The 56,326-nt window shown below is 74.2% G+C and carries 52 protein-coding genes (2 of these 52 only partly in view); 14 read left to right on the top strand and 38 right to left on the bottom strand.

All coding sequences use genetic code 11. From position 1 onward, the window contains the following. Positions 1-291, bottom strand: partial view of an MDR family MFS transporter gene (locus tag AC067J_RS33635; protein WP_478305708.1) — the 5' end (the start) only. The gene continues 1,461 nt to the left of window position 1, outside the view; the window shows 291 of its 1,752 coding nt (coding positions 1-291); it begins with the start codon at positions 289-291; the stop codon falls past the left edge of the window. 217 nt (positions 292-508) lie between these two features. On the opposite strand from AC067J_RS33635, the gene AC067J_RS33630 reads away from it, so the two are divergent. After that, entirely contained in the window at positions 509-1,387 is an 879-nt protein-coding gene (locus AC067J_RS33630; RefSeq protein ID WP_478305707.1) for an SDR family NAD(P)-dependent oxidoreductase, read from the top strand. Between the two features lie 167 nt (positions 1,388-1,554). After that, entirely contained in the window at positions 1,555-2,310 is a 756-nt protein-coding gene (locus AC067J_RS33625; RefSeq protein WP_478305705.1) for a GNAT family N-acetyltransferase, read from the top strand. Positions 2,311-2,653: 343 nt separating this feature from the next. Here AC067J_RS33625 and AC067J_RS33620 read toward each other — a convergent pair whose 3' ends face one another. The 13 genes from AC067J_RS33620 to AC067J_RS33560 all read right to left on the bottom strand — a co-directional run bounded on the left by AC067J_RS33620 (position 2,654) and on the right by AC067J_RS33560 (position 12,651). Further along, positions 2,654-3,703, bottom strand: coding sequence for an ArsR family transcriptional regulator (locus tag AC067J_RS33620; RefSeq protein WP_478305703.1), 1,050 nt, complete (start codon positions 3,701-3,703; stop codon positions 2,654-2,656). A gap of 207 nt (positions 3,704-3,910) precedes the next feature. Continuing rightward, entirely contained in the window at positions 3,911-5,089 is a 1,179-nt protein-coding gene (locus tag AC067J_RS33615; protein ID WP_478305701.1) for an RCC1 domain-containing protein, read from the bottom strand. Positions 5,090-5,121: 32 nt separating this feature from the next. Next, positions 5,122-5,520 (bottom strand): nuclear transport factor 2 family protein, encoded by a 399-nt coding sequence (locus AC067J_RS33610; RefSeq protein WP_327681289.1) that lies wholly within the window; start codon positions 5,518-5,520, stop codon positions 5,122-5,124. Between the two features lie 58 nt (positions 5,521-5,578). After that, complete coding sequence (locus tag AC067J_RS33605; RefSeq protein WP_478305699.1) at positions 5,579-7,006, bottom strand: FAD-dependent oxidoreductase; 1,428 nt, start codon at positions 7,004-7,006, stop codon at positions 5,579-5,581. A gap of 4 nt (positions 7,007-7,010) precedes the next feature. Continuing rightward, the gene (locus AC067J_RS33600; protein ID WP_478305697.1) at positions 7,011-7,376 is read right to left on the bottom strand and encodes an antibiotic biosynthesis monooxygenase family protein; all 366 of its coding nucleotides are present in this window, start codon (positions 7,374-7,376) and stop codon (positions 7,011-7,013) included. A 31-nt stretch (positions 7,377-7,407) separates the two neighbouring features. Next, positions 7,408-8,643 (bottom strand): beta-ketoacyl synthase N-terminal-like domain-containing protein, encoded by a 1,236-nt coding sequence (locus tag AC067J_RS33595; protein WP_478305696.1) that lies wholly within the window; start codon positions 8,641-8,643, stop codon positions 7,408-7,410. Further along, positions 8,640-9,926: a beta-ketoacyl-[acyl-carrier-protein] synthase family protein gene (locus AC067J_RS33590; protein ID WP_478305695.1), complete on the bottom strand. Its 1,287-nt coding sequence runs from the start codon at positions 9,924-9,926 to the stop codon at positions 8,640-8,642. Before AC067J_RS33590 ends, AC067J_RS33595 begins: the two co-directional genes overlap by 4 nt. Next, positions 9,923-10,354: a cupin domain-containing protein gene (locus AC067J_RS33585; protein WP_327681283.1), complete on the bottom strand. Its 432-nt coding sequence runs from the start codon at positions 10,352-10,354 to the stop codon at positions 9,923-9,925. Before AC067J_RS33585 ends, AC067J_RS33590 begins: the two co-directional genes overlap by 4 nt. Positions 10,355-10,359: 5 nt before the next feature. Then, positions 10,360-10,854, bottom strand: a complete 495-nt coding sequence (locus tag AC067J_RS33580; protein WP_478305694.1) for an SRPBCC family protein — start codon at positions 10,852-10,854, stop codon at positions 10,360-10,362. Between the two features lie 3 nt (positions 10,855-10,857). Further along, a complete protein-coding gene (locus AC067J_RS33575; protein WP_478305692.1) occupies positions 10,858-11,127 on the bottom strand; it encodes a phosphopantetheine-binding protein in 270 nt (89 codons plus the stop codon). Positions 11,128-11,246: 119 nt separating this feature from the next. Further along, positions 11,247-11,579, bottom strand: coding sequence for a TcmI family type II polyketide cyclase (locus AC067J_RS33570; RefSeq protein WP_478305690.1), 333 nt, complete (start codon positions 11,577-11,579; stop codon positions 11,247-11,249). Between the two features lie 41 nt (positions 11,580-11,620). Continuing rightward, positions 11,621-12,076 carry an ester cyclase gene (locus AC067J_RS33565; RefSeq protein WP_478305688.1) on the bottom strand — a complete coding sequence of 152 codons (456 nt, stop codon included), beginning with the start codon at positions 12,074-12,076 and terminating at the stop codon, positions 11,621-11,623. 119 nt (positions 12,077-12,195) lie between these two features. After that, positions 12,196-12,651: an anthrone oxygenase family protein gene (locus tag AC067J_RS33560; RefSeq protein ID WP_478305686.1), complete on the bottom strand. Its 456-nt coding sequence runs from the start codon at positions 12,649-12,651 to the stop codon at positions 12,196-12,198. 408 nt (positions 12,652-13,059) lie between these two features. Here AC067J_RS33560 and AC067J_RS33555 point away from each other — a divergent pair, with 408 nt between their 5' ends. From AC067J_RS33555 to AC067J_RS33540, 4 genes are all read left to right on the top strand, one after another. Beyond that, positions 13,060-14,148: an amidohydrolase family protein gene (locus AC067J_RS33555; RefSeq protein WP_478305684.1), complete on the top strand. Its 1,089-nt coding sequence runs from the start codon at positions 13,060-13,062 to the stop codon at positions 14,146-14,148. A 202-nt stretch (positions 14,149-14,350) separates the two neighbouring features. Next, positions 14,351-15,292 (top strand): SDR family NAD(P)-dependent oxidoreductase, encoded by a 942-nt coding sequence (locus AC067J_RS33550; RefSeq protein WP_478305682.1) that lies wholly within the window; start codon positions 14,351-14,353, stop codon positions 15,290-15,292. A 58-nt stretch (positions 15,293-15,350) separates the two neighbouring features. Next, positions 15,351-15,731 (top strand): SchA/CurD-like domain-containing protein, encoded by a 381-nt coding sequence (locus AC067J_RS33545; protein ID WP_478305681.1) that lies wholly within the window; start codon positions 15,351-15,353, stop codon positions 15,729-15,731. Between the two features lies 1 nt (position 15,732). Beyond that, the gene (locus AC067J_RS33540; protein WP_478305679.1) at positions 15,733-16,605 is read left to right on the top strand and encodes an LLM class flavin-dependent oxidoreductase; all 873 of its coding nucleotides are present in this window, start codon (positions 15,733-15,735) and stop codon (positions 16,603-16,605) included. Positions 16,606-16,860: 255 nt separating this feature from the next. Here AC067J_RS33540 and AC067J_RS33535 read toward each other — a convergent pair whose 3' ends face one another. The 4 genes from AC067J_RS33535 to AC067J_RS33520 form a co-directional block, all read right to left on the bottom strand. Further along, a complete protein-coding gene (locus AC067J_RS33535; RefSeq protein ID WP_478305677.1) occupies positions 16,861-17,460 on the bottom strand; it encodes a TetR/AcrR family transcriptional regulator in 600 nt (199 codons plus the stop codon). A gap of 197 nt (positions 17,461-17,657) precedes the next feature. Continuing rightward, positions 17,658-18,164: a quercetin 2,3-dioxygenase gene (locus tag AC067J_RS33530; RefSeq protein ID WP_478305676.1), complete on the bottom strand. Its 507-nt coding sequence runs from the start codon at positions 18,162-18,164 to the stop codon at positions 17,658-17,660. A gap of 86 nt (positions 18,165-18,250) precedes the next feature. Continuing rightward, positions 18,251-19,228 carry an alpha-ketoacid dehydrogenase subunit beta gene (locus AC067J_RS33525; RefSeq protein WP_478305674.1) on the bottom strand — a complete coding sequence of 326 codons (978 nt, stop codon included), beginning with the start codon at positions 19,226-19,228 and terminating at the stop codon, positions 18,251-18,253. Between the two features lie 107 nt (positions 19,229-19,335). Next, positions 19,336-20,322 carry a thiamine pyrophosphate-dependent dehydrogenase E1 component subunit alpha gene (locus AC067J_RS33520; RefSeq protein WP_478305672.1) on the bottom strand — a complete coding sequence of 329 codons (987 nt, stop codon included), beginning with the start codon at positions 20,320-20,322 and terminating at the stop codon, positions 19,336-19,338. Between the two features lie 485 nt (positions 20,323-20,807). Between AC067J_RS33520 and AC067J_RS33515 the strand changes: the two genes are divergently transcribed. Together AC067J_RS33515 and AC067J_RS33510 are read left to right on the top strand one after the other, a co-directional pair. Beyond that, the gene (locus tag AC067J_RS33515; RefSeq protein ID WP_478305671.1) at positions 20,808-21,671 is read left to right on the top strand and encodes a sensor histidine kinase; all 864 of its coding nucleotides are present in this window, start codon (positions 20,808-20,810) and stop codon (positions 21,669-21,671) included. A gap of 164 nt (positions 21,672-21,835) precedes the next feature. Then, a complete protein-coding gene (locus AC067J_RS33510; RefSeq protein ID WP_478305669.1) occupies positions 21,836-22,453 on the top strand; it encodes a response regulator in 618 nt (205 codons plus the stop codon). A 151-nt stretch (positions 22,454-22,604) separates the two neighbouring features. Here the strand turns inward: AC067J_RS33510 and AC067J_RS33505 are convergent, their stop codons facing one another. Further along, the gene (locus AC067J_RS33505; RefSeq protein WP_478305667.1) at positions 22,605-22,874 is read right to left on the bottom strand and encodes a hypothetical protein; all 270 of its coding nucleotides are present in this window, start codon (positions 22,872-22,874) and stop codon (positions 22,605-22,607) included. Between the two features lie 129 nt (positions 22,875-23,003). Next, entirely contained in the window at positions 23,004-24,026 is a 1,023-nt protein-coding gene (locus tag AC067J_RS33500) for a medium chain dehydrogenase/reductase family protein (protein WP_478305665.1), read from the bottom strand. A gap of 171 nt (positions 24,027-24,197) precedes the next feature. Between AC067J_RS33500 and AC067J_RS33495 the strand changes: the two genes are divergently transcribed. Then, the gene (locus tag AC067J_RS33495; protein ID WP_478305663.1) at positions 24,198-24,827 is read left to right on the top strand and encodes a TetR/AcrR family transcriptional regulator; all 630 of its coding nucleotides are present in this window, start codon (positions 24,198-24,200) and stop codon (positions 24,825-24,827) included. A 343-nt stretch (positions 24,828-25,170) separates the two neighbouring features. Here the strand turns inward: AC067J_RS33495 and AC067J_RS33490 are convergent, their stop codons facing one another. Further along, complete coding sequence (locus AC067J_RS33490) at positions 25,171-25,887, bottom strand: DUF4386 domain-containing protein (RefSeq protein WP_478305662.1); 717 nt, start codon at positions 25,885-25,887, stop codon at positions 25,171-25,173. A gap of 196 nt (positions 25,888-26,083) precedes the next feature. On the opposite strand from AC067J_RS33490, the gene AC067J_RS33485 reads away from it, so the two are divergent. Further along, positions 26,084-26,521: a MarR family winged helix-turn-helix transcriptional regulator gene (locus tag AC067J_RS33485; protein WP_478305660.1), complete on the top strand. Its 438-nt coding sequence runs from the start codon at positions 26,084-26,086 to the stop codon at positions 26,519-26,521. A 183-nt stretch (positions 26,522-26,704) separates the two neighbouring features. Here the strand turns inward: AC067J_RS33485 and AC067J_RS33480 are convergent, their stop codons facing one another. The 3 genes from AC067J_RS33480 to AC067J_RS33470 all read right to left on the bottom strand — a co-directional run bounded on the left by AC067J_RS33480 (position 26,705) and on the right by AC067J_RS33470 (position 30,993). After that, positions 26,705-27,898, bottom strand: coding sequence for an RtcB family protein (locus AC067J_RS33480; RefSeq protein WP_478305659.1), 1,194 nt, complete (start codon positions 27,896-27,898; stop codon positions 26,705-26,707). Positions 27,899-28,243: 345 nt separating this feature from the next. Beyond that, positions 28,244-29,611, bottom strand: coding sequence for a M16 family metallopeptidase (locus AC067J_RS33475; RefSeq protein ID WP_478305760.1), 1,368 nt, complete (start codon positions 29,609-29,611; stop codon positions 28,244-28,246). Positions 29,612-29,631: 20 nt separating this feature from the next. Then, a complete protein-coding gene (locus tag AC067J_RS33470; protein WP_478305657.1) occupies positions 29,632-30,993 on the bottom strand; it encodes a M16 family metallopeptidase in 1,362 nt (453 codons plus the stop codon). 250 nt (positions 30,994-31,243) lie between these two features. Here AC067J_RS33470 and AC067J_RS33465 point away from each other — a divergent pair, with 250 nt between their 5' ends. Beyond that, positions 31,244-33,694, top strand: coding sequence for a DNA gyrase/topoisomerase IV subunit A (locus AC067J_RS33465; RefSeq protein WP_478305655.1), 2,451 nt, complete (start codon positions 31,244-31,246; stop codon positions 33,692-33,694). 263 nt (positions 33,695-33,957) lie between these two features. Next, positions 33,958-34,863: a sucrase ferredoxin gene (locus AC067J_RS33460; RefSeq protein ID WP_478305653.1), complete on the top strand. Its 906-nt coding sequence runs from the start codon at positions 33,958-33,960 to the stop codon at positions 34,861-34,863. A 167-nt stretch (positions 34,864-35,030) separates the two neighbouring features. Here the strand turns inward: AC067J_RS33460 and AC067J_RS33455 are convergent, their stop codons facing one another. From AC067J_RS33455 to AC067J_RS33430, 6 genes are all read right to left on the bottom strand, one after another. Continuing rightward, the gene (locus AC067J_RS33455) at positions 35,031-36,770 is read right to left on the bottom strand and encodes a solute symporter family protein (protein WP_478305651.1); all 1,740 of its coding nucleotides are present in this window, start codon (positions 36,768-36,770) and stop codon (positions 35,031-35,033) included. Further along, positions 36,767-37,315 carry a DUF485 domain-containing protein gene (locus AC067J_RS33450; RefSeq protein WP_478305649.1) on the bottom strand — a complete coding sequence of 183 codons (549 nt, stop codon included), beginning with the start codon at positions 37,313-37,315 and terminating at the stop codon, positions 36,767-36,769. Before AC067J_RS33450 ends, AC067J_RS33455 begins: the two co-directional genes overlap by 4 nt. 127 nt (positions 37,316-37,442) lie before the next feature. Next, a complete protein-coding gene (locus AC067J_RS33445) occupies positions 37,443-38,237 on the bottom strand; it encodes a response regulator (protein WP_478305647.1) in 795 nt (264 codons plus the stop codon). Then, on the bottom strand, positions 38,234-39,394 hold the full coding sequence (locus tag AC067J_RS33440; protein ID WP_478305646.1) for a histidine kinase: 1,161 nt from the start codon (positions 39,392-39,394) through the stop codon (positions 38,234-38,236). Before AC067J_RS33440 ends, AC067J_RS33445 begins: the two co-directional genes overlap by 4 nt. A gap of 127 nt (positions 39,395-39,521) precedes the next feature. After that, a complete protein-coding gene (locus AC067J_RS33435) occupies positions 39,522-40,007 on the bottom strand; it encodes a DUF1453 domain-containing protein (protein ID WP_478305645.1) in 486 nt (161 codons plus the stop codon). Between the two features lie 153 nt (positions 40,008-40,160). After that, complete coding sequence (locus AC067J_RS33430) at positions 40,161-42,272, bottom strand: DNA gyrase/topoisomerase IV subunit B (RefSeq protein ID WP_478305643.1); 2,112 nt, start codon at positions 42,270-42,272, stop codon at positions 40,161-40,163. Between the two features lie 540 nt (positions 42,273-42,812). On the opposite strand from AC067J_RS33430, the gene AC067J_RS33425 reads away from it, so the two are divergent. Next, positions 42,813-43,043: a DUF7455 domain-containing protein gene (locus tag AC067J_RS33425; protein WP_350629193.1), complete on the top strand. Its 231-nt coding sequence runs from the start codon at positions 42,813-42,815 to the stop codon at positions 43,041-43,043. Positions 43,044-43,201: 158 nt separating this feature from the next. On the opposite strand, the gene AC067J_RS33420 is transcribed toward AC067J_RS33425, so the two are convergent. The 7 genes from AC067J_RS33420 to AC067J_RS33390 form a co-directional block, all read right to left on the bottom strand. Next, a complete protein-coding gene (locus AC067J_RS33420) occupies positions 43,202-44,032 on the bottom strand; it encodes a S1 family peptidase (RefSeq protein ID WP_478305758.1) in 831 nt (276 codons plus the stop codon). Positions 44,033-44,369: 337 nt separating this feature from the next. Next, positions 44,370-46,007 (bottom strand): RNA polymerase sigma factor, encoded by a 1,638-nt coding sequence (locus tag AC067J_RS33415; RefSeq protein WP_478305641.1) that lies wholly within the window; start codon positions 46,005-46,007, stop codon positions 44,370-44,372. Positions 46,008-46,531: 524 nt separating this feature from the next. Then, positions 46,532-47,410: a FadR/GntR family transcriptional regulator gene (locus AC067J_RS33410; RefSeq protein WP_478305639.1), complete on the bottom strand. Its 879-nt coding sequence runs from the start codon at positions 47,408-47,410 to the stop codon at positions 46,532-46,534. A 196-nt stretch (positions 47,411-47,606) separates the two neighbouring features. Next, complete coding sequence (locus tag AC067J_RS33405; RefSeq protein ID WP_478305637.1) at positions 47,607-48,512, bottom strand: hypothetical protein; 906 nt, start codon at positions 48,510-48,512, stop codon at positions 47,607-47,609. Positions 48,513-48,515: 3 nt separating this feature from the next. Beyond that, positions 48,516-50,384, bottom strand: a complete 1,869-nt coding sequence (locus AC067J_RS33400; RefSeq protein ID WP_478305635.1) for an ATP-binding cassette domain-containing protein — start codon at positions 50,382-50,384, stop codon at positions 48,516-48,518. A gap of 341 nt (positions 50,385-50,725) precedes the next feature. Then, entirely contained in the window at positions 50,726-51,484 is a 759-nt protein-coding gene (locus AC067J_RS33395; RefSeq protein ID WP_478305633.1) for an NUDIX hydrolase, read from the bottom strand. A 112-nt stretch (positions 51,485-51,596) separates the two neighbouring features. After that, on the bottom strand, positions 51,597-53,717 hold the full coding sequence (locus tag AC067J_RS33390; protein WP_478305756.1) for a glycogen debranching N-terminal domain-containing protein: 2,121 nt from the start codon (positions 53,715-53,717) through the stop codon (positions 51,597-51,599). 758 nt (positions 53,718-54,475) lie between these two features. On the opposite strand from AC067J_RS33390, the gene AC067J_RS33385 reads away from it, so the two are divergent. After that, complete coding sequence (locus AC067J_RS33385; protein WP_478305631.1) at positions 54,476-55,792, top strand: alpha/beta fold hydrolase; 1,317 nt, start codon at positions 54,476-54,478, stop codon at positions 55,790-55,792. A 116-nt stretch (positions 55,793-55,908) separates the two neighbouring features. On the opposite strand, the gene AC067J_RS33380 is transcribed toward AC067J_RS33385, so the two are convergent. Beyond that, a protein-coding gene (locus tag AC067J_RS33380) for a DUF4192 domain-containing protein (RefSeq protein WP_478305629.1) crosses the window boundary here: on the bottom strand, positions 55,909-56,326 show its 3' portion. It continues 1,352 nt past the right edge of the window; the window shows 418 of its 1,770 coding nt (coding positions 1,353-1,770); the start codon falls outside the window, past its right edge; its stop codon occupies positions 55,909-55,911.

Genomic DNA, 56,326 nt, shown 5'->3' with positions numbered 1-56,326 from the left:
GGTCCGGAAGCCGATCAACTGGCCGATGTTGGCGGAAAGTCCGGACAGCGCGGAGCCGAGGAGGAAGATGGTGATGGCCGACTGGAACATCAGCTTGCGGCCGTAGAGGTCGCCCAGCTTGCCCCAGAGCGGCGTCGCGGCGGTCGCCGCGAGCATGTAGGCGGTGACGACCCACGCGAGGTGGGTGACGCCGCCGAGGTCGCCGGCGATGGTCGGGAGGGCCGTCGCCACGATCGTCTGGTCCAGGGCTGCCAGGAACATGGCAAGCACCAGGGCAGCAAAGATCGTCAAGAAGGTTTTCCGTGGAACTTCTGGGGCGGGTGCAGCGTACGGGGCGCTCATTGGGTACTCCTTGAGGAGGCGTCCGCCGGCTCGGAGTCCTTGCTCCGAGCTTGAATTCGTATAGACTATACAATCAAAATTAGCCGTCAAGAGCCAACGTCAGGGCGGCCACGGTCGCCCGGAAGGGCAGCGAACGATGAGCCAACTCCAGGGGAAAATCGCGCTCGTGACCGGTTCTACCTCCGGGATGGGGGCCGCCGCCGCGATCGCGCTGGCCGCCGCCGGGGCACACGTGGTGGTCTCCGGCCGCCGGGCCGAGCTGGGTGCGGCCGTGGTCGACAGGATCCGGGAGAAGGGCGGGCAGGCGGACTTCATCGCCGCCGATGTCACCGTGGAGGATGACGTCGCCCGCCTCGTGGGTACCACGGTCGAGCGACACGGCCGGCTCGACATCGCCTTCAACAACGCGGGCGGCGGCGGGGCGTTCGGCCCGCTGGACCGGGTCCCGGCCGAGGCCTTCGCCGCGGTGCTCGCGGTCAACCTCACCGGCACCTACCACTCGCTCAAGCACGAGATCGCCGCCATGCGGGCGAGCGGCGGCGGCAGCATCATCAACAACGCCTCCACCGCCGGCGTCCAGGGCACCGCCTTCGGTCTGGGCGCGTACACCGCGGCCAAGCACGGCGTGGTCGGCCTGACCCGGGCCACCGCCCTGGAGGCCGGTCCGGCCGGCATCCGGGTCAACGCGCTGATCACCGGACCGGTCGACACCGAGGAGTTCCGCCAGCGGGTCGGCGGCCAGCCGGGTGCGCTGGAGCGGGCCGGGTCGGGCACCGCGCTGGGGCGGATCGCGACCGAGGAGGAGGTCGCCAACGCGGTCGTCTTCCTGAGCAGCGACGCGGCGAGCTTCGTCACCGGCTCGCTGTTCGGCCTGGAGGGCGGGATGACGGCCGGCGTCTCGGCCGGGATGATCCAGCGGCCGGGCGGCGGGCAGGGCGGCCCCGGCGGCCGCCCCGGGGGCCCGGGTGCGGGCGGTCCGGGTGCGGGCGGTCCGGGTGCTCCGGGTCAGGGCGGCCCCGGCGCCGGTCGGCCGAACGCGGGCTGAAACCGGGCCGAATCCGGGAAGAGCCCCATTGCCCCATTGCCAGCGAACCATCCTCGGGCTATTTTTTCGACATGCTCGTAAAAACCACGAGAAACACCGAAGAGTTCATCTCCGAAACCGGTGGGTGGATTGCTGGCAACCCCGTCGAGAATTCCATCCTGCTGACCATGATGGCAGGAGCGAAGTTCCGCCCGCCGACGGCCCCGCCGATCAGCTGGAGCCGGGTCGAGGACCCGGACTCCGGAAAGTCGCCGGTCGTCGGCGCGGCGGCCTTCACACCCCCGCACCTCGTCGTGCTGAGCGGGATGCCGGAGGCCGCCGCGGCCGCGCTCGGCGCCGAACTGGGCGCCGGTCCCGACCGGCTGCCCGGCACGATCGGCCCGGACGCGGCCGCCGCCGCGTTCGCCGCCGCGTGGTCCGAGGCCTCCGGCCGGCCGGCCCGGGCCGGCCGGCGCGAGCAGGTGCTGAGCCTGGCGGGCCCCGCCGTGCCCTCCGACCGACCGGCCCCGGTCGGGCAGTCCCGGGCCGCCCGGGACGAGGAGTTGGAGCTGTTCACCGACTGGTGCCTGGAGGCCGCCCACGGCGCCGGGCTCAGCCGGGAGACCGCCCAGCGGTCGGTCCGGCAGCAGATCTCCTCCGGTCTGCTGCGGGTCTGGGAGCTGGACGGCAAGGCGGTCGCCATCCTCGGCCGCACCGCCTCCGTCGCGGGCGTGGTGCGGTTCAACCCGATGTTCGTGCGGCCGGAGAACCGCCGCGGCGGGTACGGCCGGGCGCTGCTCGGCGAGATGCTGGCCGAGCTGACCGTGCGCGAGTCGGTGATCTGCCTGGCGGTCACCGGGGAAGGCAACAGCGCCATCCGCTCGCTCTTCGAGTCGTTCGGGTTCCGGCCGGCCGGCGGCCTGTCGGAATTCCGCTTCGACTGAGCAGGGAATCCCCCCGGGAATTCCCCCGGGGGGAACGCCGGAGGCCCGGATCCACATAGGATCCGGGCCCTTTTCCGTGGCACCCCGGGAAATCACCGGAGAATTCTGGGACGGGTATTCCGGGGCGCCCGGTCCGGAGCGGTTCGGCCGGGCAACGGCGAATCACCGGAGGCCGAACCGCCGGAAGCCGGACCGCCGGCGGCCGGACCGGGAATGCCCGGTCCGGCCGGTCGCTCGGCCGCTCGGCACGGCGGGTCGTTCGGTACGGCGGGTCGTTCGGTACGCCAGGTCGCCCGGTACGGCGGGTCGTTCGGTACGGCAGATCGCCGCTCCGGCGGGTCGTTCAGTCCAGCGGGTCGGGGTCGGGCACGGCCTCCAGCAGCGAGAAGGCCGTCCCGGTGGCCACCACCCGGTTCAGGCGGTAGCCGCCGCGCCGGAACACCTCGGCGAACTGCTCCTCGGTGCGGACCTCACCGCTCATGGTGACCAGCATGACCAGGTCGAAGTTCTTCACGAACCGCGGCACGCCCTCGCGGTGCACCAGCTCGGCCGCGACGAAGCGGGCGCCCGGCGAGGCCTCCCGGCACTTGCGCAGCAGCCGCACCAGCGCGTCGTCCGGCCAGGAGTGCCAGACCTGCTTGGTGACGTAAGCGCCGATGCCGGCCGGGACGCCGGCGAAGAAGTCGACCGGCTCGAACTCCAGGCGGCCCTGCTCGGCCAGCTTGGCGACGTCCGGCTGGGTCCGGGCCTGCTCGATCACGCTCGGCAGGTCGGCCAGCACGCCGCGGCCGAGGGCGTCGTACTTCTGCAGGATCGCCGCCAGGTAGGTGCCCTGTCCGCCGCCCAGGTCGCAGACCGCGCCGGCCTCGGCGAACTCGGGGTAGGAGGAGACCAGCGCGTCGGCGAGCGCGTCGGTGAAGTCGGTCATCGCCTGGTTGAAGGTGGCGGCCGCACCCGGGTTGCGCTGCAGCCACGGCCAGAGCGCGGTGCCGTGCACCTTCTCGAAGCCGGGCTTGCCGGTGACCAGGCTGTGGTCCAGCGCGCCCCAGGAGGACCAGAGCCACTCGGCGCCGACCATCCGGGCCATCGCGTCCATGGAGCCCGGAACCCCGGGGCGGAGCAGCTCGGAGAGCGCGGTGTTGGCGAAGACGCCGGGCTCGGTCTCCTCGAAGACACCGTCCTCGGCGAGCAGCCCCAGCACCTTGGCCAGCGGGCCGGCGGCCACTCCGGCGCGCTCGGCGAGCTCGGCGGCGGGCAGCGGGCCCTCGGACAGCAGCTCGGCGATCCGGTACTCGGCGGCCAGCGCCAGGCAGCGCGGAGTGGACGGGAACATGAGTTCGGAGAGGAACACCGCGCCGGCCGAGGCAGGGGCGGTCTGGGGAACGGCGGTCATAAGGGTGAGGCCTCCCTGCGTGGACCGGGCCGCGGGCGGACGGCGCCCGCGGCCCGAGCGGTCATGGGTGGACGGAACGACGGGCCGGACGGCCCCGTGCCGGGCACGGCCGGGCGGACCCGGCGGCGTGCGCGGGACGGACCGGGCGGACCGGCACCGCACGGCCCCGGACGGGCCGGGGCCGCGCGGCGGTTGCCCGGAAGGGGCTCAGCCCAGCAGGGCGAAGGCGAAACCGCCGCCCGGGTTGGCCATGAACTTGTTGGTCGGCGGGATCTCACCGCCGGCGGCGATGCCCACCGCCGGACCGGACAGGGCGATCCGGGCCGGGGTCGGGACGGTCTCGGCGTCCCCGGCGGCCAGCTGGCCCCAGTTGTTCCAGCCCCAGCCGAGCACCGCGCCGTCGGCGAGCAGCGCCAGCGCGTGGCCGCCGGTGCCCGGGTTGGCGTCGGTGCCGCCGCCGCTGGCCGCGACCGCCTTGACGCCGGTCAGGCCCGGCACCGGCGCGGGCACCGCCCGGTCGACGGTGGTGCCGTCGCCGAGCTGGCCGCCGTCGTTGAGGCCCCAGGCCGCGACGGTGCCGTCGGCGAGCAGCGCCACCGTGTGGTGGTAGGCGCCGACCAGCTGGGTGATCGGGCCGAGGCCCTGCACCTTCTGCGGGGCGGCGCGGTCGACGGTGGTGCCGTCGCCCAGCTGGCCGCGGTCGTTGAAGCCCCAGACCGAGGCGGAGCCGTCGGCGTGCACGGCCAGGCTGTGGCCGCCGCCGGCGCTCAGCCGGACGGCCGGCTCCAGGCCCTCGATCACGGCCGGCCGCGGCCGGCAGTCGAAGGAGGCCGTCATGTAGGAGCGGACGATCCGGCCCGCGCGGGTCGAGTCCGGGCCGTCGCCCAGCTGGCCGCGGTCGTCGCGGCCCCAGGACCAGACGGTGCCGTCGGCCTTGAGGGCCAGGTTGTGCGCGCCGCCGACGGCGAGCTCGACCACGTCCTCCAGGCCCTCGACCCGGACCGGGACCGGCTGCACGCCGAAGTTGGCCTCGCCGAGGGCGCAGAAGAAGCCCGCGCCCCAGGCCCAGACCGTGCCGTCCTCCAGCAGTGCGGCGCTGTGCCCGCCGCCGGCGCCGGCCGAGCGGACCCGGCCGGGCAGGCCGATCGTGCGCACCGGGCTCGCCTGGTTCTCCGTCGAACCGTCGCCGAGCTGGCCGAAGGCGTTGCGGCCGAAGCCCCAGAGCTCGCCGTCGGCGGTCAGCGCCAGCGCGTGGCCGCTGCCGGCCACCACCCGGACGACGCCCTCCAGGCCCTTGATGTCCTGCGCGGCGGCCCGGTGGACGGTCCCGCCGTCGCCGAGCTGACCGTTGGTGTTGTCACCCCAACTGCTGATGATGCCTGCCATGGTGATGCGACCTCTCAATCGTCGGGGGGCGGTCAGGCCCAGAACTGGTCGACGGCGTACTGGTCCTCGGGGTAGGTCCAGAACTCGGCGATCAGGCCGTCCTGGATGCGCGCCACGTTGACGAACGGCATCTCCAGGCTCTTGCCCTCGCGCTCGTAGCGGGTGAAGACCGTGGCGAACGCGAACGTGTCGCTGGCGCCGATCTCGTGGATCTCCATCTGGATGCGGCCCTGGCAGATCTCGAACATCCGGCCGGCGAAGGCCAGCGCGGACTCGATGCCCTCGTGCGCGCCGGACAGTTCGCTGGTGCCCGGGTAGTAGTGCACGCAGTCCTTGGTCCAGTAGCCGGCGGCCTTCTGGACGTCGCCCACGGTGAACGCGGCGTAGACCGCCTCCATGAGCTTGGCGTTGGGGTGGTCGACGACCTTCATGACTCTCTCCTCCTGTGGGTGGTGCCTTGCGGGGCGGGAAGGGGGATGTGACGGAACGTCAGCCCGCGGCGCGGCGGACGACGTCGACCAGGGAGGCCCGGTCCGGGGCGGGGAACGGCGGCGGCCCGGCCGCGCCGGCCTGCTTCACCCGCAGCCGGATCTCCTCGTCCTCGTAGAGGCCGGCCGGGTTGTCGAGCGACATCATGGTGCGGGCCAGCCGGCGCCAGACCACCTCGTCGGTGGCGGCCGCCTCGGCGACGGTGCCGAAGGTGATGACGTCCGGCGGGAGCGGCGGCAGCTGCTGGCCGGCGACGGTGGCCCGCCAGAGCCGGGCCCGGCCCGCGTCGTTGCGGACCGCGTCCTCGAACCACGGGCGGAAGGTCCGCCCGGCCAGGCCGGCCGCCAGCGCGGCCTGCTCGGCGTCCGGCTCCGGGTGCTCGCGCACCAGGTCGGCCAGGCCGAGCACGTGGGCGAGGGCCAGCGAGACGCCGCGCCCGTACGCCGGGTTGGTGGTGCAGACCGCGTCGGCGACCGGCAGGAAGCCGGGCACCGGCTGCGCCTCCTGGCCGTACAGGCGCAGCGAGTTGTCCAGGCCGCCCATCGCGTGCACCGGCGAGATCGGCTGGGCGATCTCGGGCGACACCCAGGGCGCCAGCAGCGGGGTGGCCCGGACGGCGGCGGTGAACGCGTCCTCGATGCGCAGCGCCTTCAGCTCGGTGTCGTCCGGCAGTACGCCGAAGGAGATGGTGAAGGTGTTGTTGTCGCCGAGGAACAGCACGCCGGTGTAGTGGTCCCAGAGCCCGCCGGCGCCGAAGCCGCGGTTGAGCGGGCCGGCCGGGCGCGGGCTCAGCGCGCGGTAGTAGCGGGTGTAGTAGGTGATGTCGGCGCTCTGCGCGACCTGCTCCGGCTCGGCCAGGCCGTGCTCCCGAAGCCACTCGGTGCCCTGCGAGCGGCGGCCGCTCGCGTCGATCACCAGGTCGGCCGCGACGCTGCGGCCGTCCTTGGTGACGACGCCGGTCACCCGGGCCGGGCCGCGGTCGGCCACGGTCAGGCCGCGCACCGTCTCACCGCGCCGGAAGGAGATCCCGGGCCTGCGCAAAGCCTCCTGACGGAGGATCAGTTCGAAGGTGGAGCGCCGGCTGCCGATCATCCGCAGCTCGGCGTCGGAGGGGTGCGGGGTCTTGTCGGCCAGGGTGGGCGGCATCGCCCGGCCCAGCTCGATCTCCCGGCTGCCGGCCGCGACCAGGGCCTGGTAGACGGCGGGCAGCCGGTCGCGCAGCAGGTTGGTGCCGAGCGAGCCGAAGGCGTGCGACTGGTGCATCTGCGGCACGGTGGGCCGCTGCCAGTCGCTGTGCGCCAGGTCGACGGTGTCCGGCGCCTCGTTGGCGTCGCGCTCCAGCACGGTGACGTCGTGCCCGAGGTCGGCGAACGCCAGCGCGGCCACCAGGCCCGCGACGCTGCCACCGATGATCAGTGTCCGTGTCATGACCTCAACCCGTGGTGGTGGGAGTGGAGAGGCTCGCCCGCGGGGTGTCCCGCGAGGTCTCGGCCTGGATGTGGAACCGGATGGACTTCGCGTTGGTGAAGCACTCGCGCATCGGGCGCACCAGGTCCCGGTGCTCCTCGGTCTGCTCCCAGGCCACGAAGTCGTCCAGTGCGCGCCACTCGCTGGTGATCAGCCACTGCTCCGGGTCGGTGGACGACTGGCAGACCTGGTCCCGCACGTGCCCGGGGACACCCTCGGCCACCAGGTGGCGGATCTGCTCGTACGCCTTGAGGAAGTCCTCGCGGCGCTCCTCCTTGACGGTGATGAGGAAGAGCACGCGGCCTCGCGCCGCGCCCTCGTCGACCGGCATGGCGGTCTCCCTTCCGAGGTCGTTGGGGTGGTCAGGAGTGCGCGCGCAGCAGGACGGCGCTGTTGAAGCCGTCGAAGCCGCGGGCACCGATCAGCGCGGCGCCGACCTCGACGGCCTGCTCCTCGCGGACGAAGGCCAGGTCGCAGCCGTCGGCCGGCCGGGCCGGGCCCGCCGAGGGCGGGATCAGGCCGTAGTCCATGGCCAGCACGGCGGTGGCGGCGTCCAGCGCGCTGCCGCCCTGGTAGAGCCGCCCGGTCAGCGGCTTCTGGGTGGTGACGGCGGCCGGGCCGGCGTCACCGAACACCTCGCGCAGTGCCTGCACCTCGGTGCGGTCGTACGCCGGGACGCCGACCGCGTCCGGGAAGGCCACGTCGACGTCGCCGGGGGTGAGCCCGGCCCGTTCGATCGCGGTGCCCAGCGCGCGGGCGTACTGGCGGACCGACCCGGCGCCGGTCCGGGTGGTGGAGGCGCCGTCGTGGGTGGCGGCCCAGCCGGCGATCTCGGCGCGGATCCGGGCGCCGCGGGCCAGTGCGTGTTCGAGGTCCTCGACCACGAAGACCGCGCCGCCCTCGCCCGGCACGTAGCCGTCCGCGCGCTCGTCGAACGGCAGGTACGCCGCCGCCGGGTCGGTGCCGGTGTAGAGCCGGCCGCTGCGCTGCTGGCAGGCGAGCGCGTACGGGCCGAGCGGCGCCTCGGTGCCGCCGGCCAGCACCACGTCGGCGCCGCGGCGGATCAGGCGGGCGGCGTGCGCCAGGGAGTCCAGGCCGCCGGCGCCCTCCGAGACGAGGACGCTGGACGGGCCCTTGGCCTGGTGCCGGATGGCCAGCTGGCCGACGGTCGCGGCGTAGAACCAGGCGATCGACTGGTACGCGCCGACGGTCCGCGAGGTGTCCGGCTGCCAGAGCCGCTGGAGCTCGCGCTGGCCGAACTGGTTGCCGCCGGAGGAGCTGGCCAGCGCCACCGAGAACTTGTACGGCTCGACCACCGACGGGTCCAGCTCGGCCTCGCCGAACGCCAACTCGGCTGCCGCGTAAGCCAGGTGGGTCCAGCGGTCGGTCTGCACCTGGAGCCGGCGCTCGACGTACCGGTTGGCGTCGAAGTCGCCGACCTCGCCGGCCAGCGTGGTCTCGTACGGGGTGGCGTCGAAGAGCGTGATCGGGCCGATCCGGCTCTCGCCGCCGCAGACCGTCTTCCAGTGGGCCTCGCTGCCGGTGCCGCTCGGCGCGACCACGCCGACGCCGGTGATGACCGCGCGCCGCTCGCTCATCGGGTCCTCCCGAGCTTGGCGAAGAGCATCGCGGACTGGAAGCCGCCGAAGCCGCTGCCGACCGAGAGCGCCGCGCCGACCCGCACCTCGCGGGCGGTGTTGGGCGTGTAGTCGAGGTCGCACTCCGGGTCGCGGTTCTGCCAGTTGGCGGTCGGCGGGACGACGCCGCGCTCGACGGCCAGCGCGCAGGCGGCCATCTCGATCGCGCCGATCGCGCCCAGCGAGTGGCCGACCATCGACTTGATGGAGCTGATCGGCACCCCGTACGCGGCATGGCCGAGCGAACGCTTGAACGCGCCGGTCTCGTGCCGGTCGTTCTGCCTCGTCCCGGAGCCGTGGGCACTGATGTAGTGCACGTCCTCGGGGTTGAGCCGGGCCTGGCGCAGCGTGTCGCTGATCGCCTCGGACATCTCCAGGCCGTCCGGGCGCAGACCGGTCATGTGGAAGGCGTTGCCGCGGTTGGCGTAGCCGACCACCTCGCAGTAGATCCGGGCGCCGCGCCGGCGGGCGTGCTCCAGCTCCTCCAGGACGAGCACCGCGCAGCCCTCGCCGAGCACGAAGCCGTGCCGGTCCCGGTCGAACGGCCGGGAGGCGTGCTCCGGGTCGTCGTTGTCCGGGGTGGTGGCCTTGATCGCGTCGAAGGAGGCGACGGTGACCGGGGAGATCGGCGAGTCGGAGGCCCCGGTGATCATCACCTCGGCCTCGCCGTCCACCAGCAGCTGGTAGGCGTGGCCGATCGCGTCGATGCCGGAGGTGCAGCCGGTGGAGACCACCACGGCCGGGCCGTGCACCGAGTGCCGGGCCGCCACGTCGGCGGCCAGGCTGCTGGGGATCAGGCCCTGGTAGAGGAACGGGCTGGTGACGTCCGGGTCGACCAGCCAGTTCCGGCCGGAGTCGCTGGCCACCACGAACTCGTCCTCCAGGACGATGGTGCCGCCCACGGCCGAGCCGAGCACCACGCCGGTGGCCTCGCGGGTCCGCTCGTCGAGCTCCAGCCCGGCGTCGGTCACCGCCTCCTGGGAGGCGGCCAGCGCGAACTGGACGTAGCGGTCGGCGCGGCGCAGCTCCAGCGGGGTGAGGCCGGCCGCCACGGCGTCGAAGTCGGCCTCGGCGGCGATCTGCGAGCGGAACGCCGACGGGTCGAAGGCGCTGATCCGGCGGGTCGCCGTGCGTCCGGAGGTGATGAGGTCCCAGAAGGTCTCGCGGGTGGTGCCGCCGGGCGCCACCACGCCGATCCCGGTGACCACCACGCGGCGGGCGCCCGCGGAGGGGGATGCGGTCATCGCTCCCCCAGCACTATGTGTCCGTCGTGGGCCTTGGTGCCCGGGCCGTCCTCGGTGTCGACGTGGCCCAGCTCGGGGGACGGCGCCAGCGGGCCGAGGTGGAAGACCGCGAAGGCCTCCTCGGTGCCGGTGTTGCGCAGCCGGTGCCGGACGTCCTTGGGGATGACCAGGCCCTGGCCGGCGAACAGCTCGAACGGCTTGTCGTCCAGGTCGAGGGTGAGCTCGCCGCGGACGAGGAGCACGAACTCCTCGCTGTACGGGTGGTAGTGCTCGCTGATCCGCTCCCCCGGCTGGAGCCGGGCGATCCCCATGAATCCGGAGGTCGAGCCGACCGTGGCCGGGGAGAGCACCGCACGGGTCTCGCCGCCGCGCTTCCGGTTGGCGGGGACGTCGTCGATGCCGACGATTCGGTAGTTCCTGACGGCCATGGCGCTCACTCCTGTTCTTCGGCGGGGCCGGCCTGGGCGGTGCCCCGGTCGGCGGCGAGGGCCTCGACCTTGCCGCGGATGATCTCCAGCTGCACGGGCGAGTTGGTGTTGAGGCGGTCGGTCATGCCCTGGTCGTCGACCGGGGCGGCGGGCTTCATCGAGAAGTCCTGGATCCAGGTCATCCGGGTGCCGCCCCCGGGCAGCTCCTCGTAGCGCCAGTGGATCTGCATGTAGGCGAACGGCCCGGTCTCGACACGGTGGGCGTGGACGGTGCGGTCGGCGGCGTTGACGGTGCGGTCGCTGACCCAGCTCCAGATCCGGCCCTCCTCGTCCGGGTGCATGGTGAGCCGGAACCGGACGGTCTCGCCGCGCTGCTCGATGATCTCGGCGGCCGCGTACTCGGTGAACAGCTCGGGCCAGCCGGCGACGTCGTTGGTGACGTCCCAGACGAGCTTGAGCGGGGCCTGGATGACGATGCTGTTCTCGGTGTGTCCGGCCATCGGTCAGCCCACCGCCCCGGCGCCCTGGAGCTGGGCGACGATCTCGTCGACGCTGAGGGCCACGGCGCCGTCGGGGACCTTGAGGCCGTACCGGTCGGCGATCACCGCCTCCAGCTCCAGGACGGCCAGCGAGTCGAGGCCGAGCTCCTCCAGGGGGACGTGCCGGGAGCCCTCGAAGACGTCCGGCGCCGCGCCGGCACTGGTGATGAGGACGTTCTCGATCTCCTCCGCGGTGACGACCGTGGTCGTACCGCCGGCCTGGTGGTCGGTCATGGTGCTGCCTCTCGTTTCTCCGGTGTGGGGACTGCTCCGGGGCGGGGCTGCCGCTCCGGGGCACGGCGCTGCTCCGGGGTGAACGGACCCCGTCGTTCGGGGCTCCGGCGGTGGGCCGGTCACCGACCGCCGGTGCCCGGCTCCCAGCTGTAGAAGCACCGGGCGACCGCGTCCTGCGGGGAGCGCCAGGTGGCCAGGTAGGGGGAGATGAACGGGGTGAGCCGTTCGCTCACGCGGGCGAACTCCGGGTGCCGGCGGGCGGCGTCGACCGCCGCCTGGCCCGGGTCGTCGGTCTCCAGCAGGTGGACGTAGGTGTCGCCGAGCAGGTACAGCGAGCGGTGGGTGACGCCGGCGATCTGCGGCAGTTCGGTCTCGTCCGACTCGCCGAAGATGCGGGCGACGTCGCCCTCCGATCCGGGCACCATCCGGGCGATGATCAGTGAGCGGTGCATGCGGGCTCCCCTCGGGGTGCGGTGGGCTCGGGCTGGTGGACTCAGTGCTGCGGGCGGCCGACCGGCTGGATGGCGCCGATGTCGAGCAGGATCCGGGGCACGTTGTCGCCGATCCACGACTCGACGACCCGGCCGCCGACGATCCGGTGGCAGGACATCTCGTGCACGGTGACCGGCTTGCCGGTCGGCGGGATGTCGAACAGCTGCCCCTGGTGGGTGCCGCGGGTGGTGAACCGGGCGTAGACCCGGTCGCCGTCGCCGGCCACGTCCTCGACCGTCACGTGGACGTCGGGGAACGCGTTGCGCCAGAGCAGCACGGCCTGGCGGAACGAGTCCGGGCCGGGCGGCATCGGGGGCAGGCCCGGGGCGTGCACCACGTAGTCCTCGGCGAAGCGGTCGCCGATCGCGGACAGGTCGCCGTCGTTGAAGGCCCGCTCGGTCAGTTCACGGATGAGGGCCTTGTTGGCCTCGACCGTGGTCTCGGTGGACGAGGTCATGACACTCCTTTGGTCGGCGGACGGCCCTGCGGCCCGAGGCCGTGGGGCTCGTCCGGGTGGGCGGAAGTCTGGACTTCGGAAGCCGGGTCGGGGAGACCCCGGCGAACGGACCGCGCAGGTCAGAGGAGGGCGGCGAGGGTGAAGCAGACCGCCGCGCCGATCGCGCCCATGGTCCGGGTCTCGTGCGCCAGGTGCCACCGGCGGCGCTTGCCGCGCCAGGCGGCGTCGCTGTCCTGGTGCGGGCTCCAGCGCTCGATCTGGCGCCAGATCGGGCGGTTGACGCCCTCGGAGGCGACCGCGACGGTCGCCATGCCGACGGTGCCGGCCGCGTACAGCGCCGTGGCCACCTTGCTCTCGGAGCGGACGGCCTTGGTGGCGCCGACGGCGGCGGTGGCGATGCCGTTCCAGAAGGCGATCGGGTGGAACACGTGCATGTCGATGAGCTGGCACGTGTTGACGTACCGGTCGTAGGGCAGTGAGTTCAGCATCGGCAGGATGGAGGTTTTCATGATCCACAACGTGCCGAGCTGAACGCTGGACGACGTCACCAGCCAGACGTTCGCATTGTCCTGCATGTCGATTCCTCGAATCGATCCTTGAGATCACGGGACGTCCGCCGAGTGTTCGGCGAACCGGGGAGGGGTCGCTCGATGCGGTGACACGGGACCCCGGGGGCCGGGGCATCTCGGCCCCCGGGGCGGCCCCGCCGGCTCATCCTTGCCGCCGGGTGGTCCCAGTGTCAGGAGGCATCCGTCTCCACCGGGCTGGGACGTCGCCCGGGCGCCCACGGACCGCGTCCCGGCCGTTCCGGGCCGGTTGCCCAGCCGCTTCGTTGCACCAACCGGCCGCTCCGGAGGCCGTGTTGACGCGCGCACCGGCCGCACCCTACGGTGCGAGCGGGCACTCACTCACTCGACTGTCCGGGCCCGCGACCACCCCGCCGAGCCGACCGGCCGGCGGACATCCCAGGAGGTGCCGAGCCGATGACGATCGATGTGCACGGCCACATCACGTCGCCCGAACTCTTCCGCCGGTTCCCCATGCCGCCGAGCCTCGCCGATGTCGACGGCATGGTGGAGCTCAAGGCGGCGGCGGGGATCACCACGTCCCTGGTCGGCAGTCCCGTCGGCGCGGGCACCATGGTGCGCACGCCGGGGCTGGACAACTACCGCCAGCCGCTCGACACGCTGGAGCGGTTCCACGACTGGCTCGGTGAGCAGGTCCGGGCCCGGCCCGAGGCGCTGCGCGGGTACGTCTACACCAACCCGCTGGGCTCCGACGCCGAGCTGGCGGCCACCGCCAAGCGGCTCGAACAGCCCGAGTTCGTCGGGCTGATGGTCAACTCCAGCATCGCCGGGCGGTTCCTCGACGTCCCGCAGGCCGACGCGTTCTTCGCGATGGCCGCGCAGTACCGGACGCCGGTGATGCTGCACCCGCCGGCCGAACCGGCCGGCGCCGGAGAGCTTGACGACCTGCGGCTGGTCGAGCAGATCGCCCGGCCCTGCGACGTCACGCTGGGCACGGCCGCGGTGCTGTTCGCCGGCTGGCTGGAGAAGTACCCCGACCTGCGGATCGTCGCGCCGGTCTGCGGCGGCGGACTGCCGCTGCTGCTGGAGCGGCTGGAGCTGGCCCGGCGGATGCCGGTCACCTTCGGGCGGCCTGGTGCCGGCGGACCCCCGGCCGGCGTCGGCGGACCCCCGGCGGGCCGCCCCGGCGGGCCGGGCGGTCCCGGCGGACCGGGGACGGGCGGACCGGGCGGACCGGGCGGACCAGGCGGACCGGGGACGGCGGCCCCGGCCGGCCCCCCCGTCCCGCCGCTCGCCGAGGCGCTCCGCCGCGTGTACGTCGACACGGCGACCCCGAGCCTGCGCGCCATCGCCGCCGCGGTCGACGCCTTCGGGGTCGGCAACGTCATGTTCGGCACCGACTCCCCGCCGATGAGCGCACCGCTGGACGCCTCGCTCGCCCGGCTCGACGGGCTCGGCCTGGACGCCGCCGCGGTCGCCCGGATCCGGCACGGCAACGCCGCCGAGCTGTTCGGCCTGGCGCCCTCCGCGCCGGACCGCGGCTGAACCCGCCCCACCCCGAGCGGACTTGGGTAGCGCCAAGCCCGGACTCACCCCCGACCACCGGCGCCACCACGCCCCCGGCTCCACACCGGACCGGACCGCGGCGGTCCCCGCCCAGCACCGGGGCCGGCCCGCCGCGGCGGGCGGCGCCACACCGGCGCCACGCCTCAGGAACCACACCGACAAGCGACAGGGAGGTGCTGTCATGACGGCAGCCGCACCGACCGAACCGCCGGGCCCGCCCGCCGGACGACCGGGCGGAGGACCGCCCCCGGGCTTCGCCGGCCCACCCGGCGGACGCCCTGGCGGACCGCCACCGGGGGCCTTCGGCCCGCCCGGCGGCGCACCGCCCCAGCCCGCACCCGAACGGGTCCCCGCCGACCGGCAGTTCACCGGCAGCCGGGTCCTGGTGGTCGGCGGCTACGGCAGCATCGGTGCCGCCGTCGCCGAGGACCTGGCCGCCCAGGGCGCCCGGGTGGCCGTCGCCGGCCGCTCGCTGAAGAAGGCCGAGGAGACCGCCGACCGGCTGGCCCCGTGGGCCACCCGCGGCGGCACGGTCGTCGCACACGCCGTGGACGTCGCCGACCGCGCCGACGTGGACCGGCTGGTGGACACCGTGGTCGCCGACTGGGGCGGCGTCGACGTCCTGGTCAACTGCGCCAGCGCGCTGGTCACGATCCCCGCCGAGACCATCTCCGAGGAGGACTGGCGCACCATCGTCGACACCAACCTGCTGGGCGCCTTCTGGCTCTCCCAGGCGGTCGGCCGGGCGATGATCGCGTCCGGCGGTGGGCGGATCGTCCACCTCTCCTCCGTGCGCGGCAAGTTCGGCGCCCGGCGCGGCTTCAGCGCGTACGGCGCCAGCAAGGCGGGCCTGGACCTGCTGGTCAAGCAGCTGGCCGCCGAGTGGGGCCGGCACCGGATCGCGGTGAACGCCGTCGCCCCCGGCTTCGTGCGCACCGACTTCGTCCAGGAGAACGCGCAGAACCCGGAGTTCATGCGGATGGTGATCGGCCGGATCCCGCTGGGCCGCACCGCCGAACTGCACGAGGTCGCGGACGCCGTGACCTTCCTCGCCTCACCGCGGGCCGGATTCATCACCGGCCAGGTGCTGTACGTGGACGGCGGCGTCACCGCCAGCCAGTGACGGCGCCACCTCCCCACCCCGACGGGCCGAGTCCGGCCCCGAACCGTCAGGAGACGACATGAGCACGTGGCACGCGCTGTACTACCCGCTGCTCCCGGGCAGCGAGGACACCGTCAAGGAGCTGTTCCGCAAGAGCGGCCGCCCGGAGTTCGACGTCCGGACCCCGGACGGCACGATCGTCGGGAAGCTGCTCGGCACCCAGGCCTTCGTCGGAAAGGAGCTGGCCGTCCGGGTCATCGAGATCGAGGGCCCGCTCCCGCTGGTGGCCGCGCACATGAGCCAGCAGCCGGCCGTCCGCGAGTTCGAGCGGGAGCTGGAGAACCACCTGGCCGTCCCCCGCGACATGACCAGCCGGGAGGGCGCGCAGGCCTTCTTCCGGCTGGCCTCGATGGAGAACGTGCTCTCCCGCCGCCACGACCAGCCCCTCGAAGGGGAATGAGATGAAGATCGGAATCGGACTGCCGACCTCACTGGCCGGCACCGCGGGCGAGGACGTGGTCGGCTGGGCGGTGCGCGCCGAGGAGGCCGGGTTCTCCACGCTCGGCACCATCGACCGCCTGGTGCACACCAGTTGGGAACCGCTCACCACACTGGCCGCGGCCGCCGCGGTCACCGAGCGGATCGGCCTGGCGACCAGCATCCTGATCTCGCCGCTGCGCTCCAACACCGCGCTGCTGGCCAAGCAGGCGGCCACCGTGGACCGGCTCTCCGGCGGTCGGCTCACCCTCGGCCTGGCGGTCGGCTCGCGCCCGGACGACTTCGAGGCCGGCCGGGTCGAGAAGACCGGCCGGGGCGCCCGGACCGGCACCCAGGTGGCCGAGCTGCGCCGGCACTGGGCCGACGCGCAGGCCGGGCGGGAGCCGGCCGTCGGTCCGGCGCCGGTCCGGCGCAACGGGCCGGAGCTGATCCTCGGCGGCCACTCGCCGGCGGCGCTGCGCCGGGCGGCCAGGCTCGGCGACGGCTGGATCGGCGGCGGCACCGGCCCGGTGATGTTCGCCCAGGGCGCGCAGGCGCTGCGCGAACTGTGGGCCGAGGAGGGCCGGGAGGGCGCGCCCCGGCTGGTGGCGCTGGCGTACTTCGCGCTGGGCGAGGACGCGACCAAGCACACCGAGGGCTACCTGCGGTCCTACTACCGGGACGCCGGTCCGTTCGTCGAGCACATCCTGCGGGGCGCCGCCGACTCGGTGGGCAAGCTGCGCGGGATCGTCGGCAAGTACACCGAGGCGGGCTGTGACGAGCTGCTGCTGATGCCGTGCTCCCGGGACCTGGACCAGGTCACGGCAGCGGCCGCGGTGCTGGGGCTCATGGGCTGACCACGGTACGGCGGGGAGGGGCGGGCGGCCACGGGCCACCCGCCCCTCCCCCGTTGCCCGGTGACGCCCGCCGGGCCGGAGCGGGTTCCACCGCGCGACCGGCAACGGGCCCGGCGGCGGGGCCAACGGGCACGGGCCCGGCGGCGGGGCGAACGGGCACGGGCCCGGCGGCGGAAACGGCAGGGCCCGCCGCCCGGCACTGCTCGCCGGGCGACGGACCGGTCCGGGCGGGCCCTCACGGGCCCCTGCCGGGTGCTACGCGGGCGCCGGGGCCAGCGTCCGCCAGAGCTGCCGGACGAAGGCCTCCGCCTCGCGCAGCGCCTCCTGGCCGGCCGAGGGCGCGGCGAACACGCCCCCGTACGCGGCCAGGTAGCAGGCGCCGAGCAGGAGTTGGGCCGCGGCCACCGGGTCGGCGTCCCGGCTGACCACGTCCACCCGCTGGGCCCGGCGCAGGTAGTCGGCCAGCAGTTCGGAGGCCCGGTGCGGTCCGGCGTTGTTGGCCCGCATCCACTCCCGGTGCCGGTCGAGCAGCTTGGGCTCGGCGAAGACCGAGAGCAGCATCGGCATCGACTCCCGGTAGAAGGCGAGCGCCTCCTCGGCGACCTGCTGGAGGGTCGCGCGGACCTCCCCCTCGGTGCCGATCTCCTCCGGCAGCGCCCGCAGCACGGGCAGCAGCCCGGGCAGCCGCTCGGCCAGCACGGCCAGGAAGACGTCCTCCTTGCTGCGGAAGTGCCGGTAGATGGTGCCCTCGGAGCAGCCCGCCACCTCGGCGATCTCCTTGGTGGTGCACCGGGCCAGGCCGAGGTCCCGGATCACCCGCTCGGCGGCGTCGACGATCTGCTCGCGCATACTCATGAAGGCTCCGAAGGGACGGGTGCGGCCGGGTGCGCCCCGGTCCGCGACTGCGGAGTGGTTCCCGAAGGATAGCGTGTAGGTGAGCGCCCGCTCACCTGTTTGGGCCGGTACGTCGCCGGCTCCGGTGCGCACGGCGCCGGCCCTGCCGCCCGGATGGACGGCAGGGCCGGCACGGCACTGTCCAGGCGCGGCACCGCTCAGCGGGGCGGTCCGGCGGGGCCGCCCAGCCCGGGCGGCGGCCCGACCAGCTGCACGCCGAGCGGCTCCAGCGCGCCCAGCAGGCGGGCGAAGTCCGGCGGGCCCTGCAGCGGCGGGGGGAGCTCCAGGCTGGTGGCCGGCTCGCCGGTCTGGAAGAACCACTCCTCGAAGCCGGCCGGGGTGCCGAGCACCAGGAACCGGGTGCCCTCGGTCTCCACCCGGTACTGGTGGGCGATGCCGCGCGGCGCGAACACGGTCGCGCCCGGGCCGACCTTGTGCTCGTCGTCGCCGATCCGCAGCACCATCTCGCCCTCCTGGACGATGAAGAACTCGTCCTCGCGGGTGTGCAGGTGGACGGGCGAGGCGTAGCCCGCCGGGGAGAGCTGCTCGGCGAGCCAGAACTGGCCGCCGGTCTCGGCGCCGGTCGCCTTGAACTTGAGCAGGGCGCCCACGTGCCAGATGGCGCGACCCTCGTCGGGCTGCTTCACGAACGGTTGGGACGTCACTCGGTTCCTCCTCGGTCGGCGGCCCCGCGCACGGGACCGCTCGGAAACGGTGCGGAAACTGATGGAGCGTCGGATCCGACGGTACGTCAGGCGGCCGTCTTGGCGGGGCTGGTGGCGAGAACGGCGGCCACCACCTGGTCCGGACCGGGTGCGAAGGCGTCCTCCAGCTCGGGGCTGAAGGGCACCGGCGCGTGCGGCCCGGTGACCATCCTGACCGGTCCGCGCAGCGCCTCGAAACGGTCCTGCGCGACCTGCGCGGCGATGTCGGTGGCCAGGCTGCAGCGCGGGTGCGCCTCGTCGACCACGACCAGGCGGCCGGTCTTCTCGACGCTGGCGTAGATGGTCGAGGTGTCCAGCGGCGAGAGCGTCCGGGGGTCGATCACCTCGACCTCGACACCCTCCGCGGCCAGCCGCTCGGCGGCGGTGAGCGCGACCGAGACCATCCGGCCGACCGCGACCACGGTGCAGTCCGCGCCCTCGCGGACCACCTTGGCCGAGCCGAACGGGATCGCGTACGGCTCCTCGGGGACGGGGCCGGGTGCGAAGTACAGCATCTTGTGCTCCAGGAAGAGCACCGGGTCGTCGTCCACCAGGGCCTGCGCCATCAGGCCCTTGGCGTCGTACGGGGTGGACGGCGCGACCACCTTGATGCCGGGCAGGTGGACGAAGAGCGGGTGCAGCGCCTGCGAGTGCTGGGCGCCCCGGCGCAGGCCGGTGCCCCACATCGCCCGCAGCACCAGCGGCACGGAGACCTTGCCGCCGGACATGTAGCGCAGTTTGGCGGCCTGGTTGGCGATCTGGTCGAAGCAGACGGTGGCGAAGTCGACGAAGAGCAGGTCGACCACCGGGCGCAGACCGGTCGCCGCGGCGCCGACCGCGGCGCCGACGAAGGCCGCCTCGGTGATCGGCATGTCGAGCACGCGGTCCGGGAACTCGACGTGCAGGCCCTTGGTCGGGCCCCAGGCGTTGGTGCTGTCCTCGCCCATCAGGACCACGGAGCGGTCGAAGCGCATCTGCTGGGCGAGCGCCTCCCCGATGGCCTGCTGGTAGGTGATGGTACGCACGTGACTCTCTCCTCCGGAGGTGGTCCCGACCGGCCGGCGCCGGTCGGCGGGCGGACTCGTCCAAGGCCGTGCGCGCCCGCGGACGGGCGTGTCGAAGGCCGCGCGCGTCAGCGGGTGTAGACGTCGGTGAGCAGGCTGGCGTGGTCCACCGCGATCGGCTCCGCCGCGGCCGCGACGGCGGCCTCCACGAGGGCGGTGACGTCCCGGTCGATCCGGTCGAGTTCGAAGGCCGCGGGCCCGGGCACGGTGCCGTCGGCGATCCGGGAGCGGAGCAGCAGCAGCGGGTCGGAGTCGGTGCGGAGCCGGTCCGGGTCGGCGCTCGGGCGGTAGGACTGGTCGTCCCAGAGCTCCATGTGGCCGTGGAACCGCTCGGCCCGGAACTCCAGGACGGTCGGGCCCTCGCCGGCCCGGGCGCGCTCGACCGCCTCGGCGGTGGCGGCGTGCACGGCGATCACGTCGTAGCCGTCGACGACCGCGCCGGGGATGCCGAAGCCGGCCGCGCGCTGGGCCATGTCGGTGCCGGAGAAGTGCCGGTCGGCGGGGGTGGCCTGGGCGTAGCCGTTGTTCTCGACGGCGAACACCACGGGCAGGTCGAGCATCCGGGCGAGCACCAGGCTCTCCAGGACCGCGCCCTGATTGGCCCCGCCGTCGCCGGTGAAGGCCACCGCGACCTGCCCGGTGCCTTGTTGACGTGCCGTCAGAGCCGCTCCGCAGGCGAGCGGTACGCCGCCGCCGGCCAGGCCGTTGGCGCCGAGCATGCCGCGGTCGAAGTCGGCGATGTGCATCGAGCCGCCCTTGCCGGCGCAGAGGCCGTCGGAGCGCCCGTGCAGTTCCTTCATCATCGCTTCGACGTCGCAGCCCTTGGCGATCGCGTGGCCGTGGCCGCGGTGGGTGCTGGCCAGGTAGTCGTCGGGGGCGAGGGCCGCGCAGACGCCCGCCGCGACGGCCTCCTGTCCGCTGTAGAGGTGGACCGCGCCGGGGAGGTTCTTCGCCAGCCCGTGCAGGCGGTCCTCGAAGGCTCGGATCGTGCTCATGGTCCGGTAGATCTCGATGATCTGATCGACCGTCAGACGTGTGGTGCGGGATGTGCCCATGGGGTCGCCTCCTCGGCTCTCCGGGGACGGCCGGTGAGGCGCCGCGCGACCCGGTCGCCGGCCGCGCTCATGGCCCGACTCCCATGAGGGTAAGTGCTCACTCACATGGGTGCAACCAAGTGTCCGAATCCGCCACGGCGCCATACACCGCGCGCCCCGCCTACCCTTGCGCCCTGTGCAACAGCCCGCCTAAGGTCTTGTCCCGGGTGGATTGGGATCACGGCATAGAACGCGCGACGGACCGTTTGTGCGGGGTTCGCCGTGCCGGTTTGCGAACATGCCCGAGAAATTCCTTTTCCCCGCGCCAGGAAACGCCCGTGCACTGTGGGTTCGACGCGAGCGACGGGGGGATTTCAGGAACCATGCTGGATCAGATAGCCAAAACCTCCGGCGGGGAAGACCGAAGACCAACCAGCCTGGCCATGGACGTGGCGACACTCGCTACGCGCGGTGAACGGAACACGTCCGACCGGATCGGACGACTGGTGAGCACCCTCCTCGGGCTGGTCACCGGCCTCGGCGCGGCCGGCCTGCCACCGGCCCCGGAACGGCGCGACGGCCGGCCGAAGGACTCCGTCCCCCCGCCCCCGCCCGGCCCCTTCAGCCTGCCCTGGCTGCACCAGGCGCTGTCCCAGCCGCGCCGCCGGCCGGACGGGGCGAGGGCCGACGAGCCGGAGCCCGCCTGTCCGGCCGAAGCCGCCCGACTCGACGAACGCCGACGGGTCCGCCGTGAACTGCACGACTCGCTCGCTCCCAGGCTCGCCGCCCTGCACATGCGGATGGAGCTCGCCGGCCTCTCCCTGACCGGCGACGCCGACCAGGCCCCGGCCCTCCTGGCCCAGGCCCGGGAGGACGTCAGCACCGCCATCGCCGACGTCCGGCAGGTGATCCGCGACCTCGACACCTCGGAGTCCCGGACCACATCGAGCCCCGGCACACTGCGCCAGTTCCTGCACCGGCAGGTCCGCGCGTTCGAGGAGGCCGGGGCCGGCCGGCTCCGTTTCGTCACCGAGCTGCCGGCCGTCGTCGACGATTTTCCGGCCCGCGTCCAGAACGAATTGAAGAACATCTCCGGCGAGGCCGTCGCCAATGTCGCACGGCATGCCCAGGCGACCCTCTGCCGGATCTCGGCGTCCATCGGCCGGAACGGTCTCGATCTTTCGATCGAGGACGATGGAGTGGGCATTTCCAGCGGATCCGTCGGCGGAATAGGACTGCCGTCCATGTGCGTCCGCACCAGGGAACTCGGCGGAATTTTCTCGGTCGAGACCAAGGCCCCGCACGGCACGGTGATCCGCGTGCGGCTGCCGCACTCGGTGCTCACCGGCGACGCGGACCGGATCGGCTGACCCGCGCGTCCCCGCCCTTCCCTCCCGGCCCGCCCGTACGGCGGAGTCCGTGCTCGACCGACCCGCACCACCCCCGGATCTCCCCTGCGTTCCCCGCATCCAGCACCCTCTCCCTAGGAGTTCCCATGGACCCGGTCGCGCCCCGAAACCTCCGTATCCTCGTCGTGGACGACCATGAGCTGTTCCGGGCGGGTTTACGCCAACTCCTGGACCGGATCGACTCCCTGACCGTCGTCGGCGAGGCGTCCAGCGGTGCCGACGTGCTCTCCGCCGTCGAGCGGCTCGCCCCGGACGTCGTCCTGATGGACATCGGCATGCCCGGCACCGACGGCATCGAGGCGACCCGCACGCTGCTCGCCCGACACCCCCGGGTCGCGGTGGTGATGCTGACCGCCGACGACAACGACGACTCCATCGTCGCGGCGGTCCGGGCCGGCGCCCGCGGCTACCTGGTCAAGGGCGCCGGCCTGGACGACGTCCGCCGGGCCATCACCGCCGTGAGCCAGGGCGGGGCGCTGTTCGGGCCGGAGGCCGCCGCCCACCTGCTGGCCCAGGTCCGGCGGCCGGCGCCGGAGCGCGAGCCGTTCCCCGACCTCACCCCCCGGGAGATGGCCGTTCTGACCATGCTGGCGGACGGCCGCAACAACTCCTACATCGCCAACGAGTTCGGGTTGTCGATGAAGACGGTGCGCAACTACCTCTCGCGGATCTTCAGCAAGTTGCAGGTCACCGACCGCGCCGAGGCGGCGGTCCGGGCCCGGCGGGCCGGTCTCGGCAGCTAGGGGCTGTCGATCAGCCCGGGGCCGCGACGCCCGGACACGCCCCGGGACGGGGCGGGGCCGGGCGGGTCACCCGGAACGGCCGGGACGGCCGGGGCCGCCGGGACGGGTACGACGGGCAGGACGGCGCGGCACGGGGCGGACCGGGCCGCCGTCACCTCTCCAGCAACTGCGCCCAGAGTTCGGCCTCGTTCCGGCTCAACGGCGCGGCCTCCGCACCGACCCGCTCCGGGTGCCAGTCCGGCACACCCGGCGGGGGCAGCACCGGCTCGGGCCGGCGCGCGCCCGGCAGCGCGGAGGGCGAGGTCAGCGGGGCCATCGCCAGCCCGAGCCAGATCATGCCGTCGGCCAGGTAGCGGCCGAACCGCCGCGCCCACCGGCGCAGCAGGAGACGGCGGTGGGCACGGCGCAGGGCGGATCGCATCGGAAGGCCTCCGGCAGGACGGCAGCGGGGGAAGCGGTGCTACCGCAATCCTGGTGACCTGCCGTCCCACCGTCATGGGTCGGGAATCCCCAACGCGCTGGGAAAGTTTCCTGGCCCGGTCCCGGCCCGCTACGCCGGGGTCGGGACCAGGACGATCTTCCCGCCGACGGCCGCGCTCTCCATCGCGCGGTGCGCGTCGGCCGCCTCGTCCAGCGGCATGGTGCGGCCCACCCGCGGGCTGACCAGCCCCTTCTGCAGCAGTTCCAGGACGGTCGCGAGGTCCTGCTGGTACGCGGCCGGCTGGGACTTCTCCAGGCTCCAGGCGTTGTAGAACATCGTCCGCTTGCCGTCCGGGAGCAGCTTGGGCAGCACGATGCCGCCCAGGAACCCCTGGGCGCCGACCAGCAGGTCCGGCTTGCCCCCGCGCAGTGCGGCGTTCTGGCCGTAGCCGACCATCACGCCGCCGCGCCGGACGGCCTGGTAGGAGCGGAGGAAGTGCCGTCCGCCGACCGGGTCGAAGACCGCGTCCACCGCTCCGCCGGGCAGGCCCCGGACCACCCGCAGGAAGTCCTCGGTGTCCCGGTCGACCGGGTGGCCGCCGAGCCGGCGCACCTGGTCCGCCCGGGCACCGGAGCAGGTGCCGTAGACGGTGACCTCGGCGAGCGCCGCGAGCTCCAGGAAGGCGGTGCCGACGCCGCCGGACGCGCCGTGCACCAGGACCGTCCCGCCCCGCCGGACCCGGGCGACCCGGTGCAGCATCTGCTGCGCGATGAAGTAGTTGAGCGCGAGCGCGGAGGCCTCGACCGGGTCCACCCCGTCGGGCAGCGGAACCAGGCGGTTGGCGGGCACGATCGCGTACTCCGCGTAACCGCCGCTTCGCACCAGCGCGACCACCCGCTGTCCCACCGCGGGCGCCCGGGTGCCCGGGCCGATCTGGTCGACCTCGCCCACCAGGTCGTATCCGGGGGTGAAGGGGCGCTTCGGCCCGCCGGGGATCACCCCGGCGCGTAGCAGTATGTCACCGTAGGAGACGCCGGCGGCGAGCACCCGGACCCTGACCTGCCCCACGGCGGGGGCCGGGAGTTCGTCGCTGGACAGCCGTAGGACCTCGGCTCCGCCGAGCCTCGGCACACTCACATGGCGGTACCTCATCGTGGCCTCCGCAGTGGAGAGACGTCATGGAAGGAGTGGCGCTGGTCCTCCGCAGGGGTGTTCGGTCACGGGAGCCGGCCGCTGCCGGGCCGTTCCCTGCCCCCGTATTTTTATATAGACTGAGTGTACAATGAATGTGATAGCACCCGCCTCAGGAGACGTCAACAGCCCATGAGCCCACGCCAGTACCGAGCCGGCCAACGCCAGGCAGCCGCCGAGCAGACCCGTAGCCGCATTCTGGAAGCGGCCTGCGAGCTGCTCACCGGGGAGAAGGGCCCGGCCTCGTTCAGCATGGACGCCGTCGCCAAGACCGCCGGGGTGGCACGGATGACCGTCTACTACCAGTTCGACTCGAAGACCGGCCTCCTCGAGGCACTCTTCGACGACCTGGCGCTGCGCGGCGGAATGGACAGAATGCCCGCGGCCTTCATGCGGCCCAGCGGGCAGGAGGCGCTCTCCGGAGTCCTCGACGTCCTCACCGGCTTCTACGGCTCCGGGCGGATCGCCCTGCGCCGGCTGCGCGGTCTGGGAATCCTCGACCCCGAGCTGGACACCGCGCTGCAGAGCCGCGGCGAGCGGCGGCGCGGCGGCCTCCAGGTGGTCCTCGGCCGGCTGCTCGCCGACCGGGACGCCGAGGTCGGCGAGGCCGAACTGGAGGAACTGGTCGAGCTGTTGTTCATGCTCACCAGCTTCGAGACCTTCGACCTGCTGGCCGGTCCCGAGGGTGACACCCCGGCGGTGGCCCGCCGGATCGAGGAACTGATTCTCGCCGTTCTCGACCGCCGGCTCGCGGCCGCCTGACGGCCGGCCGGCGCCTCAGGCGTCCCGGGCCCCGTCACCCGTCCCGCGCGCCCCGGCCCCCCGCCGCCCGGCGACCCCCCTCCGGTCGCCGAACGGCGGCCGGCGGCGCGGCGGCCTTCCTCCCCAGGACGCCGCCGCGCCGCCTTCCCTTTTCCTCACGAGCCCCGCGGCCCGCTCGGTCGCGACCGGTCCGCCGCGCCTCCCGGCGCCGCGTTCCCCGCCGCTCTCCCCCGGTCGGGGCGGCCGCGCCTCGGAGCACCACCTACGAGGTGCCGGGCCGCCGCCGTACCGGAGCAGTCGGACCGGCCGACGGTTCCCCACCGGCCGGTTCGTCGGTGGATTTTCAGACAGCCTCGACCCCGTCGCCCTCGTAGGCCGCGGTGCGGCGCGGGCGCTGCTTGGGCAGGATCACGCTGGCCGCGATCAGCCAGATCAGACCGCCGAAGCGGCCGATCGGCAGGAAGAACCCGAGGCTGGTCGAGAGCAGTGCCAGGGTGCCCAGCACGCCGATCCCGGCGAGCACCAGGCCGGTCCAGGCGAAGCCCTTCGGGCCGAAGCCCAGCAGCAGCATCGGGACGGCCACGCCGGCCAGCATCACGCCGAACGGGACGACGTGCCCGGGGCCACCGGTGGCGAAGAGGATGTCGGTCAGCACGCGGACCAGCGGCGCGTCGCCGAGGCCCCCGGCCCGCGAGGCGGCCCAGACGGTGAGGCCGCAGGTCGCCATCGAGACCGCCGAGAGCACACCGGCGACCAGGGCGATGCCGGGGCCCGGGGCGGTCACGCCGAGCTTGCGCAGCCGCTGGTAGGCGATCGCGGCCCAGACCGCGAGCGGGAGCGAGGCGCCGAACTGCAGCGTCCCGGCGACCCGGGCGGCGGTCTCGTGGTCGCGGTAGTAGGCGAGGGTGTCGGCCGCCGAGTCGGTGGGCAGCGGGGTCTGCCGGGACAGGACGATGGACACCACCATCAGCGCCGCGAACGCCACGGCGGGCAGCAGCAAGGGGGGGCCTGACTGCTGGCGCCGGGCGGCGGCGGCCGGTGCCGCGGATGTCGTGGTCATGATGGGCGCTCCAGTCGAGAACGGGTCGATGGCCGGCGCCGGGCAGGATCGCCGCCGGTAGTTCCGACTTTAGAATAGTTCACCTAGGGACATCATTGTCCACTGGTATCGTGTTTCCATGACTGAAACTCCCGACCGCGCCCCGTCGCTCCACCGCGGCCAGCAGGGAGCACAAGTAGCTTTCCTTCTCTCACAGTTGGGTGAACACGCAGCTCAGGCCTTCGCCCAGCGGGTGGCCGAGCTCGACCTCACCCCCGCCCAGGCGGGCCTGCTCAGGTCCGTCGCGCTCTCCCCCGGCCAGCACCAGCAGGAGCTCGCACGGCGGCTGGGGATGTCACCCAGTCGGTTCGTCGCCTTCATTGACGCCATCGAGGAGCGCGGGCTGGTCGAGCGCCGGCGCAACCCCAAGGACCGCCGGTTCCAGGACCTCTACCTCGCGCCCAAGGGCGAGGAGGTGATGCGCGGACTGGCCGAGGCGGCGCTCGCCCACGAGGAGGCCATCTGCACCGGCCTCGACCCGCAGGAGCGCGTCGTCCTCGCCGACCTGCTGCGCCGGGTCGCCGAGGCGCAGCACCTCACCGCCGGGGTGCACCCCGGCTACCGGCGGCTCAACCCCAAGCGCGACCACGTCTGACCCGCCGCCGTGCCGGCAGCCCGGCACCCCGGAACCCCGGCAGGGAACGGGAACCGCACCCCGGCGCCGTCCCGAACGCGAACGGGCCCGAAACGCGAAACGGGCCCGAAACGCGAAACGGGCCCGAAACGCGAAACGGCCCCCGACCGGAGTCGGGGGCCCGCGTCCGCGGAGGGCGGGGGATCAGCCCTTGACGCAGACGACCTGCTTCAGGTGCGCGACGACCTCGACGAGGTCCCGCTGCTGCTCGATCACCTTCTCGATCGACTTGTACGCGCCCGGGATCTCGTCCACCACACCGGAGTCCTTGCGGCACTCCACGCCCTTGGTCTGCTCGGCCAGGTCCTGCGTGGTGAACCGCTTCTTCGCGGCGTTCCGGCTCATCTTCCGGCCGGCCCCGTGCGAGGCCGAGTTGAACGCCGCCTCGTTGCCCAGCCCGCGGACGATGTACGAACCGGTGCCCATCGAACCCGGGATGATGCCGTAGTCGCCGGAGCCGGCCCTGATCGCACCCTTCCGGGTGACCAGCAGGTCGACGCCGTCGTACCGCTCCTCCGACACGTAGTTGTGGTGGCAGCTGATCACCTCGTCGTAGGCGACCCGGGCCTTCGCGAACTCGCGGCGGACCACGTCCTGGAGCAGCGCCATCATCAGCGCCCGGTTGCGCTTGGCGTACTCCTGCGCCCAGAAGAGGTCCTGGCGGTAGGCCGCCATCTGCGGGGTGTCCGCGATGAAGACCGCGAGGTCACGGTCGATCAGCCCCTGGTTGTGCGGCAGGGACTGCGCGACGCCCATGTGGTGCTCCGCCAGCTCCTTGCCGATGTTGCGCGAACCGGAGTGCAGCATCAGCCAGACCGCGCCGGTGTCGTCGACGCAGACCTCGATGAAGTGGTTGCCGCCGCCGAGCGTCGCCATCTGCTGGGCGGCCCGGTCACGGCGCCACTTCACCTCCGGCGCCACCCCCTCGAACCGCTGCCAGAAGTCGTCCCAGCCGCCGGTCGGGACGCCGTGCAGCCGGCCCGGGTCGACCGGGTCGGTGTGCAGGCCGCGGCCGACCGGGATGGCCTGCTCGATCCGCGACCGCAGCCGGGAGAGGTCGTCCGGCAGGTCGCCGGCGGTGAGCGAGGTCTTCACCGCGCTCATCCCGCAGCCGATGTCCACGCCGACCGCCGCCGGGCAGACGGCGCCGCGCATGGCGATCACCGAACCCACCGTCGCGCCCTTGCCCAGGTGGACGTCGGGCATCACGGCGAGCCCGTGCAGCCAGGGCAGCGAGCTGATGTTGCGCAGCTGCTGCATCGCCTGGCCCTCGACGGCGGCCGGGTCGGTCCACATCCGGATCGGGACCCGGACGCCGGGTACCTCGGTGTACGACATGGTTGAACGACCTCCTGAGGTCGGTTGGTTCAAGCCTAGGTTGGTGCCGCGCGAAGAGTCCCGGCGCGGCCCGGGGAAGTCAGGGGGGTGGCGGCGCTCAGGCGGCCGAGGGGCATCGGGAGGACAGTCTCGGGGAGCGCCGAACGGTTTGCTCGACCCGCATGGTGACCGCCTCCTCTCCGTGTGTGCACCGGGTGCCGGGAGCTATCTACCCACGCACCGCGCGGTGCCCGCAAGGGAATAACGCGAAGGGCCCGGCGGAGCGTTCGCACGCTCCGCCGGGCCCCGGCCCGTCGCCCGTTCCGTGCCCTGCCGGGACCACGGTCGGGCCCGTTCGGGCACCGGTCAGGCGGTGACCACGGTGACCTCGCCGATGCCCAGTTCCCGCACCTGGTCCGCGAACGCGGCGGCGTCCCCGACCAGGACGGTCACCAGCCGGTCCGGCGGGAAGGCGGCGACCACGGCCTCGGTGGCCGCGGCCGTCGACAGCTCGGCCAGCTGCCGGTAGACCTCCGCCTGGAAGTCGTCCGCCAGGTGCTGCTCCACCTGGTCGGCCAGGGTGCCGGCCACCGAACCCGCCGTCTCGTACTTCAGCGGGGCCACGCCGACCAGGAACTGCACCGCCTCGTCGCGCTCCGCGTCGGTGAGGCCCTCGGCGGCCAGCGTGCGCAGGATGGTCCAGGTGTCGGCGAGCGCCGGGGCGGTGGACGCGGTGTCCACCGAGCCGCTGATCGCCAGCAGCGCCCGGCCGGTGCCGTCGGCCGCCGAACGCAGCGGCTGGGCGAACGCCCGGACGCCGTAGGTGTAGCCCTTCTCCTCGCGCAGCACCCGGTCCAGGCGGGAGGTGAGGGTGCCGCCCAGGCAGTAGGTGCCGAGGATCTGGGCGGCCCAGAGCGGGTCGTGCCGGTCCGGCCCGATCCGGCCGATCAGCAGCTGGGTCTGGACCGAGCCCGGCCGGTCCACGATGACCACCCGGCCGGTGTCGTCGGCGGTCACCGGCGCGTGCGCGACCACGTCGGCCGGGGCGCCCTTCCAGCCGCCCAGGGTGGACTCCAGCAGCGCCGGCAGGTCGGTGCCGGTGAGGTCGCCGACCACGACGACCGTGGTGGTGGCCGGGCGGACGTGCGCCTCGTAGAACGCCCGGACGGCGGCCCGGTCGATCGACTTGACCGTCTCCGTGCTGCCGCTGCGCGGACGGGAGAGCCGGTCGGCCGCGTCGAACAGCTCGGCGTAGAGCGCCTTGGCGGCCCGGCGGGCCGGGTTGGCCTGCTCGTGGACGATCTCGTCCAGCCGGTTGGCGACCAGCCGCTCGATCTCGTTCTCCGGCAGCGCCGGGCTGCCCAGGGCGGCGGCCAGCAGGTCCAGGCCGCGGGCCAGCCGGGAGGCCGGGACCTCCAGCGAGACCCGGATGCACGGGTGGTCGGCGTGCGCGTCCAGGGTGGCGCCGGCCCGCTCCAGCTCGGCGGCGAACTCCTCGGCGGTGAGCGTGTCGGTGCCCTCGCTGAGCGCGCGGGCCAGGATCGACGAGACGCCGTCCAGCCCCTCCGGCTCGGCCGCGAGCGGCACGTCGAGCAGCACGTCGACGGCGACCAGCTGCTGGCCCGGGCGGTGGCAGTGCAGCACGGTGATGCCGTTGCCGAGGGCCGCGCGCTCGGGGGCCGGGAACGCCCACGGGCTCGGCGTGCCGGGCTCGGGCTGGGGGTGGAAGGTCATGGCGGGGACGTAGTCGGTGCTCATACGGCGGCGCCCTCCTCGTCGGTCTCGGCGGTGGCAGCGGTCTGGTCGGCGGCGTCGGTGTCCTCGGCGGGGGTCGGCTCGTAGACCAGGACCGCCCGGTTCTGCGGGTGCAGCCGCGCCTCCGCGACCGCCCGCACCTCCTCGGCGGTGACGTCGAGGACCTTCGGCAGGGCGTCGTTCAGCAGCTTCGGGTCGCCGAACAGCACGGCGAAGCGGCAGAGTTCGTCGGCCCGGCCGGCCACCGTGGTGAGCCGGTCCAGCCACTCGCGCTCGATCTGCGCCTGGGCCCGCTCCAGCTCGGCCGCGGTCGGGCCCTCGGCGGCGAACCGGGCCAGCTCCTCGTCGACGGCCGCGTCGATCTGCGCGACGGTCGCGTCCCCCGAGGTCTTGACGTCCAGCCAGCCCAGGCTGGGCGCGCCGGCCAGCCGGAGCAGGCCGAACCCGGCCGCGACGGCGGTGCGGTCCCGCCGGACCAGCCGGTTGTACAGCCGGCTGGACTCGCCGCTGCCGAGGATGGTCAGCGCCAGGTCGGCGGCGTCCGCCTCGCGCGTGCCGTCGTGCGGCAGCCGGTAGGCGGCCATCAGCGCGCGGGACGGGACGTCCTCCCGGATCAGCTCGCGGACCTCCCGGCCGACGGTGCCCGGCAGCGCGCCGTCGCGCGGCGGCTGCTTGCCGTCGTGGGCGGGGATCGAGCCGAAGTACTTCTCGACCCAGGCGATCGTCTGCTCCGGGTCGATGTCGCCGACCACCGACAGCACCGCGTTGTTGGGCGCGTAGTACGTGCGGAAGAACGCCCGGGCGTCCTCCAGGGTCGCCGCGTCCAGGTCGGCCATCGACCCGATCGGGGTGTGGTGGTACGGGTGTCCGTCCGGGAACGAGAGCGCGGTGAGCTTCTCGAAGGCGGTGCCGTAGGGCACGTTGTCGTAGCGCTGGCGGCGCTCGTTCTTCACCACGTCCCGCTGGTTCTCCATCGACGTCTCGTCGAGGGCGGCGAGCAGCGAGCCCATCCGGTCGGCCTCCAGCCAGAGCGCGAGCTCCAGCTGGTGGGCCGGCATGGTCTCGAAGTAGTTGGTGCGCTCGAAGCTGGTGGTGCCGTTCAGCGAGCCGCCGGCGCCCTGGACGAGCTCGAAGTGCCCGTTGTTGGAGACGTTCGCGGACCCCTGGAACATCAGGTGCTCGAACAGGTGGGCCAGTCCGGTACGGCCCTTCACCTCGTGCCGGGAGCCGACGTCGTACCAGAGGCAGACCGCGGCCACCGGGGTCAGGTGGTCCTCGGAGAGGACGACGCGCAGGCCGTTGGCCAGGCGGTGCTCGGTGATGGCGATGCCTCGCTGGGAGGCGGGGGCCGGGTTGGCCATGCGCTCGGGTCCTTCCCGTCGTCGATGTCGGGGTTCGTGTGGCGTCCCCCATTGTGGTGCAACGCGCGAATGGCGTGGATGTGTCCGCGCGGACGGGGCGTTCGCCAGGGGCGGAAGAGGGGCGCTGGCCGGGACTGTCGGCCCGAGGGTCCACAATGGGGGCGCTGAGCCCTGTTGACACCACCCGACGACAGCCGGCGACACACAGCGCTGACGAGACGCAAGCGAGACGTAAGGGAGCCCCGCCGCGATGGCCCGCCGCAGTTCGCAGACCCCGCCGCCCGGAGACTTCGAGGAGCGCATCCTCGATGTCGACGTCGTGGACGAGATGCAGGGCTCGTTCCTTGAGTACGCCTACTCGGTGATCTACTCGCGAGCACTCCCGGACGCCCGGGACGGCCTCAAGCCGGTGCACCGCCGAATCCTCTACCAGGCCAACGAGATGGGCCTGCGCCCGGAGCGCGGCCACGTCAAGTGCGCCCGCCTGGTAGGCGAGGTGATGGGCCGGCTGCACCCGCACGGCGACGCCTCCATCTACGACTCCGTCGTCCGCATGGCGCAGCCGTTCTCCATGCGGCTGCCGCTCATCGACGGCCACGGCAACTTCGGTTCGCTCGGCAACGACGACCCGCCGGCCGCGATGCGGTACACCGAGTCGCGGCTCACCGCCGCCTCCATGGCGATGGTCGAGTCGATCCACGAGGAGACCGTCGACTTCGGGCCCAACTACGACGGCAGCGAGCAGGAGCCGCTGGCCCTGCCGGCCGCCTTCCCCAACCTGCTGGTCAACGGCGCCACCGGGATCGCCGTCGGCATGGCCACCAACATGCCGCCGCACAACCTCTCCGAGGTGGTCGCCGCCGCCCGGCACCTGATCAAGCACCCCAACGCCGACCTCGACACCCTGATGCGGTTCGTGCCCGGCCCGGACCTGCCCACCGGCGGCCGGATCGTCGGCCTCTCCGGCATCCGGGACGCCTACGAGTCCGGCCGCGGCACCTTCAAGATCCGCGCCACCAGCACGATCGAGGCCGTCACCGCCCGCCGCAAGGGCATCGTGGTCACCGAGCTGCCGTACAACGTCGGCCCGGAGAAGGTCATCGCCAAGATCAAGGACCTGGTCAACGCCAAGAAGCTGCAGGGCATCGCGGACGTCAAGGACCTCACCGACCGCGAGCACGGGCTCCGCCTCGTCATCGAGGTGAAGAACGGCTTCGTGCCCGAGGCCCTCCTGGAGCAGCTCTACAAGCTGACGCCGATGGAGGAGACCTTCGGCATCAACAACGTGGCGCTGGTGGACGGTCAGCCGCTCACCCTCGGCCTCAAGGAGCTGCTGGAGGTCTACGTCGACCACCGCTTCGAGGTGGTCCGCCGGCGCAGCGACTTCCGCCGCCGCAAGCGCCAGGAGCGGCTGCACCTGGTCGAGGGCCTGCTCGTCGCCCTGGTCGACATCGACGAGGTCATCGCGCTCATCCGGTCCAGCGACAACGCCGCCCAGGCCAAGGAGCGCCTGATCGAGCGCTTCTCGCTCTCCGAGACGCAGACCGCGTACATCCTCGACACCCCGCTGCGCCGGCTCACCCGCTTCGACCGGGTCGAGCTGGAGCAGGAGCAGGCCAAGCTCAACTCCGAGATCGCCGAGCTGACCGAGATCCTCGAATCGGACACCCGGCTGCGCAGCGTCGTCTCCAACGAACTCGGCGCCGTCGCCAAGCAGTTCGGCACCGAGCGGCGGACGGTCCTGCTGGAGGCCGGCGCCGCGCCGGCCGCCTCCCTCACCGTGCCGCTGGAGGTCGCCGACGACCCGTGCCGGGTGCTGCTCTCCTCCACCGGCCTGCTCGCGCGCACCGCCGACGGCGAGCCCTTCGAGCTCTCCGAGAAGCGCGCCAAGCACGACGTGATCGTCTCGGCGGTGCCCACCACGGCACGCGCCGACGTCGGCGTGGTCACCACGGCCGGCCGCGTCCTGCGCCTGGCGGTCATCGACCTGCCCGCGCTCCCGCCCACCCCCTCGCCCACCCTGGCGGGCGGCGCCGCCGTCACCGAGTTCCTCCGCCTGGAGACCGGCGAGCGGGCCCTGGCCCTCACCACCCTGGACGAGTCCTCCCCCGGCCTGGCGCTGGGCACCCTGCAGGGCGTCGTCAAGCGGGTGGTTCCCGAATGGCCCGCCAACAAGGACGAGTTCGAGGTGATCGCGCTCAAGGACGGCGACGAGGTGGTCGGCGCGGTCGAGCTGCGCACCGGCGAGGAGGACCTCGTCTTCATCGCCTCCGACGCCCAACTGCTCCGCTACCCCGCCGGACAGGTCCGCCCGCAGGGCCGCCCGGCCGGCGGCATGGCCGGCATCAAGCTCGCCGACGACGCGCGCGTCCTCTCGTTCACCGCCGTCGACCCGGCCGTCGACGCGGTGGTCGTCTCGGTCGCCGGCGCCTCCGGCACGCTCACCGGCGAGGCCCAGTCCAGCTGGAAGGTCACCCCCTTCGAGCAGTACCCGCGCAAGGGCCGGGCCACCGGCGGTGTCCGCTGCCAGCGCTTCCTGCGCGGCGAGGACGCCCTCGCCTTCGCCTGGGCCGGCCCCGCCCCGGCCCGCGCCGCCACCGCCAAGGGCGCGCCGGTCGACCTGCCCGAGCGCGACCCGCGCCGCGACGGCTCCGGCACCCCCGTGACGACCCCGATCGACACGGTCGCCGGGCCCGCCTGACGCACCCCGCTCCACGCCCGGAGGGGCGCCGGACCTCGGTCCGGCGCCCCTCCGGGCGTTCGCGCACCGGCGCCCGCACCGCACCGGCCGCGGAGGCGGCCGCGCCACCCGGACGGCTCGGCACCCGGCTCCGGCCCGCGGCCCCGGCAGCTGGCCCCGGCACCCGGGCCCCGGGCAGCCGCTCCGGCAGCCGGTTCCGACATCCGGCTCCGGACCGGAGATCCGAGCCACCCACGCGGAGAGGCGAGGGTAGCCTTACCGGAGTGAGCACCTGTGCGACGCTGTCGCGTGAACTGTCGGAGCCGTTGGCCGCCACGGCGGCCACCGCCACCACCTGGCTGCTGATCGAGCAGACCGGACCGTGGGGCGCGAAGGCGCTCGCGGAGAGCCATCTGGACGCGGCGGTGGGCCGGGCCCTGGAGGCGGCCGCCGACGGCACCGGGGTCCGGGTGGCCCTGATCCGGCGGCCCGGGCGGCACGCCGACTGCCTGCCGACGGCACGCCACGAGGTGCTGGTCGCGCACACCGTGCCGGGGCGCGGCTGGGTCCGCCGCACGGCGGTGGCCGATCCCGCGGAGCTGCTGGCGCTGGACTTCGCCGCGCTGGGCGCGGGCGACCACGGCGGTTTCGGGGCGCCGCACATCGGCGGGCCGATCGCCCTGGTGTGCACCAACGGCCGCCGGGACCGCTGCTGCGCGCTGCTCGGCCGCCCGCTGGCGGCGGAGCTGGCGGTGGCGGGGCACAGCGAGGTGTGGGAGGTGACGCACCTGGGCGGGCACCGCTTCTCACCGACCATGCTGGTGCTGCCGTACGGCTACGCGTACGGGCGGCTGACGCCGGAGTCGGCCAAGGAGGTGCTGTCGGCGGCGGCGGTCGGCCACATGGTGCCGGAGTGGTCGCGCGGCTGCTCGGGCTGGGACCGGCCGGGCCAGGCCGCCGACCACGCGGTGCGGGTGGCGACCGGCGAGACCAGGGTGGACGCGCTGACCGTGGCGGGCCGGCGGCCGGACGGCGCGGGCCGCTGGCTGGTGGAGGTCCGGCACGAGGACGGCCGTTCCTGGGAGGTCGAGGTGGTCGAAGGCGTGAGCGAGCCGGCCCGCGCGGAGAGCTGCGGCAAGGCGGCGGCCACGCCGTCGCGGATGGACGTCGCCGCCGTCCGGCAGCGGTAGCGGCCCGGCGCCCGCAGGGGTGGGTGCGGGCACCGCACGGCCCCCGGCCGTACCCGGCCGCCCGCAGCACCGGCCCGACGGCGCGACGGCCCCGGACACGGCAGGACCCCGGTGGCCCGTCGGGGCCCACCGGGGTCCTGCCGTCCCACCGCCGGGGACGGACGGCGCTACGCCGCTCCCGCACCGGTCAGCGACCGGACCTCCAGCTCCGCGTACCGGTCCGGGTCGGCCGGCTCCGGCGAGGTGAGGGTGCCGATCCACCCGGCCAGGAAGCCGAGCGGGATGGAGACGATGCCCGGGTTCTCCAGCGGGAACCAGTGGAAGTCGACCCCGGGGAACAGCGCCACCTTGGTCCCCGAGACCACCGGCGAGAAGGTCACCAGCAGCACCGCCGGGATCAGCCCGCCGTACACCGACCAGACCGCGCCGCGGGGGGTGAACCGCCGCCAGAACAGGCTGTAGAGCAGCACCGGCAGGTTGGCCGAGGCCGCGACGGCGAAGGCCAGGCCGACCAGGAAGGCCACGTTCAGCTGCTGCGCGAAGAGGCTGAGCACGATCGCGACCGCGCCGATCCCCACCGCCGCGACCCGGGCGACACCGACCTCCTTCTGTTCCGCGGACGTACCCGGGGGCTCCGCCGCGGACTCCGCGGCCGAGACCGCGCGCGCCGACCCGCCGCGGGCCCGCCGGGAGGCCGGGACGGCGGCCCGCCGGCCGCGGGGGCGGCGGGCGCGGCGCGGCCGCCCCCGCCAGGCACCCGCCCAGATGTCGTGCGCGAACGCCGCCGAGGAGGCCAGGGTGAGCCCGGCGACCACGGCGAGGATGGTGGCGAAGGCGATCGCCGAGATCACCGCGAACAGCAGCACCCCGCCGGTGGAGCCGTTGCCGCCGCCGAGCACCAGGGCCAGCAGCGGGACGGCCGTGTTGCCCGCGGAGTTGGCGTGCCGCACCTCGGCCGAGCCGACCAGCGCGGTGGCGCCCAGTCCGAGCGCGATGGCCATCAGGTAGAACCCGCCGACCAGTCCGATCGCCCACATCGTGGAGCGCCGGGCGGCCCGCGCGGTCGGCACCGTGTAGAAGCGGGACAGGATGTGCGGAAGGCCGGCGGTGCCCAGCACCAGGGCCAGACCGAGGCTGAAGAAGTCCAGCCGGCTGGTGAAGCTGTGCCCGTACTTGAGCCCCGGTTCCAGGTACCGCTGCCCGGCGCCGCTGTGCTGGGCAGCCTGCCGCATCAACTCGGCGACGTCGCCGTGGAACCGGACCATCAGCAGCACGGTGAGCAGCACCGACCCGGCGACCAGCAGGAACGCCTTGACGATCTGGATCCAGGTGGTGGCCCGCATCCCGCCCACGGTGACGTAGACGATCATCAGACCGCCGACCGCCACGATGGTCCAGGTGCGGGCCTGGGCGCTGTTGGTCCCGAGCAGCAGCGCGACCAGGCTGCCCGCGCCGACCATCTGGGCGACCAGGTAGAACAGCGTGACGACGACGCTGGCGCCGCCGGCCGCCGCCCGGACCTTGCGCCGGCGCAGCCGCAGCGCCAGGACGTCGGCGAGCGTGTAGCGCCCGGCGTTCCGGACCAGCTCGGCGACCAGCATCAGCACCACCAGCCAGGCGACCAGGAAGCCGATGCTGTACAGCACGCCGTCGTACCCGTAGAGCGCGATCAGCCCGGCGACGCCGAGGAAGGACGCGGCGGAGAGGTAGTCCCCGGAGAGCGCGAAGCCGTTCTGCAGCGGCGTGAAGTCACGCCCGCCGGCGTAGAAGTCCTCGGCGGCGCTGCCTCGGCGGCCGGCCCAGAAGGTGATCGCCAGGGTGACCAGGACGATGACGGCGAACAGTACGACGGCCAGGTCGTGGTGGTCGCCCGCGGGGGCGACGGGGGGCGGGGTCGCGGTCCTCATCGCAGCTGGTCCTGGGTGTCCCAGCGGAGCGACAGGGCGGCCCGGTCGCGCTTGGTGCGGGCGTTGCGGGCGTAGAGCCAGGTCAGCAGGAAGGTCGAGGCGAACTGCAGCAGCCCGAGCACCCAGGCGATGTTGACCGGGCCCGCGACCGGAGCGCGCATCAGCCCGGGGGCGACCGCCTGGGCTGCCACGTACAGCAGGTACCAGGTGAGGAAGACGCCGCTGACCGGGAAGACGAAGGCGCGGTAGCTGCGGCGGATCTGCTGGAAGGCGTCGCTGTGCTGGACCGAGCGGTAGACCTCGGTGCTGCCGTCCGTCTCCGGCCGGTCGGTGTCCGGGCGGCCGGCCTCCGGTCCCCCCGGCTCCGGTGCCCTGACGGGCACTGCGGCCGGTGTCCGGTCCGTCGCCGTCCGGCCGGTCACCGCCCCGTCCGCCGGGCGGGCCGGCTGTCCGGGGACCGCCGCGGGCTCGGCCCACCAGTCGAACCGCTGCCCCTGCTCGGATTGCCGTCCCCGTTCGGGACTGCTCGTCTGCTGTTGTGGCACCGCTGCTCCTGGACCCGGGGGGTTGTGTCCCGAACCATGATGGGGGCGCCCGTACCCGCCAAACCTCCAACGCAGATACGTTCACTCGATAAGGTGAGCGATCATCCGACAGACGCTCATCGGACTACTAGGGCGTCCCGGTGATCCCGTTTCGGAAGGCGTACGCGACCGCTTGCGCCCGGTCCCGCACGCCGGTCTTGGCGAACAGGTTGTTGATGTGCGTCTTCACGGTGGCCGGGCTGACGTACAGCCGGCGGGCGATCTCGGTGTTGGAGAGCCCCTCGGCGATCAGCCCGAGCACCTCGGCCTCCCGCGCGGTCAGCCCGTCCGGCAGCTCCGCCGCCCCCGCGGGGACCGCCGGTGCCGGCGGGTCGGCGGGAGCCGACCGCACCGGGTGCGCCGGGCGCGCCGGGGATCCCCACGCCTCCGGACGCGCCGGTGCGCCCTCGCCCGCCAACCGCTCCAGCAGCCGCAGCTGCACCTGCGGGGAGAGCCCGGCCGCCCCCGACCGGACGTCCGCGATCGCCCGGGCGATCTCCTCCGCGCCGGCGTCCTTGGTCAGGTAGCCGCGCGCCCCGGCCCTCAGCGCCGGGAAGAGCGAGTCGTCGTCGGCGTACGTGGTGAGCACCACCACCTCGGTCCCCGGGTGGGCGGCCCGGATCCGCCGGGTCGCCTCGACCCCGTCGCAGCGCGGCATCCGCAGGTCCATCAGCACCACGTCCGGGTGGTGCCGCCCGACCATCGCGACGGCCTCCTCGCCGTCCGCCGCCGCGCCGACCACCTCGATGCCGGGCAGCAGCCCGAGCAGCATCACGATGCCCTCGCGCACCACCGTCTGGTCGTCCGCCACCAGCACCCGCGTCGCCGGCCCGGACCCCGGCTCCGCGCCCGTACCCCCGCCGGGCCCCGTACCCGTGTTCATGCCGGCACCCGCAGCAGCACGCGCCATCCTCCCTCGTGACGGCCCGCCAGCAGGGTGCCGCCGAGCAGTTCCGCGCGTTCGCGCATCCCGAGCAGACCGTACCCGCCCCCGCTCCCCGCCAGCTCCGCGGACCCTTCGCCGCGCGCCGGACGCCCGTTGCACACCTCCAGCTCGACCTCGTCCGGCAGGTAGCGCAGTTCGACGCTGCAGCGTGCGCCGGGGGCGTGCTTGCGCACGTTGGTGAGCGTCTCCTGGGCCGTGCGCCGTACCGCGAGCCCCGCCTCGGCGGGCAGCGGACGCGGCGTCCCGGTGACGGTCAGCGCGGCGCGCTCGCGTCCGGTCAGCTCCACCAGGAACTCGCCGACCGGGGTCAGCTCGCCGCGCAGCGCGGAGAGCGCCTGCCTGGTCTCGGCCAGGCCGTCCTGCGCCATCCGCCGGGCGGCCACCACCCGCTCCCGGATCCGCTCCCGGTCGGTGCCGGCGTCCAGCATCAGCCGGGCCGCCTCCAGGTGGACCAGCTGGGCGGAGAGGCTGTGGGCCAGCACGTCGTGGATCTCCCGGGCGATCCTGGCCCGTTCGGCGAGCGCCGCGCTCTCCGCCTCGGCGGCCCGCGCCGCCCGTTCCTGGGCCAGCAGCCGCCGGGCGGTGCCGCGCGCCTCGGCGTCCAGCCGGAGCAGGTAGCCGAGCACGCCGAGCCCGCCGACCGTGACCGTGATGCTCAGCCAGCTCTCCCAGCTCGCCGCCGTGTAGGAGGCGAGCGCGGTCGTCGCGACCACCGCCGCCGGAAGGGCCGGGAGCCGGACGGCGGCGGTGACGGCGAGCCCGGCCCAGACGAAGTCGGCCAGCAGGTACGCCTGGAGCCCGTTGGCCAGCCAGGCGGAGCCGATCAGGGCGGCGGCCAGGACGAGCGAGCGCGTCAGCCGCTGTTCCCGGGCGGCCCGCAGGTAGGCCGCGCAGAGTCCGACGGACGCGAGCAGCCCGGCCGCGGCCGCCACGACCGCCCAGCCGGTGTACGCGCCGCGGGAGAACGTCCCCCAGGTCACGGTGGCCAGCAGGACGGTCCGGCCGAGCGCCGTGAGGGTCCGCCGGGCCGGGGTCTCGGCCTCCCGCTCCAGCCCCTCGCGGGTCGGCCAGCGGGTCCAGCTCCACTCGGGCACGGTTCTTCTCCGGAGGGTAGACGGGGTCGTGGTCGGACGTACGGGCAGGCGGCCGGACGACCGACGTACGGGCAGCCGGCCGGCCGGCCGAACGGCGGACGGACGACCGGGGGCGGCCCGGACGCGGTCAGCCGGCCACGGCGGCGCGCGGGGCGCCCGCCAGCTCCCGCGCCCTCCAGTTCACCACGACCGACCTGACCAGCAGCAGGACCGCGAGCCCGAGCAGCAGCGAGCTGCGGGACTGGTGCACGCCGAGCGCCGCGCCGGTCCCGAACAGCCCGAGCCGGATGACGATCATGCCCGCCCAGGCCGCCACCGTGGCCCGGGTGCCCCGGGCCCAGAGACCGCCGTCCTCCGCGCGCCAGAGCCGGACGGTCCAGCCCCAGACGCAGCCCATCGCGAGCACCGTCAGCAGCCCGCCGGCCAGGAGCGCGCCGGAGACCACCGGGTGCGCGTGGTCGAGCAGCGCGGGGTCGCGCAGCGCGAGGCCTCCGAGGACCAGCGGGAGCAGCCAGAAGCGGTGCTCGGTGTCCAGGCGCCGGGCGCGCATCTGGCGCCGGACCACCAGGACCGTCACCGCGATGATCACAACGATGTCGACGAGGGCGGGCATCGGATTCTCCGTAACGGCAGGGGCGGACTGACCCCTCCGACGCTACGGATCCGGCCGCGCCGGCTGATCGGAGCCGGGGTGGACCCCGGGTGGACCCGGCAGCACGAGGGCCCTCCACCCACGGGTGGAGGGCCCTGCGGTGCGCGCTGCTGCTCAGGCGTCGATGCGCGAGCGGTCCAGGGTGGCCGCCGAGTCCACGATGAACTCCTTGCGCGGCGCCACGTCGTTGCCCATCAGCAGGTCGAAGATCTTCTCGGCCTGCTCCAGGTCGCCCAGGTTGATCCGGCGCAGCGTGCGGTGGCGCGGGTCCATGGTGGTCTCGGCCAACTGGTCGGCGTCCATCTCGCCGAGGCCCTTGTAGCGCTGGACCGGGTCCTTCCAGCGCAGGCCCTTGCGCTGGAACTCCAGCAGGGTGGAGCGCAGCTCGGCGTCGGAGTAGGTGTAGTGGTACTTCTCCTGCCCGCGCTTGGGGTTGGTGAGCTCGATCCGGTGCAGCGGCGGCACGGCCGCGAAGACCCGCCCCTGCTCGACCATCGGGCGCATGTACCGCTGGAAGAGCGTCAGCAGCAGGCAGCGGATGTGCGAGCCGTCGACGTCGGCGTCGGCCATGAAGATGACCCGGCCGTAGCGCGCCTGGTCGATGTCGAAGGTGCGGCCCGAGCCGGCCCCTATCACCTGGATGATCGCGGCGCACTCGGTGTTCTTGAGCATGTCGCTCACGGACGCCTTCTGCACGTTGAGGATCTTGCCGCGGATCGGCAGCAGCGCCTGGAACTCGGAGTTGCGGGCCAGCTTGGCGGTGCCGAGCGCGGAGTCCCCCTCGACGATGAAGAGTTCGCTGCGGTCGACGTCGTCGCTGCGGCAGTCGGCCAGCTTGGCCGGCAGCGAGCTGGTCTCCAGCGCGGTCTTCCGGCGCTGCGCCTCCTTGTGCTGGCGGGCGGCGACGCGCGTCCGGGCGGCGGCGACCACCTTGTCCAGCACGGCCCGGGCCTGGGCCTTCTCGTCCCGCTTGCCCGAGGTGAGGAAGGCCTTGAGCTCCTTGGCGACGACGGCCGCGACGATCCGGTTGGCCGCCGAGGTGCCGAGCACCTCCTTGGTCTGGCCCTCGAACTGCGGCTCGGCGAGCCGGACGGTGACCACCGCGGTGAGGCCCTCGGTCGCGTCGTCCTTGGTGATGTCGTCCTCGGCGACGCGCAGCAGCTTGCTGGCGCGCAGCACCTCGTTGACGGTCTTGGCCAGCGAGCGTTCGAACCCGGTGACGTGAGTGCCGCCCTTGGGGGTGGCGATGATGTTGACGAAGGAGCGCAGGGTGGTGTCGTAGCCGGTGCCCCAGCGCAGCGCGATACCCACCTCAAGGTGGCGGGTGACCTCGGTGGGCGTCATGTGCCCGAGGTCGTCGAGGACGGGCACGGTCTCCTTGAAGGTGCCCTCGCCGTTCAGCCGCAGCACGTCGCTGATCGGCTTGTCGGGCGCCAGGAACTCGCAGAACTCGGCGATGCCGCCGTCGTAGTGGAAGGTCGACTCCTCGACCTTGTCGCTCTCGGTCAGCCGCTCGTCACGGACCACGATGGTCAGCCCGGGGACGAGGAAGGCGGTCTGCCGGGCCCGGCTGTGCAGGCTCTCCAGCGCGAGCCTGGCGTCCTTGAGGAAGATCTGCCGGTCGGCCCAGTAGCGGATCCGGGTGCCGGTGCGGGTCTTGGGCACCTTGCGGACCCTGGTCAGGCCGTTGGCCGGCTCGAACGGGGCGTCCGGGCTGGTCTCGGTGAAGATGCCGGGGGTGCCGCGGCGGAAGCTGATCGCGTGGGTGTGGCCGCTGCGGTCGACCTCGACGTCCAGGCGGGCGGAGAGCGCGTTCACGACGGAGGCGCCGACACCGTGCAGACCACCGGAGGCCGCGTAGGAGCCGCCGCCGAACTTGCCGCCGGCGTGCAGCTTGGTCATCACGACCTCGACGCCGGACAGCCCGGTCTTGGGCTCGACGTCCACCGGGATGCCGCGCCCGTTGTCGCGGACCTCGACCGAGGAGTCCTCGTGCAGCACGACCTCGATCCGGTCGCAGTAGCCGCCGAGCGCCTCGTCGACGGAGTTGTCGATGATCTCCCAGAGGCAGTGCATCAGGCCGCGGCTGTCGGTGGAGCCGATGTACATGCCCGGGCGCTTGCGGACCGCCTCCAGGCCCTCCAGGACGAGCAGGTGCCGAGCGGTGTAGTTGGAACCGTCGTCGCCGGCCAGCAGAGCGGACGGCACGGTCGTTTCGGCACTCACGCGGCACTCTCCTCGGTGATGTATCTGTCTCATCGGTCACATCCGGACGGGTCCGGACCGTCCGCCAGTGCAGCACACCGCACCGACAGCCGTTTCCCCTGCGTGTGCACGCCCCTCCGCTGGGTGCACAGCACGGCGAGCCGGTCCCGCGCAGCTTGTACGCGCTGCGCGAACAAGGGCCGTGCCGGATTCGGGGCGCCGGGGCTCCATCTCCTCCCGGTACCAGCGGTCCTGGCGGATCGTGGGACCGGGCGCAGGCTCCGGAACTGCCGTTATGCAGGCTACCGGGGCCCGGGACGGGGCTTATGCTCCAACCCAGCAGAGGATTATGCTACGCGGACTCCGACACCCGGTTCCGATCGGGCGTTCGAGCGAGAGACGGATCCTGGGATTCGGTACGCATGAACCACCGGCCCCCGGGGCACGTCCTCATCAACACAGCAGAATCCTCAGAGAAGAAAAGCCACGAGCGGGAACGTTTTCGGCCTGGTTGGATGTTGACCCTGGTACGACAGCTCGTCGAGCTAGAGAAGAGGCGACGTGACTACTGTTCTGACACCTGCGAGCCCGCTCACCGCGGCTGACCGCTGCGACCGCTGCGGCGCCCAGGCTTACCTGCGCGTCGTGCTCGCAAGCGGTGGAGAGCTGCTCTTCTGCGCCCACCACGGCCGGAAGTTCGAGCCCGAGCTCAAGAAGATCGCCGTGGAGATACAGGACGAGAGCGGCCGCCTGAGCGGCACCGCCGCCACGGCCGACGACGACGAGCGCTGATCACGGGCGCCACGCAGCAGCCAAAACCAACGTCGAGCTGTGTCCGGCCGCGCACGGCGCGCGACCGGTGAGCCGGGCGGCCGACCCCTTCGGGGGCCGGCCGCCCGGCTCCGACGTTTTCCCGCCGGGGCCTTCTCCGCCCCTCCGTAGCCGGACGGTTACAGGACGGCGCGCACCGCGTCCGCGACCGCGCCGACCCGGGTGTAGACGCCGGGGTGGGCCGCCTCGGCGCAGCCGGTCCCCCAGGAGACCAGCCCGGCGAGCCTGCCGGCGACCACCAGCGGGCCTCCACTGTCCCCCTGGCACGCGTCCCTGCCGCCCTGCTCCTCGCCCGCGCACACCATGCCCCGGGCGTCGAAACGGCCGTCCGAGCCGCCCGGGTAGGCCTGCGCGCAGGTCTGGTCCGGCACGATCGGGACGTCGACACCGCGGAGCGTGGGCGAGTAGTCACCGTGGCCGGTGCTGTCCCCCCAGCCGTAGACCTGTGCCCTGGTGCCCGCGCGGTACGGCTCGGTCTCGCCCTGGCCGACCAGTTCGATCACCGGCCGGGCCCCCTGCGACTCGGTGAGGGTGAGCACCGCCACGTCGTCCATGTTGGTGGCGAAGGAGTAGTCGGGGTGCACCCACACCGTCTGCACCGACACCTCGCGGCCGAGCGAGCCGCGCAGGTCGTCCCGGCCGACCACGACCCTGAGGCCCGGCCGGTCCACCCGCCGCCCCGTGGACTCGTCGTAGAAGCAGTGCGCCGCCGTCACCACCTTGGTCGGGGTGACCAGCGCCCCACCGCAGAACTGCCCCGAGCGGCCGGTCCCGAACTGCTGGCGGCTGGCGAGCGCCACCACCCACGGCTGGTCGACGGTGCTCGCCGCCACCCCGCCGACGATCCGCCCCTTCGCCTGGGCCGCCGGCGTCGCCGGACCGAAGGCCAGCAGCGGCGCGGGCAGGGCGGCCAGCAGCGCCAGGACGGCGACCCTGCGGCGCCGGCGCACCGGGCGCGCCGCGCGGGCCGGGGTCGGGAGCTCCGCCGTCGCGCGGGCCGGGGTCGCGCGGGCCGGGGTCGAGTGGGCCGGGGTCGGGGCGGTGGTCGGCAGGTCGGCGCGGTCCGGGCGGTCCGGGTTGGGCGACACCGTGTCTCCAGGTGGCTCGGCAGCAGGCAACCGGCACAGCGTAGGTGACCGACTACGGTGTGCGACCCGCTGTGGCCGCACCACCACCCGGAAGAGCGACAACGGCCACCCGGACGGTGACGCCGACCGCCCCCCGAACAGCCGGAAGGCCCGGAGCGTTGGCTCCGGGCCTTCCGACGGGACCTTCGAGGTCCGACGATCAGTCCAGGTAGTCGCGCAGCACCTGCGAGCGCGACGGGTGGCGCAGCTTGGACATGGTCTTCGACTCGATCTGGCGGATGCGCTCACGGGTGACCCCGTACACCTTGCCGATCTCGTCGAGCGTCTTCGGCTGACCGTCCGTCAGGCCGAAGCGCATCGAGACCACGCCCGCCTCGCGCTCGGACAGGGTGTCCAGCACCGAGTGCAGCTGCTCCTGGAGCAGGGTGAAGGAGACCGCGTCGGCCGGGACGACCGCCTCGGAGTCCTCGATCAGGTCACCGAACTCGCTGTCGCCGTCCTCGCCCAGGGGGGTGTGCAGCGAAATGGGCTCGCGACCGTACTTCTGGACCTCGATGACCTTCTCCGGGGTCATGTCGAGTTCCTTGGCCAGCTCCTCCGGGGTGGGCTCGCGGCCCAGGTCCTGGAGCATCTGGCGCTGGACGCGGGCCAGCTTGTTGATGACCTCGACCATGTGCACCGGGATGCGGATGGTGCGGGCCTGGTCGGCCATCGCGCGGGTGATCGCCTGGCGGATCCACCAGGTCGCGTAGGTGGAGAACTTGTAGCCCTTGGTGTAGTCGAACTTCTCGACCGCACGGATCAGGCCCAGGTTGCCTTCCTGGATCAGGTCCAGGAAGAGCATGCCGCGACCGGTGTAGCGCTTGGCCAGCGAGACGACCAGACGGAGGTTGGCCTCCAGCAGGTGGTTCTTGGCCCGGCGGCCGTCCTCGGCGATGATCTCCAGCTCGCGCTTGAGCTTGGGAGCCAGCTTGTCGGCGGCCGAGAGCTTGTCCTCGGCGAACAGGCCGGCCTCGATGCGCTTGGCGAGCTCGACCTCCTGCTCGGCGTTGAGCAGCGGGACCTTGCCGATCTGCTTCAGGTAGTCCTTGACGGGGTCGGCGGTGGCACCGGCCACGGCGACCTGCTGGGCCGGCGCGTCGTCCTCGTCGTCGTCGGAGAGGACGAAGCCCTCCGACTCCTCCTCCGGGGCGTCGCCCTCGGCACCGGCCTTGTCGCCCGGCAGGGCCACGTCCTCGAGCAGCTCCTCCTCGCCGAGCAGCTCCTCCTCGCCCTTGGCCGTCTTGGCGGTGGTGGTCTTCTTGGCGGCGGTCTTCTTGGCGGGCGCGGCGGCCTTCTTGGCGACCGCCTTCTTGGCGACGGCCTTCTTGGCGACCGTCTTCACCTCGGTGACGACGGTGGTCGTCTCCTCGACGGTGATCTCGGCGGACACCGTGCCGACCGGCGCGGCAGCGGCCGCGACCGCCGGGGCGGAGATGGTCGCACCGGGCGCGATGCGCACGGGCGGCTTGGTCGGGGCAGACGGGGTCCGGGTGGTGACCGCCTTGGTGGCAGTGCGCTTGGCGGGGCTCTTGGCAGCAACGCTCTTGCGCTTGGCGCCGGCCGGTTCGGCCGCGCTGACCATGAGGTCCACCCCCTCCTCAATCAGAACCTGGTTGAGGCTGCGCATGACGTTCTTCCACTTGGTGACCGGGATCTGGTCCGCCTCGAACGCCTGGCGCACGTCGTCACCGGCGATCTGCCCCTGGGCCTTGCCCCGCTCGATGAGCGCCAGCAGAGCCGCGGACTCGGCGATCTCGGGGGGAAGCGAACGGGATGTGCTGGCCGACACGAACAACCTCTCGGACGATGAGTGGACTCGAACCCGTACCGGCCGCCCGAGCGGGCGGGGAAGGAGATCGCGCGTCGGGCACGCGGTGTCGATTCCGACCGACTCGGGCTTGAGGACTGGGTTTGCAGGACGGCAGCAGCGCCGCGGACCAACACAGCATTCTGACATGTTGGGTTATTCCGGAGCTGCTCCCGCTCAGGAGACATCGCTGCTACTCGTCAAGTGTTACGCATGGCCTTCGTGTCGCGGGTCACACCGTTCGGCGCCCGCGGCCCGGGGGCCGTCTTCCATCATCCCTCACTCGCGCCGAAGCTCATCACCATGGACACGACAGTTCGGCCACCGGAGCAACGGGGGGCTGTGCCGGGGCGGCGCCGGAGCAGAGCCGGGGCGACACCGGACGCGCCCCCTCCCCCGGCGGGCCGGGCCCTCGACCGGGCGCACAGAGGCCCTCCGGCTGCGCCGTGGCGGCAGCCGGAGGGCCGGTGGTCGCGGGGAGCGGGGGGAACACTCGGCCCCGAACGGACCGCTCAGTGCTCCCGGGGCGCCGGGACCGACGGCTCGATCTCGGGGTGGACGGTGAGCAGCGCCCGCATCGCGGCCTCGGCGGCGGTGCCGTCGCCGGTCCCGAGCGCGTCCACCAGCCGGGCGTGCAGGCTGACCGAGGCCTCCGCCGGCCGCTCGCAGGCGATGACCGGGCCGCCGGAGACCTGGAGCGCGCAGGCGACGATCCCGGAGAGGTGCTCCAGCATCCGGTTGCCCGCCAGCTGCAGGACCAGCCCGTGCAGCTCGGCGTCGGCCCGACTGAAGGTGGAGAGGTCGGCCTGGGCGGCGGCGTGGCCCATGATCTCGACCAGCTCGGCCAGGCGCTGCTGGACGTCCTCCCGGCCGTGGCCGGCCGCGAGCCGGGAGGCCAGCGGCTCGATCGCCCAGCGGAGCTCGAACAGCTCCCGGCGCTGCTCGTCCCGCTGCGGACCGAAGGCGCGCCACTCGATGATGTCCGGGTCGAGCAGGTTCCAGTCGCTCACCGGGCGGACCCGGGTGCCGACGTTCGGCCGGGCACTGACCAGGCCCTTGGCCTCCAGCACGCGCAGCGACTCGCGGACGACGGTGCGGGAGACCTCGAACCGCTGGCCGATCTCCTCGGGGACGAGCGGCCGGTCGGCGCCGAGGTCGCCGGAGACGATCATCTGGCCGAGCTGCTGGACCAGCTGGCCGTGCAGGCCGCGGCCGCGGCTGCTGGTGGTCTTGCGGCCGACCCGGGCGAGGTCCGACTCGGCGCCCTCCCAACGGGGCGCCGGCGGGGTCGGCCGGTCGGCGTAGGAGAAGCGGTCCAGGTCGGCGGGGCCGGGGATGGCCCCGTCGGCGGAACGGGCAGAGGTCATGGTGGGGTGCGCAAGGGTACTCACAGGTCCTTTGTCGGCGATCGGGGGGCGCAGCTTGAGAATTCTCGTGAAAAGCACACGAAAGGGTGATCGACCGTGACTGGATAATTGACTTCTTATCAGGAAGAAACGCTCATTGCGGTCACTGGTGGTCGATCTTGACGAACCGCCAGGGCCGGGCGGACGCCCCGGCGGAACGCCACCCGACCCCATCGGCGGCTCAGAGCGCCCGGCGCCGGGCCTGGACCACCAGGACGGCCAGCAGCAACACGAAGGCCGGCGCCGTCACCGCGGCCAGCAGTGCCGGATCGGTCAACGCCGATCCGCGCCCCGCAACCCGGCGGTCCCCGCCGTACACCCATCCGTACGCCCACTCGACCCCCGACTGGAACGGCAGCAGCTCCGCCGCCCGGGTCGGCCAGGCCGTCCCGGTCTGCCGCAGCAGCAGCGCCACACCCGACTCCAGCAGCGGCGGCAGCGCGCAGAGCAGCAGGACCCCGGCGGCGGCGCTGCGGGTGAGCGAGGCCGTCAGCACCCCGGTCCAGCCCGCCACGACCACCAGGAGGACGAAGGCCAGCAGCGCGGCCGGCGACCCCTGCCCGGCCGCCAGTGCCACCGGGGCCAGCACGGTCGGCAGCTCGCCGAGCCCGCCCAGCCCGGCCGAGGCCAGCGCCTCCGCCACCCGGCCGGAGAGCGCGGCCGGCTCGGCCCAGGCCGTCACCGTCACCGCCGCCGGCAGCGCGAGGTGCACGGCCACCGCGTCGACCAGCAGCGTGACCAGGCCCAGCAGCCCCGCCACCGCACCGGTCACCAGCAGCTTGGCCGCCAGCAGCCGCACCCGGCGCGGGTACGACACCCGCGAGGCCGCCAGCCCCGGGTGCCGCACCTCGTGCCCGTACGACAGGGCGCCCAGCACCCCCGCCCCCAGCGCCGCGAACGGCAGCGGGACCAGGGGCACCGTCGCCGTCAGCAGCCGCACCCCCGCCGCCCCGTCCAGTCCCCCGTCGGGCGCCTGCCGCGCCAGCAGGGCGGCCACCACCGCGTCGCAGAGCACCACCGCGCCGAGCAGCAGCCAGGTGGAACGCAGGCCGCGCAGCCGGCGCAGCTCGTAGGCCAGAACTCGCACGGTTCACTCGCTCCGAAGGTCGATGGTGGCGGGGGTGACGGGAAGGACGGCGGGCCCGCGGTCGGGCACCTCGGCCGCAGCCGGCCCGCCCGCGTGCCACACCGGAGCCGGAGCCGGGGCGGGGGCGCCGGCAGGGGCCGGAGCCACCGGGAGCGAGCGAGCCGGACCGGCGGCGGCACGATCACGCACCCCCGACGATCCGGACAGCCCAGACAGCCCGGACGGCCCGGACGGCGCGGTCACGGAGGGCACCCCGGCTTCCGGGGTCGGGGCCGACGGGCCGCGAGCCGTGTCGGCGGTGGCCCCGGCCTGCGGTGCGGGGGCCCAATGGGACCGGTCGGCGGGCTCGGCGGCCGGGTGGCCCGCGGCGTGGGTGAGACGGCCGAGGCGGATGGTGTCATCGGTCGGCAGGTCGTCGGCGGGCCCGGCACGGTCGTGCGATTCGGACACCGGCATGACGCCCGAGCGGGCCAGGCTGTCCAGGCCGTCCCGGAAGACCCGGTCCACGACCATCGTCGGGGAGGTGTCCACGTCCTCCTCGCCGAGGGCACCCGAAGCGCTGGGGGTGGCCGGGGCCGGGGCGGGGGCAGGGGTCGGCATCGGCGAGGAGCCGGGCCGCCGGGCCGCGCGCCTGGCGGCCCGGGCCGTGATCGCGGACAGCGCGGTGGCGGCCGAGACCGCGACCGGCGCCGGAGTCGAGGTCACGGCCGGGGCCACGGTCGGCCCGGGCGCGACGGGCAGGGCGACGGTGGGCGAGGGCCCCTGCTCCCGCTCGGCGACGGCCGGCTGCGACACCGGGGCCGGCTCGGCCGACACCTGCGGCAGCGCGACCGTCCGGTCCGCCCCCGCGGCCCCCGCCCCGGCAACCTCCTCGGCACTCCCGCCCGACCGGTCGGTCCGCTTCGCCTCCGGACGGGCCGGTCCCGGCCCGCTCCGGACCCGGAGGTGGCCGGAGCGGCCGGAGCCGTCCGGCAGGGCCGCCCGGGGCGCGGGCTGCTCGACCACCCGGTCGGCCAGCTCGTGCAACAGGATGCCGTTGCGGTAGGCGAGTTCACCGATCTCGGTGCGGCCGATCCCGGCCACCGCGAGGCCGGCCCCGCCGTCGCGGCGGACCTGTGCGCCCTGGCCGACCAGCAGATCGGCGAGCCGGGCCATCTGCGGCCCGCGAACGGCGACCTCCGGGCTGAGCCGGGTACGCCGGAACTCCGTCACCGGCTGGTCCGCCACCAGCCGGCCCTGGTCCAGGGTGATCACCCGGTCAGCGAGCCGCGCGGCGTCCTGCGGGGTGCGGGTGGTGACCAGGACCGTCCCGCCCGCGACGCCGAAGGAGCGCAGGAAGGACTGGAACCACTCCGCGTTGCGCGGGGAGAGCCCCTCGGTCGGTGCGTCCAGCAGCAGGATCCCGGGGTCGCCGAGGAGTGCGGCCGCGAGGGCCAGCCGGCGGTGCATCCCGGGCGAGAACGTCCGCAGGCGCTGGTCGGCGACGGCCGCCAGCCGGGTCTGTTCCAGCAGTTCGTCGGCCCGGCTCGCCGGGACCCCGACGGCGGCGGCCAGCATCCTGAGGTGGCCGCGCGCCTTCCGGCCGGGGTGCCCGGCGGTGTCGGCCGCCTCGTCGGCACCGCCCGCACCGGGCAGCACCACGCCGACCTCGCGCTCGGGCCGGCGCAGCCGCCGGTAGGTGCGCCCGTCGAAGAGCGTGACGCCCCGGCCGCGTTCGAGTTCGAGCATCAGCCGCAGGGCGGTCGACTTGCCCGCCCCCTCGGGACCGAGCAGCGCCGTCACCATCCCGGGGCGGGCGTCGAAGGTCAGATCCAGCACCGCCGGCGGACCACCCCTGCGGTAGACCTTGGTCAGTCCGGTGATCTGGATCATCGCTGGCTGCTCCCATGCCTCGGCCGACCCGGTCTGCGTCGTGGCGCGGAGTCGCTCCCGCACGGCTCCGCGCCAGCACATTAGGGGGCCGTACCGGAGATTCCGGGCATTGCGGGAGTGGCACGGGCCCGGCGCCCGCACACCTCACCCGATCAGGGGACGATCCGGTCCTGCGGGCGAGACCGGCATGACCCGGTGGAGTGAGGCCGGGCACGGCGGCACGGGGCAGGCACGGCGCAGCACCGGAGAGGGGCCGGACGACACCCGGCGAGCCCGGCCGGCGCCCGGTCGCAGCCGCCGACTCCGGTCCCGGCCCCGGCTCCGGTCCCGGCCCCGAGGGCTCAGGAGTCCGGGCGCAGCATCGGCGGGTTGAGCACGTTGGCCCCGCCGGAGGTGAACAGCTGGGCCGGGCGTCCGCCCTGACGTGTCGTGGTGCCGCCCGAGGGCAGCAGGAAGCCCGGGGTGCCGGTCACCTTGCGGTGGAAGTTGCGCGGGTCGAGTGCCACGCCCCAGACCGCCTCGTAGACCCGGCGCAGCTCGCCGACGGTGAACTCGGTCGCACAGAAGGCCGTCGCCAGCGAGGAGTACTCGATCTTGGAGCGGGCGCGCTCCACCCCGTCGGCCAGGATCAGCCCGTGGTCGAAGGCGAGCGGGACCCCGTCGACCGGGTTCGGGCCGAGCAGTTCGGTGACGGGGGCCCAGCGGGCGCTGCTGGCGTCGCCGCCGGCGCGCGGGGTCGGCAGGTCCGGTGCGAGGACCAGGTAGGCCACGCTGACCACCCGCATCCGGGGGTCGCGCTGGGGGTGGCCGTAGGTCGCGAGCTGTTCCAGGTGGGCGCCGGCGGTGCCGGGACCGACCGCGTCGTGCCCCGGGGCGGAGTAGGCGCGCAGGCCGGTCTCCTCGGCAAGCTCCCGGGAGGCCGCCTCGGCGAGGCCCTCGTCGGGCCGGACGAAGCCCCCGGGGAGGGCCCAGTAGCCCTGGTAGGGCGGCTCGCCCCGTCGGACCAGCAGGGCGCAGAGTGCGTGCTCGCGCACCGTCAGCACCACCAGGTCGACCGTGACAGCGAACGGGGGGAAGGCCGACGGGTCATAACGCGACATGGCGACGATCATAGTCGTCTCTCTGACGATAAGCACAGGCCCGCGTACGGACGGTCCACGGTGGGCGGGCCGACCGGCGGTCGGGCCCGCCCCCCACGCGGCGGAGGCGGCGTCAGCGGGCGACCAGCTGCAGCTCCGCGGACGCCTCCTCCACCATCGCGACGCCGATCCGGCTGACCCGCACCGAGAACGGCTCGCCCGCCACCCGCAGGCCGGTCAGCTCCAGCTCTCCGAGTGGCGCGGTGCTCGCCGGGCGGACCAGCACCCGCCCGCCCGGGACGTCGGGCCGGACGCCGGCCAGCGCGAACACCGCGTGCACGGCCCCGGCGGCCGAGACCGCGGCCGGGCGGCAGGCACCCGGGTGCGGCACCGGGGGGCAGCCCGGCGTCCGCTGCTCGCCCGCGTACATCTCGGGCAGCCGGCCCTCGAAGTGGGCGGCCGCTCCGAGGAGACCCTCCAGCAGCGCCCCGGCCTCGTTCTCGTGGCCGGCCTCGGCGAGCCCGGCGACGGCGAGGGCGGTCTCGTGGACGCGCACCGCGCCGCTGCGGTGGCCGAGCGGGTTGAACCGCGGCGACTTGGCGCTGAGCGTGCGCAGCCCCCAGCCGCTGTCGAGCTCCGGCGCGGTCAGCCGCTGGGCGAGCAGCCTGGTCTGTTCGCGGTCGAGCAGGCTCTCGTGCCGGCCGCCCTCGGCGGATAGCCCGGGGTCGAGGAGGTGGACCAGGCTGGAGGCGACGGCGGGCAGCGGCTGGCCGCCCGGCGCCAGGCCGGCGGCCGGGCGGCCGCCGGAGAGGTCGTCCACCCAGAACCGGTCGCGGAAGCGTGCGCGCAGCCCGGCCGCCCAGCTGCGCCACTCCTCGGCGCCGGGCCGGCCGAAGGCGGCCAGCAGGTCGGCGCCGTGCAGGGCGGCGCGGTGCGCCTGGGCCTGGACCTCGGCCCTGGCCGGCACCGGGTGGACGGACCGCTCCTCGACCGGGCGGCTCAGGTCGGTGACGAAGCCGTCGACCAGGCCGTCGCGCAGCGCCGACAGGGCGCGCTCGGCGGCCGGGAGCAGTTCGGCGACCTCCTGCCGGGGCAGGCCCCAGCGCCACGCCTCGGCCAGCACGGTGACGAACAGCAGCGTCGCCTCGGTGGCGGTGCAGGTCGGCGGCAGCTCGGGGCCGCCGTGCCGCAGGGCTCCGGGGAGCAGCCCCTCGGGGCGGCGTCCGCCCTGGCCGGGGGCGGACGCCGGCTGCTGGCGGCGTGCCAGGGCCCGGAGGGTGCCGGCGGCGAGCCGGGTGCCGAGCGGGAGGGCCAGCCGGGCCGCCCAGAGCGCGTCGGCCGGGGCGAGCCCGAACCGCCAGGGCGCGCCGGAGGCCGGGTAGAGGTCGGTCGGCCGGTCGGGGTCGGCGAACAGCAACCCGCCGAGGGTGTCCAGGGAACGCGCCACCACCAGGGCGGCCCGGGAGTCGTCGCAGCGCACCTCGGGTTCGGCCCAGGGCAGCGGGACTCCGGTGCCCCGGCCGCCGGGCGGCCGGGGGCCTGGCACGGTGCTCTCCAGCTCGGCCCGCAGCTCGACCGACCAGCGGGCCCCGGGCTGGACCTCCAGGTCCCAGCGCAGCACGCCGGCGCCGGCCAGCACGGCGTGCGGGGAGGGCTGGGCGCTGACCGTGGCGCTGTGGGCGGGCCCCGCCCAGCGCAGGCCCGAGGACTGCACCTGGCCGGGCAGGTCCGCCGGCCGGTGGCCGGCGGCGATCTCGCCGACCGGGCCGAGGTCGGTACCGAGCGCGATCTCCAGCGGGAGCCGGGCCGCGCGGCTGCCGGTGTTCCGCACCGTGACGGTCTCGATGCCGTCGGCGTGGCGCAGGCGCTCGACGGTGAGCGCCGGGTCGGGGTCGAGGTCTCCGGGGAGCCGGACGGCGCCGAGGAAGCGGGCCTGGGCCGCGGTGGTCAGGGTGCCCTGGAGCGGAATCGGCTCGATCCCGCCGAGCCTCAGCTCCATCCGGGCCACCACCCGGACGCCCGAACGGTAGAAGCCGTGCAGGCCGTGCCCGCGCAGCTGGCCGTCCGGCCCGGAGGCGGCCATCGCGGGCGCGTTGACGCAGAGCACCGCGTGGTGGGCGGCGGCCGGCTGCGGGCGCGGCGGCGTGGACCGGGCCGGGCCGCCGGGTGCGCCGGGCTGGGCCTGGTCCGGTCGTCCGACCGGTCTGGGCGCGCCGACCACACTCTCGGCCGGCATGGCCTGTGGTGGCCTCATCGCGGTCACCGGACTCTCCTCCCCTCGGCGGTCCGGTGGCCGGTCAGGGCCTGTGGGCCGCGAGCATGTTCGATCGCGTGCTGGTGGTGTCGGGCCGGCGGACCTCCCCGCCGACCGGTGTTCCGTGCCTGGCCGTACCCGGTGCCGGGCCGTGCCATGCGGTGCTCGATACCGAGGTACCGGCCCCGCTCCGTTCCCGGCCTCCCGCCGGCCCGGCCGGTCGCCGTGCCCGACCGACCCGCCGTCAGGGCCGACGCCCCGCTGCAGCGGTGCTGCCGCGCCGCTGCCCCGCGCCCCGTGCGGACCGCTGCCCGGGGGCGGCGGTCCGGTTCCGTGCCCCGCCACCCGCTACGGCGCCCGTGCCGGCCGTCCTGTCGACGGCGTTCCCGGGCCGGCGGCGAATCCGGAAGCGGTGCGTTCCCGGCACAGCGCCCCCGTGGTGAACGCCGGAGACCGGCCGCAGGTCACGCCCGCCGCAACGACCGCGGCGCCCGCCCGGGATGCCGGGCCTCCGCGCCGCGGCTGCCGGTGGCGCCGCCGGGGCTTCGTCGTCGCTCCGTCCGGTGCCGGTCCGCTGCCGCCTCTCGTCGGCCGTGCGGGCCGTCGGGGCCGGTCCGCCGGTGGGCGGTCCCGGGCGGCGGCCGCCGAACCGGTGTCCGGCCGCGGCCAGGATACGGTGCGGGGGTCGCGGCCCCGCCACCGGCAACCCCGGTCGGGGCCAGAGCGATCGCTGTGACCAGCAGAGACCGAGGAGTTGTATGTCCACCCCCAGCCGGCTGCCCGGGATTGTCATCACCGACCACGTCTTCGACCTGCCCCTCGACCACAGCGCCCCGCAGGGCGAGCAGATCGAGGTGTACGCCCGCGAGGTGGTCGCCCCGGGCCGTGCGAAGGACGACGACCTGCCCTGGCTGCTCTTCCTCCAGGGCGGACCGGGCGGCAAGGCCGGGCGCCCGCTCGGCCGGGACGGCTGGCTGGAGCGCGCCCTCGACGACTACCGGGTGCTCCTCCTCGACCAGCGCGGGACCGGGCGGTCCACGCCCGCGACCCGGCAGACGCTCGCCCGGCGGGGCGGTCCCAAGGAGCAGGCCGACTACCTGGCGCACTTCCGCGCCGACTCGATCGTGCGGGACGCCGAGCTGATCCGCCGCCGGCTGCTCGGCGAGGACCGCCGCTGGAGCGTGCTCGGCCAGAGCTTCGGCGGCTTCTGCACCCTCACCTACCTCTCGATCGCGCCCGAGGGACTGGACCAGGCCTTCGTCACGGGCGGCCTCGCCGGTCTGCGCAGCTCCGCCGACGACGTCTACCGGGCCGCCTACCCCAGGGTCGTCCGCAAGAACGAGGGCCACTACGAGCGCTTCCCCCAGGACGTCGCCGCGGTGCGGCGGATCGCCGCCCACCTCGCCGACTCCCCCGCCGCCCTGCCCGGCGGCGGGCTGCTCACCGTCCAGGCGTTCCAGTCGCTCGGCATGCTGCTCGGCACGGGCAGCGGCTCCGGCACCCTGCACTACCTGCTGGAGGAGGCCTGGGTGGAGGGCGCGGCCGGTCCCGACCTCTCCGACACCTTCCTGGCCGGTGTCGAGGCCCAGCTCTCCTTCACCCAGGGCCCGCTCTACGCCGTCCTGCACGAGTCGATCTACGGCCAGCGCTCGGTGGACCCGGCCGGCACCGCGTGGTCCGCGGAGCGGGTCCGCGCGGAGTTCCCGGAGTTCGACGCCCGGGCCGCCCTGGAGTCCGGCGCGCCGGTGCTGTTCAGCGGGGAGATGATCTACCCCTGGATGTTCGACACCGACCCGGCGCTGCGTCCGCTGAAGGAGACCGCGGACCTGCTCGCCGCCCGTACCGACTGGCCCGACCTCTACGACCCGGCGCGGCTCGCCGCCAACGAGGTGCCGGTCGTGGCGGCGGTCTACCACGACGACATGTACGTCGACACCGCCGACTCGCTGGAGACCGCCCGGGTCGTCCGGGGGCTGCGGACCTGGATCACCAACGAGTGGGAGCACGACGGCCTCCGGGTCAGCGGCGGCAAGGTGCTCGACCGCCTGATCGCGATGGCCCGCGGCGAGGCGTAGCCGCCCGCCGTACCGGGCCCGCCGGTGCCCCGGCCCCGTCCGGTCCGGCCGCCCGAACGGGGCGGCCGGACCGGGACGAGGACGTGCCGGGCGGGTTTCCGGGATCACCGGGCTGGTCACCGGGCGCCCTGGGCCCCGGACGGCGCACCCCGTACGCCCCGGCATCGGCCCCGCCGGGCGGGGGCCGGCGCGGCCGGCGCCGCCCAGGGCGAAGGACGGCCGGCCCGCGCCCGGCGGGTGGCACACGGCCGCTCCGCCGGACGGCCCCCCGGCAGCCTCCGTGCGCGCGGCACCGACTCCGCTCCGGGCCGGCTGCCGCCCGCTCCGGAGAGGCCCGTCGGACCCGCCGGATCCGACGAACCGGGCTGACCTGGCTGACCGGACTGACCGGACTGACCGGGGACCTCACGCGGCCCGGGCCCTGCTCCGGCCGGGCGCCCGGGACCGGCGGCGGCTCCGGTCACCGGGCCGGTCGCTCCGCCGGGCGGGGGTGACCCGTCCGGCCCGGCCCGGCGGGCGCGCCTGCGCCGACGG

This window comes from Kitasatospora sp. NPDC042419 (assembly GCF_056437345.1).
This window is presented reverse-complemented; position numbering and strand designations above follow the sequence as displayed.

What these genes read in the sequence shown, in the direction of transcription:
- AC067J_RS33625 (WP_478305705.1), top strand. Translation starts at nt 1,555, where the DNA reads ATGATGGCAGGAGCGAAGTTCCGCCCGCCGACGGCCCCGCCGATCAGC.
- AC067J_RS33620 (WP_478305703.1), bottom strand. Translation starts at nt 3,703, where the DNA reads ATGACCGCCGTTCCCCAGACCGCCCCTGCCTCGGCCGGCGCGGTGTTC.
- AC067J_RS33615 (WP_478305701.1), bottom strand. Translation starts at nt 5,089, where the DNA reads ATGGCAGGCATCATCAGCAGTTGGGGTGACAACACCAACGGTCAGCTC.
- AC067J_RS33610 (WP_327681289.1), bottom strand. Translation starts at nt 5,520, where the DNA reads ATGAAGGTCGTCGACCACCCCAACGCCAAGCTCATGGAGGCGGTCTAC.
- AC067J_RS33605 (WP_478305699.1), bottom strand. Translation starts at nt 7,006, where the DNA reads ATGACACGGACACTGATCATCGGTGGCAGCGTCGCGGGCCTGGTGGCC.
- AC067J_RS33600 (WP_478305697.1), bottom strand. Translation starts at nt 7,376, where the DNA reads ATGCCGGTCGACGAGGGCGCGGCGCGAGGCCGCGTGCTCTTCCTCATC.
- AC067J_RS33595 (WP_478305696.1), bottom strand. Translation starts at nt 8,643, where the DNA reads ATGAGCGAGCGGCGCGCGGTCATCACCGGCGTCGGCGTGGTCGCGCCG.
- AC067J_RS33590 (WP_478305695.1), bottom strand. Translation starts at nt 9,926, where the DNA reads ATGACCGCATCCCCCTCCGCGGGCGCCCGCCGCGTGGTGGTCACCGGG.
- AC067J_RS33585 (WP_327681283.1), bottom strand. Translation starts at nt 10,354, where the DNA reads ATGGCCGTCAGGAACTACCGAATCGTCGGCATCGACGACGTCCCCGCC.
- AC067J_RS33580 (WP_478305694.1), bottom strand. Translation starts at nt 10,854, where the DNA reads ATGGCCGGACACACCGAGAACAGCATCGTCATCCAGGCCCCGCTCAAG.
- AC067J_RS33575 (WP_478305692.1), bottom strand. Translation starts at nt 11,127, where the DNA reads ATGACCGACCACCAGGCCGGCGGTACGACCACGGTCGTCACCGCGGAG.
- AC067J_RS33570 (WP_478305690.1), bottom strand. Translation starts at nt 11,579, where the DNA reads ATGCACCGCTCACTGATCATCGCCCGGATGGTGCCCGGATCGGAGGGC.
- AC067J_RS33565 (WP_478305688.1), bottom strand. Translation starts at nt 12,076, where the DNA reads ATGACCTCGTCCACCGAGACCACGGTCGAGGCCAACAAGGCCCTCATC.
- AC067J_RS33560 (WP_478305686.1), bottom strand. Translation starts at nt 12,651, where the DNA reads ATGCAGGACAATGCGAACGTCTGGCTGGTGACGTCGTCCAGCGTTCAG.
- AC067J_RS33555 (WP_478305684.1), top strand. Translation starts at nt 13,060, where the DNA reads ATGACGATCGATGTGCACGGCCACATCACGTCGCCCGAACTCTTCCGC.
- AC067J_RS33550 (WP_478305682.1), top strand. Translation starts at nt 14,351, where the DNA reads ATGACGGCAGCCGCACCGACCGAACCGCCGGGCCCGCCCGCCGGACGA.
- AC067J_RS33545 (WP_478305681.1), top strand. Translation starts at nt 15,351, where the DNA reads ATGAGCACGTGGCACGCGCTGTACTACCCGCTGCTCCCGGGCAGCGAG.
- AC067J_RS33540 (WP_478305679.1), top strand. Translation starts at nt 15,733, where the DNA reads ATGAAGATCGGAATCGGACTGCCGACCTCACTGGCCGGCACCGCGGGC.
- AC067J_RS33535 (WP_478305677.1), bottom strand. Translation starts at nt 17,460, where the DNA reads ATGAGTATGCGCGAGCAGATCGTCGACGCCGCCGAGCGGGTGATCCGG.
- AC067J_RS33520 (WP_478305672.1), bottom strand. Translation starts at nt 20,322, where the DNA reads ATGGGCACATCCCGCACCACACGTCTGACGGTCGATCAGATCATCGAG.
- AC067J_RS33505 (WP_478305667.1), bottom strand. Translation starts at nt 22,874, where the DNA reads ATGCGATCCGCCCTGCGCCGTGCCCACCGCCGTCTCCTGCTGCGCCGG.
- AC067J_RS33500 (WP_478305665.1), bottom strand. Translation starts at nt 24,026, where the DNA reads ATGAGGTACCGCCATGTGAGTGTGCCGAGGCTCGGCGGAGCCGAGGTC.
- AC067J_RS33495 (WP_478305663.1), top strand. Translation starts at nt 24,198, where the DNA reads ATGAGCCCACGCCAGTACCGAGCCGGCCAACGCCAGGCAGCCGCCGAG.
- AC067J_RS33490 (WP_478305662.1), bottom strand. Translation starts at nt 25,887, where the DNA reads ATGACCACGACATCCGCGGCACCGGCCGCCGCCGCCCGGCGCCAGCAG.
- AC067J_RS33480 (WP_478305659.1), bottom strand. Translation starts at nt 27,898, where the DNA reads ATGTCGTACACCGAGGTACCCGGCGTCCGGGTCCCGATCCGGATGTGG.
- AC067J_RS33475 (WP_478305760.1), bottom strand. Translation starts at nt 29,611, where the DNA reads ATGACCTTCCACCCCCAGCCCGAGCCCGGCACGCCGAGCCCGTGGGCG.
- AC067J_RS33470 (WP_478305657.1), bottom strand. Translation starts at nt 30,993, where the DNA reads ATGGCCAACCCGGCCCCCGCCTCCCAGCGAGGCATCGCCATCACCGAG.
- AC067J_RS33465 (WP_478305655.1), top strand. Translation starts at nt 31,244, where the DNA reads ATGGCCCGCCGCAGTTCGCAGACCCCGCCGCCCGGAGACTTCGAGGAG.
- AC067J_RS33455 (WP_478305651.1), bottom strand. Translation starts at nt 36,770, where the DNA reads ATGAGGACCGCGACCCCGCCCCCCGTCGCCCCCGCGGGCGACCACCAC.
- AC067J_RS33445 (WP_478305647.1), bottom strand. Translation starts at nt 38,237, where the DNA reads ATGAACACGGGTACGGGGCCCGGCGGGGGTACGGGCGCGGAGCCGGGG.
- AC067J_RS33435 (WP_478305645.1), bottom strand. Translation starts at nt 40,007, where the DNA reads ATGCCCGCCCTCGTCGACATCGTTGTGATCATCGCGGTGACGGTCCTG.
- AC067J_RS33400 (WP_478305635.1), bottom strand. Translation starts at nt 50,384, where the DNA reads ATGATCCAGATCACCGGACTGACCAAGGTCTACCGCAGGGGTGGTCCG.
- AC067J_RS33395 (WP_478305633.1), bottom strand. Translation starts at nt 51,484, where the DNA reads ATGTCGCGTTATGACCCGTCGGCCTTCCCCCCGTTCGCTGTCACGGTC.
- AC067J_RS33390 (WP_478305756.1), bottom strand. Translation starts at nt 53,717, where the DNA reads ATGAGGCCACCACAGGCCATGCCGGCCGAGAGTGTGGTCGGCGCGCCC.
- AC067J_RS33385 (WP_478305631.1), top strand. Translation starts at nt 54,476, where the DNA reads ATGTCCACCCCCAGCCGGCTGCCCGGGATTGTCATCACCGACCACGTC.